Source organism: Frankia sp. EI5c (assembly GCF_001636565.1).
In the GTDB taxonomy this organism is placed as follows: domain Bacteria; phylum Actinomycetota; class Actinomycetes; order Frankiales; family Frankiaceae; genus Parafrankia.
Window position 1 is genome coordinate 1 of sequence record NZ_LRTK01000003.1, and the last position, 57,671, is coordinate 57,671.

The window sequence follows — 57,671 nt, forward strand, 5'->3', positions numbered from 1 at the left end:
AGCAGCGTGCCCAGCCCGGCCGAGGCCGCGGCCGGCGCGGACGTCGTCTGCGTGTGCGTGGGAGCCGACGACGACGTCCGCGAGGTGCTCACCGGCCCGGCGGGGGCGCTCGGCGCGCTGCGTCCCGGCGCGACCATCGTCGATCACTCGACCACCTCCGCCGAGGTGGCGGTGGAGATCGCCGGGCGCGCCGCCGAGGTCGGGGTCGGGTTCGTCGACGCGCCCGTCTCCGGCGGGCAGGCCGGCGCCGAGTCCGGCCGGCTGAGCGTCATGTGCGGCGCCGAGCCGGCCGTGCTGGAGTCCGTGCGGCCGGTGCTGGCCGCGTACGGCGCCACCATCACCCGCATCGGGCCGGTGGGCAGCGGCCAGCTGACGAAGATGGTCAACCAGATCCTCGTCGCGGCGGCGATCGCGGGCGCCGCCGAGGCCGTCAACTTCGCGATGGCGGCCGGGCTGGACACCGATCTCGTCCTCGCCGCGGTCAGCGGCGGCGCCGCGAGCTCCTGGTACCTCAACAACCGCGGCCACACCATGGTCCGCGACGAGTTCGACTTCGGTTTCGCGGTCGACTGGATGCGCAAGGACCTGCGGATCTGCCTGGCCGAGGCGGCCCGGCGCGGAATCCCGCTGCCGTTCGCGACCCTGGCCGAGGCCGACTACGCCGCGGCGCAGGAGCGCGGCGACGGCGGCCTCGACGCCACGGCCGTCATCCGCCTGCGCCGGGACGAGACGCACCCACCCGACGGCACCGACTGACAGCACGCCGAGCCCGCGCGTTACCGGGTCGGGACGGTGAGGGACGGGCCGGGGGCCATGCCCCGGCGCCGACCGGGCCCACCCGCGGTGCCGCGCGGCGCCGGCACGGCCACCGCCAGCGGGCCGGTCTGCAGCCCGGCGTACCGGGTCTCCTTACGCACCTGGTAGACCCAGCTCTTGCTGACGGTCACGCCCCACCGGCCGAGCAGGGCCACCGCAGCGGTCGCCGAGCCGCCGGTCTCGTCCAGCGCGCGGATGATCGCCGCGCGTTTCACCGAGGGGTCGTTCGCGTCCAGCCCGGCCACCGGCGTGGGCCGAGGTGGGCTCCCGGCGCTCGCCCGCCGCTCTTCCCGGTCGCCGTCACCGCCGGCCGCAACGCCTTCCCCGCTCGCAACGCCTTCCCCGCTCGCATCGCTCGCATCGCTCGCATCGCTCGCATCGCTCGCATCGCTCGCACCGCTCGCACCGGTCGCGGCGGGGGCGGTGTGGCCTCCGTCGACCGGGGTGTCCGTGGCAGCTGTGCGGGCACCGGCAGGCGGGTGAACAGGAGCGGGGGAGTGCGCGGCGCCCGCCGTCGCCTCCGGTGCGGCCCGGCGGCGCTCGGGATGGATCTGCCGCATGAGCAGCTCGTAGGAGCCGAGGAGAGCCAGCGGCGGCCAGCCGGCGATGATCCGGGCGCTCACCGTCGGGTCGGCGTGCATCATGTTCGCCGCGAGCGAGGCGCAGGCCCCCGCCACCAGCAGCGTCCCGGACAGCCAGGACCTGCGCCGGCCGGCCCGCCGGTCACCGAGCATCGTCATGGACGCGGCGACGATCAGTCCGTCCACGCTGAACGGGAGGACGGTCGCCGTCATCGGGTCCTCGCCGTACTGCAGCGCCACTGCGCGCATGTGCCGGTAGGAGACGAAGGCCGCGACCGTCGCGACCGTCGCGACCGCGACCACGGTCGTGATTCGGATTGCCCGCTCGGACCGCCCCGCGGTCTGTCGAGGCGGCGCATTCTCGTCCAGCACGCCGATCACCTGGTCTCCGGCCGGTCCGTCGCGTCCCGCGCCGCTGCGTCGGCGCGAGAAGTTCTTGTCGCAAACCATGACACGCAGTACGGATGATGCGAAATCCGGGCTGGTTTACCCAACACTCTCGTGCCAGCCATGACCTGGTTACCGCCGCGCGGTAACCAGCCGCGCGCCGCGCGTCTCCGGCCGCGCCGTGAATCGGCCGTCCGCGCGCCGCGACCGGACGCTGACGGCCAGCTGCGTGACGAAACGGCCAGCTGCGTGACGCATCCGAAATCGGCCGTAATCTGCATGTCGACGGTGCATGCGGGTGCACCTGATGCCAGCTGGGCAGATGCCGGTCGGGCAGGTCGTCGGCCCACCGCCGAGGCCGCCGCGCGACCCGGGAGCGAGGAAGCCGTGAAGGTCGTGACGATCGCCAGCTACAAGGGCGGCGTGGGCAAGACGACGCTGACCGCGAACCTCGGCGCCGCCATCGCCCGCCTCGGCCGGCGCGTCCTGCTGGTGGACCTGGACCCACAGGCGAACCTGACCTTCACCTTCCACAGTGCCGAAAGCTGGCGGACGCAGCTCGCCGACCGGCGGCTGACCGTCAAGGCCTGGTTCGAGTCCTGGCGCCCGGACACCCCGCCGCCGCCGCTCGCGCGGTACGTCACCCGGCCGTCGGCCGCCGCCGCGGTCGTCGCCGAGGGCGGCGGGACCCTCGACCTGCTCGCCTCCCACCTGGCTCTCGGTGACATCGAGATGGCCCTCGTCGCCCGGCTCGGCGGGGCGCAGGCGCACCGGTCCACCCGGCACTACTTCGACGTCTACCAGCAGCTTGCGCTCGGGCTGGCCACCCTCTCCCCGTCGGACTACGACCTCGTGCTGCTGGACTGCCCGTCGCACTTCGGGGTTCTCACCCGCTCGGCCGTCGCGGCCTGTGACCATCTGCTGGTCCCGGCGCGGCCGGACAACCAGTCCGCCCTCGGGGTCGAGCACCTGATGGGGCGGCTGGGCCGCTTCGTCTGGGAGTACAACCGGGTCGCGGGGCTGCAGGCCGGCATCCACCAGGCGGTCAAGCCGCTGGAGCCGCTGCTGCTCGGGATCGTGTTGACCATGGTGCAGCACTACCGCGGCGCCCCGACCAGCTTCCTGCGCCCGCACATCGAACGCGCCGGTGGCCTTGGACTACCGGTGTTCACCTCGATGCTCCGCGTGAACAACCGCGGCTTCGCCGGCGCGGCCGCCGGTCTGCTGCCGGCGGTCCTCTCCCCGGACCTCACCCCCGAACTGGCCCGGGAGCTGATCGACCTCGTGGAGGAGTTCCTCACCCGGATCGCGGCGGCTGGCAGCGGAGCCGCCGGTGGCCGGGACGCCGCTGTGCCCGTGACGCCGGCCTGGATGGCCTGAGCGGGGCCGAACCAAGGCCGGCGGGGCCAGGCCCCGGTCAGTAGGAACTGACCGGGGCCTGGCCGGGGGCTGGCTCAGGCCGCGGGGCCGGCCGCGGGACGACCTGTGGGGCGCCGCCCCGCCGCCCCGCCGCCCCGCAGCCCCGCGGCGGGGTCGCGGGGGCCCGGGGCGATCCGCCGCGGGGGCGGGCGCGACGACGGCCCGCGGCCGCCCGGAGGCCCCCGGGACCGGCCCTGGGGGCATCCGCGGCGTGCTGCCGGCGCCGCCGGCGCCCGCAGGATGCATACTTGCGTTGATGAGCCAGTCAGCAGCTCCCAGACGCCATCTACCCACCAGTCCCTTCAAAGCCCCAGTGATCAGACCCTGCCCCCAGTTCGCCGAGGGCGATCGGGTCGTCCACGACGCACACGGTCTTGGGCGGGTCACCCGGGTCGAGGGCCAGAGCGCGGTCCTGGTGGACTTCGGTTCCCACCAGGAACGCATCGCGAGTCCGTTCGAGGGCATGTCCCACCTCTGACCCCCCTCGGCCCCCGGCATCGCCCCTCGCGATGCCTGGTACGTCCGTGCCCGGGGGCCTGAGGCGGGCGGGCCTGTGCGGCCGTCCCACGCGTCCGTGCGCATGCGGCGCGCGGCCCGGCCGCGCTGCGGCGCGGGATCCGGTCCGCGTGTCCCCTGAGCCCTGGTGCCCGCCTACGTCGTCGAATCCGTCCCCGAGCCCGAGCCCGAGCCTTCTGTGCCCGAGCCCGTCACCCAGCCCGTTCCTGTTCCGGCGCCCGGCTCCGTGCCGTGTGCCGGACCCGGCCCGGGTTCACCCAGCAGCGCGGCCGCACCGGACCGGGCCAGCTCCAGAACCACCTTCGGCGGCAGCCCGGAGGAATCGGCGGTCGCGAGCACGTCGTCATGCTCCGGCGCGACGTTCACGACGTCACCGCGCGACAGCGCGACCTTGACCCTGACCCGCCGGCCGGCGACCTCCACTGCCAGCTCGCGACGCGCCAGCGCGGACTTGGTGACGGTGTGCTCACGAACCCCGATCGAGGTCGTGTGGCGGAACACCACCTCACGCAGTCGTTCGACGTCACCCGGCTCGCACAGCACCGACAGGGTGTGTGCCGGGCGCCCCTTCTTCATCAGGATCGGGGTGAGCCAGGCGTCGACCGCGCCACCGGCGAGCAGCGCCGCCAGCGCCGACGGCCACAGCCGCGGGTCCAGATCGTCGACGTTCGCCTCCAGCACGACGTTGTCACCGCGCCGGGCGCCATGCGCGGCCGCCGCGCCGTCCGCCGCCGCGCCGGGCCGGCCGACGACGAGGCGGGTCACGTTCGGGTGCCCGTCGATCTCCCGCCCGCCGGCGCCCAGCCCCACGGCCGCCGGGCGCATGAGTGGCATCGCGCCGTAGCTGTCCGCGAGGGTCACGGCGAGGGCGACGCCGGTCGGCGTCGCGAGCTCCAGGTCGACCGGGCCGCCGGCCGCCGGCGCCCCACTGGCCCGCAGCAACTCCAGCGCGGCCGGCCCCGGGAGGGGGATCGCGCCGTGGGCGGCGCCTATTCGGCCGCCGCCCAGCCCGATCGGGCTGCACACCAGGCGCTCCACCCCCAGCGCGCGCAGGCCGGCGACGGCGCCGACCACATCCGTGATGCTGTCGAGGGCGCCGACCTCGTGGAAGTGCACCCGCTCCACCGGGTGACCATGCACGTGCGCCTCCGCGGCGGCCAGGGCTCGGAAGACGTCCGCGGCGCGGCGCCGCACGACCGGATCGAGGGCGGCGGCGTCCAGCAGGCCGAGAATGTCACGCAGGCCGCGCGAGACCGGATCCGGCGCGCACTGGACCAGTACCTGGGTGGCCCGTAGGCCGCCGCGGTGGACGGTCCGCGCCGCCAGCTGGACCTTGTCCGCCAGCCCGAGCGCGGCCACGGCGGCCCGCAGGACCTCGAGGTCCGCGCCGGCGTCCACACAGGCACCCAGAAGCATGTCGCCGCTGATGCCGGCGGTCGCGTCGAGCCAGCCGATCCTGCCCGTGGAGGTGTCACCCGTCATGGCTCCATCATGGTCGCCGGTGGCCGGGCTCCTCCTTCCGGATCACGCGGCCGGGATCCCGCCGGAACGCGTGCCGGCTCGCATCCGTCACGGGCAACCCGTGCGACGGGCAACCCGTGCTACGGCAACCCGTGCTACGGCAACCCGCGCACCGTGCCCGACCACGAGACCGCCCGCTCCCGAAGCCGGCGGTGAGCGTTCGGCTCAACCGGCCAGCGCGATCCGCTTCCACTTCATCTGGGAGTCCGACACGCAGGCTCGGGTGTAGGGATAGCCTCCGTCGGCACCCAGACACCATCCGGTCGGCTGGTTCACGAAACTGAACAGACCTCCGCCGAGATCGACGAGGCGCCATTTCTGGTACGCCCGGCCGTCCGCACAGGGCAGGACGTAGACGTGGCCGGCGTTGTTGCTGTCCAGACACATTCCGGTCGCCTTGTTGACCACCCAGGTCACGGCGCCGACGTACAGCCCCCACTGCTGGTCGGTGCCATAGCCGCAGTTGTGCGCGAACGCGTTGTACTGGGTGTCGCCGCCGAGGCACTTGCCGCTGGACTGGTTGACGAAGACGGCGCCGCCCGGTGGGGCCGGTGCTGGCGCCGCCTTCGAGGTCGCGGGTGGGGCCGCCGCCGGTGGCGCGGCAGCCGGCGCCGCTGTCGGCGCCGCCGCGGGTGCCAGCGCCGCCCGCGGCGCGGTGGTGTTGCCGGCAGCCGGTGCGCTACCCACCGATGACGCGCCACCGGCTGCTCGCGTGCCGCCGGTGGCCGGAACACCGCCCGCTGGTCGCGCGCCGGCTGCCGGTGCGTCCGCGGCGGCGCTGTCAGCGGGCCGTGGCGTGAGCGGGGCGATGTCGACCCCGCCCGGCCAGGTGCCCGGCGCCACCGGCTGGCGGCCCGCCGCGTCCGACGGTGTGCTCCGCGAGGCGAGCCGGGCCGGGTCCTGCCAGGAGTAGTACGACTTTGTGCCGTGTGCCGCCGCCGCACCGACAACGACCGATGCCCCCAGCAGTGTGCACACGAACAACCCCGTCAGCTGCCAGCGCCGGAGTCCGGCGGCACGTCCCAGGGCTGGCATGGTTCATCTCCTCATCCGACGCCGTCCGGCCGCGCGCTGCCTTATATTGTCCCGATTGGCACGCGATGCTATTGGACCATTCTTTGGGGGCGGGTTAACGTGGCGCAAACAAAGCTAATACGGCGCCTCGTCTCACTGTCTCCGAGGTGAACACCCGATGAAGATTCCGAGTTGTCTCGCTGAATGCCGCCGAAATGCGGGTCGGCGCGGTGTCGGCACCCCGGCGGGCCTGCCGTGAGCGGCCACGCGACGCGGCGGAACAGCACACCGCCCACCGGCCAGCCCGATGTCACAGCGGTCCCGGCGGGCTGGTGGGTGCGGCCCGCGGGGAGTGGCGCCGCCGACCCCATGGACCCGGCCTTCGCCGCGTTGCCCGACCCCGACGGTGCGACAACCGTGATCGTCGGAGCCGCGGGCGGGCCACCGCCACCCGCCTCCGCGGTCGCGGCCTTCCTCCTGGCCATGGCGCCAGCTCGTCAGGACGACGTGATCGTCGCGCTCTACGGGCGCGGGCTGGCCGGCGAGCGGGCACTGCCGGGTCAGCTCGCCGAACTGACCGGCCGGGCGGTGCTCGCCCAGCACGGTCTGCTGCTGACCGGCCCGGACGGCGCCGCGCAGGTCGTCGCGATCGACGGCCCGGCCGCCTCGGCCTGGTGTCCGTTCGTGCAGCACTGCCTGCACGTTCCCGGGACGAGTCCCACCGTGATCCGCTGGCACGATCCGGCGCCCGGCCTCCGGGGCCTGGGCGCGGGGGACTACCGGCTGGCGGGGGACTGGGTGGTGCGACTGGTGCCCGCCGGGCTCGTGCTGCGGCAGGAGGGGGCACCGCCGAACACGGCACTGGACGCCGCGGCCTTCGACCCCGCCCGGCTCGACCTGATCGTGGATCATCCGCGTGGCGAGCTGCCGGACGGGGTGCTCGCCGCGCTCGGCCGGCTGGCGGACGCGTTGCCCCGGCCGGCACGTCGCCGGTTGCGGGTCGTCCTGCCACCGGGCACCGCGGAGGCTGAGGCGCTCCGGATGCGGTGGGCGGTGCCGGCGCCCCAGCACATCCGGCGCGCGGCGGGGGGCGGGGGCTCGGCCGTGGGCGGAGGCGGGGGCTCGGCCGTGGGCCGCGGCCCGGGCGGCACCGGCCCTCGCCCGGTCGTGCCGGCGACCGCGCTCGCGGTCACGGCCGCCGGCCGGATGCGCCTGGTCGACCCCGCCGCCAGCCGGCCGTCCGGGTAGCCGGCCGTGCGGGTGGCTGTCGCGGAGGACGCCGCTCTCTTCCGGGAGGGCCTCGTGCTGTTGTTGACGACCGCGGGCCACGAGGTGGTCGCGGCCGCCCCGGACGGCGACCGGCTGCTGGCGTTGCTCGCGCGGGATCCGGTCGACGTGGCGATCCTCGACATTCGAATGCCGCCGGGTGACGAGGGCGGGCTCACCACCGCGCGCCGGGTCCGGGAACTGCACCCCGGGACGGGGCTGCTGCTGCTGTCCCATCACGCCGAGGGCCACTATCTGAACCGCCTGCTCACTCTCGGAACCGAGCGTGTCGGCTATCGCCTCAAGGACCGGGTCGCCGGCCTGCAGGTGCTCACCGACACGATCAGCCGGATCGCGGCCGGCGAGCTGGTGATCGAGCCGGTGCTGGCCAGGCAGCTGGTCGAGCGCCGGACCCCGCGGGCCCGCCCGCTCGCCGCGCTGACCGAACGGGAGCTGGACGTGCTGCGGCTCATGGCCGAGGGCCGATCCAACACCGGCATCGCGGCCGCGCTGGTCCTGTCCGGCAAGGCGGTCGAGAAACACATCGCGGGCATCTTCCAGAAGCTCGGCCTTCCGCCGGACTCCACCGCACACCACCGGCGGGTCCTCGCCGTGCTCACCTACCTGGGGGTCGGCGCGTCGTGACCGCGCTCGGAAGGGTGCCGCGCGCCCGGGATCCGTGGCGCGTACTCGCGGAGGAGGTCTCGCCGCTGCCGCCCGGCACGCCGGTGCGTCGGATGTTGTTGCCACTGGTCACGAACCTGGCCCTCGCGGCGGGCGGCGGGGATGTGGCGCTGTGGGTGCCGAGCCACTCCCCCCTCGCGGGCGCAGCACTGGAGACGGGCGCCGCCCCGACGGGCTGGCTGTGCCTCGTACGCGGTCCGGGCGGTCCGGGTGGTCCGGGTGTCCCCGCGGATCCCGCGGATCCCGCGGATCCCGCGGATCCCGCGGATCCCGCGGACCCGGCGGGGCGGGCCGGCGGCCCGTGGGAGGGCACGGTGCGCTCTGACCCCGTGGCTGCGCCGGGCACCCGGCTTCTCCTGCGCCTGGTGGACGGTCCCGAGGTCCTCGCCGCCGTCACCCTCACCAGCCCCGCGTCGCCCGCGCCGGATGTGCCGGATGTGCCGGATATGCCGACCGCGCCGCCCGTTTCACCGGCGCCGGACGTGCCGTTCGCGCGCGACGACGGGACGTCGGGTGCCACCGGCGACTGCCTCCTGCTGGTTCTGCGCGAGCTGCGCCTGGAACGGGCCACGCGGGCCGCGTGTGCCCGGGCCGACCGGCTCACCTCCAGGGCGGACTGGCTGGCCGACGAACTCGCCCGGGTGGTGGACGCGGAGCGCCGTCGGCTGTCGGCCACGATCCTCGCCGGCCCCGCCGAGGCACTGACCGAGGTACGACTGTGCTGGCAGGAGCTCCTGGTGGCCACCCGCGCGGACGACGGCGCCGGCGGCCTGCCCGGCGCGGGCGCGGACCGCGCGGTTCCCCATGAGGCGATCGAGGCACTCCGGCGGATGCGGGCGTCCCTCGACCACCTGGTCGACGACTTCCGGTCTGTCGTGTGCTCGGTCGCGCCGAGAACGCTGCGCGCGGAGGGCCCGGTGGCGGCGCTGGCCAGCCTGGCCGGCCAGCTGCCCCGTGGGGTGCGGATCGTCGGCGACCTCGGCCGGCGCGTCGGCTGGGAGGTCGAGGCCGGCATCTACCATCCGGCCGCCGCGGCCCTCGCGCTGGCGGCGACTCCCGGGGACGGTGGGGCTCCGGGCGGCCCGGGCGCGGACCTGATCGTGACCTGCACGAGAGCCGGTGGCTGTCTCGTCGTCCGGATACGGGATCCCGATCCCGGTCCACCGGGCCGCCTGTGGGCCGGACTCGCGCAGGACGCGCGGCGGCTGGTGGCGCTGGGCGGCGGGCTGCGGCACGAGACCGGCGCCGACGGCGCCAACGTCGTCGAGATCTGGCTGCCGGAGAGGCTCGTCGCCGGGACGGACGTTCCGGTGGGCGTTCCCGCGGCGGCCGGGCTCAGCGCCCGCTGGGGCTCAGCGCCCGCTCAGATCGGCACCGCGCCGGTGAGCGTGGCACCGTGACCGGGCTCGGAGCGCACCCGCAGTGAACCGCCCACCGACTCCAGCCGGGCTCGCAGGGAGCCGAGTGCCGCCCCGGGATCGTCGGCCAGGCCGGGACCGTCGTCCGTCACGGTGAACGACAGACCGTGGTAGGTGTCCTGGAGCCGGACCCGGACCGCCGCGCCCGGGGCGTGCTTCTGCGCGTTGCTCACCGCCTCCAGACAGGCGAGGTAGACGGCGCGTTCGACCGCGGCCGGGTAGCGGCGCGCCCGCACCCCCGCGGCGACCTCAAGGGTGACATCCCGGGTTCCGCGCAGCCCGGCCTGCAGCGCGGCGGCGAGGCCGGCGCTTCGCAGCGGCGCGGGTGCGACGCCGGACGCCGTCTCGGCCAGCAGCCGCCGGGTGCGGCGCAGGCGGTCACCGAGCTCGGCGGCGGCCTCGGCCCGGGCACGGGGGTCGGTGCCGCCGGTCGACAACTGGTGTTCGAGGAGGGCGCAGGCCATCTGCAGCGACACCAGGTGAAGCTGCGCTCCGTCGTGCAGATCCCGCTCGAGCGCGTGGCGCTCGCTCTCCAGCAGGGACGCCGCCCGGTGGCGCGCGTCCGCGATGCTTTCGCGGGCGGCGCCGGCGCGGGTGCGGGCCGCGCCCAGTTGGCTGGTCAGGGCGGCCGTCACGAGCACCCCGCCGAGCACGGAGGCCACGGCCGCGACCGCCGTCTCGGCCGCGACCACCCGCTCCGCCTGGTCGGGCGCGGCGGGGAGCTCGACCGAGAGTTCGCCGACCTGCGTCCCGCGGTGCCGGACGACACGGCTGAGGTGGACCGCCGCCGTGGCCGCAGGCGCGGGGCCGTCGGTGTCGACCTGATCGGGCGAGCCGCCGGATTCGGACGCCGACCAGCTGTGGCCCGGGGCGTCGGGCACGTCCGCGAGCCGGATCGTCACCCGCCGGGCCCGCAGATCCCGCCCGACCAGCCGGGCGATCTCGGTCAGCCCGCCGCTTCCGGGCCCGCCGGGGGAGAGCCGCGCGGCCAGCGCCAGGACCCGGGCCGGCAGGTTTGCCGCGGCAGGGGCGGCAGCGGAGGAAGACGCGGTGGGGGGACGGACCGGCGCGGACGGGGGACCAGCGGACGGGGGACCAGGAGAAGGATCGACTGGCCGGGTCATGCACCCTCCCTGGACGGCCCAGCGGCCGGTGGGCCACCGGCACCGCCGAGACTGTAGTGTCACCCGCCGCCGCCGGGCGTGTCGGCCGGCTCACCAGCCGGCGCGACGAGACCGGTCTGGATGAGCTGGCTGCCCCGCCGGGTGCAGAGCAGTGCCCGGCCCGGGGGCATGATCCGGGGGCGTGCGCCGCCGAGCAGCGGGCCTTCGCCGCGGGGGCAGGAGAGGGCGATGTCCGGGGTGTTGAGCTCCTGCAGCCGGCGCAGCAGCGGGTCCATCGACATCCGCATGACGCCGGAGGCCGCTCGGGCCAGCACGACGTGCAGACCGATGTCGCCGCCCTGTGGCAGCACCCGCACCAGCCGGGCCATCGGGTTCTCGTGTCCCGCCAGCAGGTCGTAGTCGTCGACCAGCACGAAGAGCACCGGTCCCGACCACCAGTCCCCGGCGCGCAGCCGTTCCGGGGTGATGTCCGCGCCGGGCAGCCGGGGAGCGAGCCCGCCGAGGGCGTCCCGGACGGCGGCCTCGGTGGTGTCCGCCGACATCGCGTTGCCCAGCCGGTACTGCGGCGGGATGTCGTCGAAGAGCCGGCGGCGGTAGTCGACCGCGAGGATGCGCGCCTGCGCCGGGGAGAAGCGGGTGACGACGGCCCGGGCGATGAGCCGCAGCAGGTTCGTCTTTCCGCTCTCGTCGTCGCCGAGCACGGTGAGATGCGGGTGGGTGGCGAAGTTGTGCCACACCGGTTCCAGCCGATGCTCGTCGACGCCGAGGGCGACCCGCAGGCCGCGGGCGGGCGCCGGCAGCCGTTCGGGGGCGGGTAGCTGTTCGGCAGGCAGCGCCGACGGCAGTGCGCGCACCGCCCGCACCCGCGGCCCGGGCCAGCTGTCCTCGACCGCCGAGACGAGGTGGCGGGTGGCGGCGACCAGGTTGTCGGTGCCGCTGACGCCGTCGATCCGCGGCAGCGCGGCGATGAAGTGCAGTTTGTCCTGGGTGAGGCCGTGCCCGGCGATGCGCGGGACGGCGGCCGCGGCCCGCAGGTCGATACCGGACTCGACCGGGTCGCCGAGCCGCAGCTCCAGCCGGGTGCCGATCCTGTCCCGCATCGTGTGGTGCACCTCCGACCAGCGGCCGGCGCTCAGCATCAGGTGCACGCCGTAGTTGAGGCCGCCCCCGGCGAGCTCCCGCACCTGTTCCTCGGCCTGCTCGAACTCCTGGCGCAGGGTGGACCAGCCGTCCACGACGAGGAAGAGCTCGCCGAACTCCTCCGTCGGCACCCGGCCGGCGGCCACGGCCTCGCGGTAGGCGGGCATCCCGGAGATGCCGAGCTCGGCGAACCGGCTCTCCCGGTCGCGGAGCACGCCGAGGACCTCGGCGACGGTCCGCTTGACCCGATCCGGGTCCTGCCGGCCGGTCACCCCGCCGACGTGCGGCAGGTCGGCGAGGCCGGCCAGGGAACCACCGCCGAAGTCCAGGCAGTAGAACTGCACCTCGCGGGGGGAGTGGGTGAGGGCCAGCGCGGCGATCAGCGCGCGCAGCAGGGTGCTCTTCCCGCTCTGCGGGCCGCCGGCGACACCGAGGTGGCCGCCCGCCCCGGACAGGTCGAGGACGAGCAGGTCGCGCAGCTGCTCGAACGGCTTGTCGATGACGCCGGCCGGTATCCGCAGCCAGTGGGCGGCGCCGGTGTCGTCGAGGGCCCGCAGGCCGTGCTCCGGGTCCGGGAGCAGCGGCGGGAGCACCTCGTCGAGGCTCGGCGGATGCTCCAGCGGCGGCAGCCACACCCGGTGGGCCGGCGGCCCGGCGTCCACCAGCCGGTCGACGAGCACCGCCAGCATCGTGGTCGGCTCGGAGCCGTCGGCCGGTTCGTCGCCCGCCGGCTGTTCGCGCACGACGACCGGCGCGTAGGCGGTGTCATAGCGCAGGACCTGGCTCTCGACGATCTCCTGCCGGATCCGGGTGGAGCGCCGCCGGTAGGTCCCCGAGACGTACGCGGCGCGGAAGCGGGTGATCGTGGCGACGTCGGAGCGCAGGTAGCCGCTGCCCGGCTGCGGCGGCAGCTCGTAGGCGTCCGGCACCCCGATCACCGCCCGGGACTCCATCGCCGAGAAGGTCCGCAGCACCAGCCGGTAGGACAGGTGCCCCTCCAGCTGGTGGATGCGGCCCTCGTCGAGGCGCTGCGAGGCGAGCAGCAGGTGCACGGCCAGCGACCGCCCGAGCCGGCCGATCATCACGAACAGGTCGACGAAGTCCGCGTGCGCGGCGATCAGCTCGCTGAATTCGTCGATGACCACGAACAGCGTCGGCAGCGGGTCGAGCGGCCGGCCCTGGGCGCGGGCCTGCTCGTAGTCGCGTACCGAGCTGAAGCCCCCGGCGCTGCGCAGCAGTTCCTGCCGGCGGACCAGCTCCCCGTGCAGCGCGTCGCGCATCCGGTCCACCAGCGCGGCCTCGTCGGCCAGGTTCGTGATCGTCGCCGAGACGTGCGGCAGCCGGTCCAGGCCGGTGAACGTCGCACCGCCCTTGAAATCGACGAGGACGAAGTTGAGCGTCTCGGACGAATGGGTCGCGGCGAGGGCGAGGACCAGGGTGCGCAGCAGCTCGCTCTTGCCGGAGCCGGTGGCGCCGATCAGCATCCCGTGCGGGCCCATCCCGTCCTCGGCGGACTCCTTGATGTCCAGTTCGATCGGCGAGCCGTCGGCGGCGACCCCGATCGGCACCCGCAGCCGGCCGGGGCCACCGGCGTCGGTGGCCAGCCACCGGGCCGCCGGGTCGAAGTGCTCCAGGTCACCGAGCCCGAGCAGGTCCGGCAGCTCGACGGTGCGGGCCAGCCCGCCGGCGGCCGGTTCGGCGCTCTCCCCGGCGCTGTTGCGGGCGGTCAGCCGGGCCAGCGCCGTCGCCCGGATCAGGGAGAGGTGGTCGGGGGCGCACAGTTCCCGGCGCACCTCCCGGCCGACCCGGTCCCGTTCCAGGATGTCGACGCCGTCGTCGGTGAGGTCGAGGTGCAGCAGGTGGCGGGCGGCGCCGCCGGTGCCCCCGGCGTGGCCGTCGAGGTCGACGAGCACCGCGTTGCGGTACCCCGAGACGAGGAAACGGGCGCCGGGGGAGATGCGCCCGCCGTCGCAGACGACCACGACGAACGGCTCGGCCTGGGACGGCGTCGCGCCGTCCTCGAACCGGGCCCGTTCGCCGAAGGCCCGACCGAGCAGCCGTTCGACGTCGTCCAGGGAACCGCCGACCAGCCGCACCGGCCCGGCGGCGTCCCGGTCGACCGGATGCTGGGCGTGCGGCAGCCATTTCACCCAGGCCCACCGGTGGGCGTGCTCGGCCGAGGTCGCGACGGCGATCTGCAGCTCGTCCGGCGCGTGGAAGGCGGCGAGCTGGGCCAGCAGGGCGCGCACCAGGCCGAGTACCGCGTCGGCCGGCCCGTCCACCCGCACCCGCGCGAAGCCGCGGACGAACAGCGCGACCGGCTGGCCGGAAATGGTGGTGTAGGCGCGGACGAAGCGGCGCAGCGCCTTCGCCGACACCGGTTCCAGATCCTCCACCGGGCTGCTCTGGATGGGTGTCATCCGTNCCGCGAGCCGTTGTGGGCCGGTGCCGAGCCGCACCTCGCCGAAGTCGGGATGGGCGGGCCGGCGTTCCCACAGCCGGCTGGTCATCACCAGCGACCACAGAGACTCCGGCTCCGGATGCCGCCAGCTCAGGGCCTCCCGCTGGCGCTGGGCGTAGTCCCGCACCTGCCGCCGGGTGCGGGAGAGGTAGCGCAGGTAGTCCCGGCGCTCGCCGCCGATCTTCTGGCGCCGGTCGCCGCTCTGGGTCAGCAGGTAGCCGGCGCTCATGCCGAGCGTGCCGAGGCCCATCACGGCCATCATCGCCATGCCCAGCGGACCCGACATCGAGCGGCCCATGAAGGTCATGAAGAAGAGCATCATCCCGGCGGACATGAGCACCGCGGGCACGATCAGCGCGAGCTGCTGCAGCCCCTGGCGCTGAACCTCGGGGACGGCCGGCGGTTCCTGCAGGGAGATGTCGCCGTGGGGCATCTCGGGACCGACGCGGCGGGCGGGGCGGCGGAACGCGACCGTGGCCATACCGCGGACACGGCCACGGGGCGGGCCCCGGTTGCGCCGCGGCACCGATCCGGCCGCGAATGTGACGTGAGTCATATTCGGTGAGTGCCACTGAACCCGGTCGTCGCCGCGGGCCGTGGCGGGGATGTGGGACAGACCAGCCTCGAGGTGTGCCGCCTCGTCATCGTCGGGCCGACCAGCCAGGTCGACCTGGCGGTGCCCACCCAGGTGCCGCTGGCCGACCTGATGCCCGCGCTGTTGAACAGCCTCGGCCGGGACCTCGCCGACCAGGGGCTGGAGCACGGCGGCTGGGTGATCCAGCCCCTCGGTGCCGCCCCGCTGGACGAGGACCGGACGGTCACCGACCACAGCCTGCTCGACGGGGACACCCTGTACCTGCGGCCGCGTTCGGATCAGCTGCCCCCGCTCGACTTCGACGACCTGATCGACGGTGTCGCCACCGGGATGCGGACCCGCGCGGGCCGCTGGCGGCCGCGGACCACCCGGGTCACCGGGCTGGTCACGCTGGCCGGGCTGCTCGTCGCCCTGCTCGCCGTGCCGCCGCTGAGCGGGCGGGGAGGTGGCGGGGCCGCCGGCCACGGCTGGGCCGCACCGCTCGCGGTGGTGGCGACCATCCTGTTCGCGCTCACCTGCGTGGTCGGGCGGACCACCCGCGACGACCCCCTCACCGTGATCGTCGGGATCGCGACGGTGGCCGGTGCGGTGGAGTGCGCGGTGCTCGCCGTGCTCGACACCCCGACCCGGCGCGGCGACCCGGAGCTCGCGGCCCTGGTCCTGGCCGGCACGGTGGTCGGCCTGCTGGTCGCCCTGCTGCTGCCGCTTGCGGCCCGCGGTCCCGACGCGCTGCTGCGGCTGGCCGCCGGCCCGCTCACCGTGGCGGCGGCCGCCTTCCTCGCCGTCTGGGTGCACTCCACCGCCGGGCTCACCTGGACGGCAGTCGCGGCGATCCTGCTGGTGGCGACGGTGGCCGTGCGGCCGGGGGTGCCGATGGCGGGATTCAAACTGGCGGGGATGGCGCTGCCGCCGGTCCCGGTCGAGCCGGACGAGCTGCAGGACGACATCGACCCGGAGCCCGGCCCGCTGGTCCTCGCGCGCACGGCCGCCGCGGACCGGCACATGACGGTGCTGCACCTGGCCTGCGGTCTCGTGGGCGGGGTCGCCCTCGGCGTGCTCGCGACCGCGCCGGGCTGGGTGGCGCCGACCCTGGCCGCGCTGGCCGCGGGCGCGCAGCTGCTCGCGCTGCGGCCGATGACCAGCGCATGGCACCGGTTCGCCCTCGGGATCCCCGCCGGCGGCGGGCTGCTCGCCGTCGTGCTGGCCCTGGTGCCAGGGCCGGGCGCCGCCGGTGATCAGCTGGCGCTGTGGCTCCTGCTGGGGCTCGTGCTGGTCTGCGTGGCGCTCGTCCCGGTACTCGCGCGCCGCCGGATCACCCCGATCTGGGGTCGCGTCGGCGACTGGGCGCATGTCTGCGCCCTGGTCGCGGCGGTGCCCCTGGTCGCCTCCGTGCTCGGCGGGATCTCCTGGGTCCGCTCGGTGGTGGGCTGACCGGTGGTGAGCTGACATGCAGTCCCGACGCGATCAGGTCAACGCGCAGCGCAACCTGGCGGCCAGGCTCACCTGCGCGCTGGTCCGGGCCGATCCGGACGCGCTGGAGTCACCCACCCGCCGTGACCTGCGCGGACTCGCCGGCGGGGCACTGCTCACGCTGCTCGTTCTCCTCGGCGTCGCGGGCTGGGCCCTGCTGTTCTCCGGTGGGTCGACGGCCTGGCGGCAGCCCGGTGCGCTCGTCATCGACAGCTCCAGCGGAGCCAGCTTCGTCTACGTCGGCGGGGTGCTCCGGCCGGTGCGCAACGCCGCGTCCGCGCGGCTGCTCGTCGAGGGACCGGTCGATCCGGTGGTCGTCTCCGCCGACCGCATCGCGGATGTCCCCCGCGGGGCGCCGATCGGGATCCCGGACGGACCCGAGCTGCTGCCCACGGCCGAGCGGCTGAACACGGGTGTGTGGCGGGCCTGCGCCGGGACGGCGGCCGGTGCCGAGGCGACGGCTGGTGCCGAGGCGGCGATCACGCTGGAGATCGGATCCCCGCCCGCCGCCGACCGACCGGGCGCAGACGAGGCGGTCCTGGTCGCCGCCGACGGGCGGCAGTACCTGCTCTGGCGCGGCCGGCGGCACCCGCTCACCCGGCCGTGGACCGCGGACGTGCTCGGCTACGGCGGCGCGCCACCGGTGGAGGTGCCCCCGCGGTGGTTGGAACTGCTGCCCACCGGCCCCGACCTCGCCCCGCCGCCGGTCGCCGGCCGCGGGACACCCGGACCGGCCGTCGGAGCCCGCCCGGCCGCCGTCGGCGGGCTGTTCGCGGTACAGGCCGGCGGGGAACCCGCGTACTACCTGCTGCTGCCCGAAGGGCTCGCCCCGCTCACTCCCGTGCAGCTCGCGCTGGTACTGGGTGAGGCCGGCGGGGAAACCGGGGCCGCGGGTGCGGAGGTGGCCCGTCAGATCTCGCCGGCCGACCTGGTCGCCGCCCCTCACACCGTCCTGGCGGCACCGCAACGCCAGCTGCCCGCCCGCCCGCCACGACTGGCCGAGCCAGCCGCGACGAACGCGGTCTGTGTCGAATCACCCGGTGTCCCGCCCGTGCCGCCTGCGCCGGCGCGGGTGGACGGAAGGCCGGTGCCCCGGTCGGCCGCCGCCAGCGACACGGTGCTCGACCTGGTGTTCGCGCCGCCGGCGCCGGCACCGGGCCCGCGGCTGCCCACGGGCACGGCGGTCCAGGTGCGCTCCGACGGCGGGGCGCTGCTGGTACCCGACGCGGACCTGCCGGCGAAGGACCAGCCGGCGCTGCTCGTCGACGGCAGCGGTACGGCCTTCACGCTCACCCCCGACGCCGTCGAGGCACTGGGCTACGCACCCGAGCGGGCGCTCGCCGTCCCCCAGGTCCTGCCGCTGCTGCTGGGCCGGGGGCCGCCGCTGGACGTGCTGGCTGCGCGGTGAGCCGCCGGCCGCGCCGCGGGCTGTCCGCGGGCCGCGCCGCCCCGTCTGATCCACCGATCTCCCACGCACCGGTCTCCCCGACGCACCGATCCGCCGATCTCCAGGAGGTAACCCGTGGCGCAACCACAGCTCGTCGCTGACGAGGTCACGACCGTGGCCATGATCAGGGCGTTCGACACCACCCAGGACGAGTGCCAGGCCATCCAGAACGCGGTCGACAGCGCGGCGATCCTGCTCGCCCAGGGCTGGAGCGGCCTCGCCGCGAACAAGTACCGGGACGCGATCAACCAGTGGCAGCAGGGCTTCAACAAGGTCCGGCAGGGGCTCAACCTGCTCAACGAGTCCATGGCCGGCTACGCCAACATCACGAAGACCACCGAGGACAACAACCTCATGATCGGCTCCAGCTGGGCCCAGGGGCTCACCGAGCCAACGACCCAGACCCAGACCCAGAGCCGCTGACGGCAACGGCGACGGCAACGAGGACGAGGACGAGGACGACATGGCTGCCACCTACCGCTTCAGCCCGAACGGCGCACTCGACACCATCGACGAACTGACCTTCGTGACGGCCAAGCTCAGGGAGTCACTGGACGCGCTGACCGGCCAGGTGAACCTGTTCATCACGGCCAACGAGGGCTCCGCCCCGACGAGCTACGCCGAAGCGCAGACCCTCTGGAACCAGGGCCACCAGGAGATGGACAACTCGCTCCGGTTCGGCTCCGACCGCCTCCGGCAGATCCTGGACGAATACGTGATCGGCGACCGGCGGGGCGCCCAGGTGTTCGGCCGGTCGATCTGACCGCCCGCCCGACCGCTCGGCCGGGCCACGTCGCACCCCCTCCTGCGCGGCGTGCGTCCCGGCCGGGCCCATCCGACCCGTCAGCCGGGAGGTCAGAGCCGTGGTAGAGCGTTGGACGATCGAGGTCACCGAGCAGACACTCCAGAGTCTGCGCAAGGAGTACGAAGGGCTGCTCGCGGAGATCGGGGACCGCCTGGCCACCCACGCCTGGAGCAGCGGCGCGCCCGCGCTTTCCCTCCGCCGGCCGTTTCCCCTCTGGCTCGGCGGCGCGCAGTTCACCGAGGCGGTGGAGCTCGCCTCCGCCCTCGGGGACCTGCGTGAACAGATCGTTGGCCGGGTGAGCTCGACCTACTCGAACACCTCCAGTCTGTACTGGGGCCTGGAGTTCCTGCTGACCGACAGCGAGGCGGTCGAGGAGCTCAGCACGCTGACTGCGGCCGAGTTCGAGGCCTTCATCCCGATCGGCGGCGCGCAGCCGACGGGCGGCGGTGCGGGCGGCGGTGCGGGCGGCGGCTCGGGGGCCGGCTCGGGGCCCGGGCCGGGGGTCTGACCCATGGCGGGCCCGAACAGGACAGGCCAGATCGAGGACGTGCTGCGGACGATCCTCGGCTACACCCTCGGCTCCGGCAGCACCGGAGCAGCCACCGCGCCCGCGGGCGGCGGCCAGGGCGCGGCGCCGGCGCCCCCCGCCTCCGCCACCGGGCTGGACGACTCGCTGCGGCCGGAGAACGTGCGCTCCGCCGGCCCGCCCTGGTTGATCCCCGAGCCCCGCCGGGAGAAGTACGCCGTCCTCGGGCGCACGAAGCCGCCTTTTCCCGCGGAGGCGATGACCTTCTGGCGCTGGATGTCCGCCGACAGCTCGTCGAACATCGAGTGGCTCACCGTCTGGGTGGGGAAGAAGAACAGCACCGCGCCCGCCACCGGCAACTCCATGGGCACGCAGGTCGAGGCGACCGACAGTCCCCTGGCGAAGGTGGGCGCGGCCTGGCTCGCGGTGGCCAGGCAGCTCCCCAAGCTGGCAGGCCCGGACACGACGTTCGACCCGAAGACACTGCGGAACGTGCAGCTGGTGCTCGGCGCGGTCGGGGTGTGGGCCGGTTCCGTGCGTCACAGGCTGCTGGACGACCTCACCGGCGTCGAGACGAAGGCGTTCAAGCTCCAGGGGATGGCCGCCGAGGCCCTGGCCGACCGGATCGCGGAGACCGCCCGCAGCCTCGACGAGCTACCGGAACGGGCCAGGACCTGGGAGCGGCCGCTGACCACGGCGATCAACAGCGCGCAGGCCTTCGTCGACCGGCTGGGCGAGGATCTGAACTACTGGCAGGGCAAGGGCGGCAGTGGGGGACGCGCGGTGCCCGCGGGAGAGCCGGCGGGCGCATGGGTCCATCCAAAGGATCTGATCATCCATATGTTCAACGGCGCGACCGTCTTCGACACGTTCGACGCCGCGAACCTGAACCACTCCGGGGGCCTGGGGACCCGTGGCCACATCCGCGGGGTGCGGGGGCTGCACAGCGAGGACGAGATGACGGGCGAGGAGGAGTGGGGTGAGATGTACGTCCGGTTCCCGGCCTGGAGCGGGGTGCCCGGCGACTGGGCGGTGCTGCGGGAGCCCACGTGGATCGAGCTGGACAGGCTGATCCGCGCGGCCTGGGCCGACCGAGTGATGACGAGCTTCGCGCCGACCGTCGCCGCGGCGGAGAAGCTCGTCGCCGACCTCGGCGCCGTCGCCCCGGTGCTGAGCCTGCCCGCCCTGCCACCACCGCGCCCGCGGCGCCCACCGAAGCCCGACGCGGTCGGCGGCGGGACGGGTGATCTGGGACGGATGTTGAAGGACCTCAACGACAACTTCAACAAGGGACTCAAGGACCTGGCCAGGGGCATCGGGGGTGGGCTGACCAACCTGAACGAGAACTTCAACAGCGGGATCAAGGGCATGGGGGGTGTCGGTGGTGGACCCGGCGGCGGTCTCGGTGGTGCCGGACTGGGCGATGGTGGCGCCGAGCCGGGTCTGACCAGCACGATGTTCGCCTCGCCAGATCTGGGCGGTGGTGGTGTAGGTGGTGGTCTCGGTGTCGGTGGTGGTCTCGGTGGCGGGGCCGGTGGTGCCGGGCTCGGTGGCCTGGATCTGGATACCGGGGCCGGCGTCGGTTTCTCGGACGGCGGCGTCACCGGTGGGCTGGGTCTCGGCGGTGCCCCGCCGCTGACGTCCGGTGGCCTCGGTGGCCTCGGTGGCGTCACCGGCGGTGTTTCGGGGGGGCTCGGCGGCCTCAGGTCGGGTGATCCGACCACCCTGGGTGAGCTCACCCGGGCGCAGCGCGCGGAGCTGCTGGAATCCGGGGCGCTCGACAAGATCCCGCTCACGGACGCGCAGCTCGAACACCTGCGCGACGCCGGCCTGGTCGCCTCCGGCGCCGAGGGCCTCGACACGTTGGGCGACCTCACTCCCGCGCAGCTGGAGAGCCTGCGGCGGGCCGGCCTCCTCGACTCGGTGCCGCTGACCTCCGGGCAACTGCAGGCCCTGCGGGACGCCGGCCTGCTGCCACCGGGGCAGGGCGGCCTCACTTCGGGCGGTGGCCTTGCGACCGGTGGGCTCGACTTCGGCGGGGTCACTCCTGGCGAGGCCTTCCNGACCACCGTCGACGGCGTCGACGTCAGTGGCCTGCACCTGCCAGCGGACCCCGCCCGAACCGGCACCGTGCTGGGCGACCTGCAACAGGCGGTCGTCCGGTCGGTCGGTACGGCCGGTGGCGGTTTCGGCACCGGCGGTCTCGCGGCCGCGAGCGCGCCGGCCATCAAGCTGCCTGCCGCGGGAGCGGCCGGCGGCGGCGCGGGCGGCCTCGGCGGCGAGATGCCGATGCCGATGCCGCTGCCGATGGGCGGCATGGGCCGGATGCCGGGCGGGGGCGGCGCGGGGGGTGCCGGGAGCCGGCAGCGCAACACCTGGCTCACCGAGGACGAGGACGTCTGGGGAACCGACCCCGACTGCCCGCCGGCCGTCATCGGCCGCGGCGGCGAGGCCGGTGCGGACGCACCGACCCGACGCGACCGGCCGGGTGTTCCCGACACCGGCCCCGGCCGTGGTGGCCGGATCCGCCGCGGGCACTGAACTCGCCGCGGGCACTGAATTCGCGGCGGGCAACGAGACCTGTCCCGTCAACAGGGAGGAGACCTGAGGTGCTGTTCGGTGAGGACGAGATGGAGGCCGCGCTGGCACAGCTGGCGCGGATCGACGAGACGGCGAGCCGGATCCTGGAACAGGGTTCCGGCCTCCGCGAGACGGCGACCGACCGCAACCGGACCGTGAGCGTCACGGTGGATGGCCGCGGCGAGGTGCACGAGGTCCACTTCCGGGGCGAGGCATACCGGGACCTGGCCCCCGCGGAGCTGGCGGACCTGCTGGTCCGCACGATCGGCCAGGCTCGCCGGGCCGCCCGGGAGAAGGCGCTGGCCGGCCTCGCGGACCTGCCGCTGGCAGTGCCGCCGGTCGACGGCGACCTCGCCGACCCCGCGACCGCCGACGCGTTCGCCGCGGACCTGATGGCGATGTTCAGCCGGAACATGACCGGCAGGCGGGAGGACTGACGGTGGGCGGGGACATCGAACACGACGGTGACGCGCTGGTGCGGCATGTGCCGATGCTGGCGACCTTCGAGGACGACCTGGTGGCGATGGGCAGTCTGTTGCTCCACGCGGTCACCCAGCATCGCTTCACCAGCGACGACGCGGACGAGATGTCGCGGTTCGCCGAGGCGACCGTCCAGCAGTACCTGGCGGGCTACGGGCAGATCCAGGGCGGGCTCGCGAAGATCATCGGCCTGCAGGGTGGTCGGCTCAACCTGGCGTCCCTCATCGGGGAGGCGACCGAGAGCGAGACGACCGGGCTGGCCGGCGGCTGGCACGGGACGGGCGGAACGAAGGGCTGACGCGCGGCGGCGCGACCTGACCCGGCCCGACCCGGGTCAGGGTTGGTCCGGGTCCGGCCTGACCCGGCCCGGTCACGGCCAGGAGAGGAGGGCGGCGGGTGTCCGCGTCGATGGATGAGGCGATCTTCGCCTTCACCGGAATGCGGGTGCCCAACGCCAACGTCGCCGCGATGTACGCGCTCGCGGACACCCTCACCGCCGCGGGCAAGACGGTCACCAGCAACTTCACCTCCACCCTGGCCCAGATCATCTCGGGCGTGCAGGCGACGGTGCACGACGCCGCCGGCCGGAGGTTCGTCGCGCAGACGTCCCGGTTCGTCATCGACGAGCCGAAGCTGCTGTACGCCGCCGGCGGCATCCTGACGAACGCGGCGCAGTACCTGCGGTCGATGGCCCTGCAGTTCGACTACCACCGCAAGCAGGGCTTCGCCATGTTCATCCTGATGCAGGTGCAGCTCGCGTACGCGGCGATCGAAGCCGCGTTCTTCGGCTTCGGCCAGGCCGCGGCGCGGATCGCGGCGACCCGCACATTCATCCAGCAGGTGCTGACGGCCGTCACCGTCCGCACCGTCGGCGCCATCCTCCTGATGCAGCTGGCCTTCATGCCGGGCACCTCGCTGATCGCCCAGGCGGTGCAGATCATCGAGGGCACCCGCGACGGCATCGACTGGAACGAGATCGGCCACCAGACCCTGTACGCGCTCGCCGGAACGGCGGCCACCCTTCTCCTGCTGCCGGCGATGGGCGGGCTCGGGCCGCAGATCGACGACATCCTGCGGAGGTCCGGCGTCGCGAAGGGGCTCAACAACGACGCCGCGAACCTGCTGCACTCCACCGGGGCCGGGGTCTCCCTGGAGGTCTTCGGCGGACTGATGGCCGCCGGCTGGGTGGACGGTGACTGGAGCGGTGCCGGCGCCGCCGGGGACGCCGGCTCGGGTGCCACCGAGGCGGGCAGCACCTTCGCCGCCAGGAAGGGCGGCGGCGCGCTGCGCGGCCCGCGCCCGGGGCCCGGCGGGACGGAAACCACTGACCCGGACGTCGACGTGTCCGTCCCCACGGGCGAGGCGGCCGGTGGACCGGGCGGCTCGGGCCCACCGCCCGCTCCGCCGATCACGCCGGTGGCCGGGTCCGGTGACCCGACGGGTCCGGGTCCGGGTGAGGGCGACGACCCGGGCTCCGGTCGACCGGGCACCGGGCCACTGCCCGACCTGACGGCACCGGATCCGGCGGGCCTCGGGAACGGTGCCTTCGGTGGCCTTGCCAGTGATGTCGGCGGTGGCCCGACCGGCCCGACCGGCCCGACCGGCCCGACGGGTTCCGATGGGCCGCTCGGCCCGGCGGACGGATTCTCCGCGGGCGATGTTGCCGCCACGGTCGGTGGCACACCGGTCGGGCCGGTAGGCGATCCCCCCGGACCCGGTGCCGGCGGGCGGCTTTCGGCACCGCCGGGTGCGGGCCCGCCGCCCGCGGCGGGCCCCGTCCAGGCTGGCGGGCAGCCGCGGGCCGGGACCGATCCCGACCCGTTCAGGCCCGGACCGGCGGACCCCCCGGCCGGTCCGCCGGCGGATTCCTCGGCTGGTCCGCCGCCCGGCCCGCCTGCGGGGAATCCGCCCGCCGGTACGCCCCGGGAGGCCAGCTGGCGGCCGGGAGCCTGGGCGGACACGGGCGCACCGCCGACGGCTCCCGGGCCAGCCCAGCCGGCCGCGATGGGGCCGGACCCAGCACACCCCGAAGGCAGCCAGCTCACCCGGTCGGCGCCGCTCGGCTGGGCACTTCCCGAGGCGGAGGCGCCCACCTCGGCCGCGGCTGAGCAGGCAGCCCTGTCCGCCTCGACTCCGGATCCGCCCGACCCGGACGAGATCACCGTGGTACCGGCGCACCTCGGGCAGGCGGAACCGCTCGCGGATCCGACCGAGACCGATCCGACCGAGACCGAACGGACCGAAACCGAGACCGAGTTGCTGGGCCTGGTCCGCGGGCGGATGGACGGGTGGCGCGGCTCACCCGACGTCACCGAGGCGGACATCCTGCGGGAGTACCGCCACCGGTATTCGTCCGATCCCTACTACCGCCACCGCCGGCTGCCCGACGTCGCGTTCGACATCGCCCTGCTCATGCGGGGGGTGTCACCACCTCGGCTGCGCGGCGGCGGGAACACCGGGTCCGCGCCGGCGCCCGGTGACGGCGCGGACCGGCCGGCGACGGCGACGGCGACGGTTCCGTTGCGGGCGGCCCAGCTCCAGATCGACCCGCCGGCTGGTCTGCGCGCCTTCGACAGCGACCAGGCGGACGTGGGGTTCCGCAACCAGCTGACCGCCTTCGCCCAGGAGGTGGCCCGCCAGGCGAGCTGGCGGGCGCGGGAGGGATTCCCGCCGATCACCGTCCGGATCGAGGGCGGGGGCAGCGGCCGGCTGCGCGACCAGGCCGGGCTCGGCGAGCCGGAGAGAGCCGCCGAATCGGGCGGGTTGCGGGCGGCCGCCGTGGGCGCGCTGCTCACGCCGGTGCTGGGTGACGCCCTGCGCGGCCAGGGGCTTGAACCCGACGCCGTGCCGGTGGAGACGCTCAGCCGGGGGCGGCAGCCTTCCGCGGCTCCGGGCGCGGACCGGCCGCGCAACGCCGTCGACCGGCGGCGGGTGTTCGGCTGGATGGTGGAGATCCCCGCCGCGGGCGCGCGCCCGGCGGCGGCGACGCCCGCGCTGCCGGATGATCTAGCCCCCGGCTCCCCGCTGCGCTGGCAGGGCGGCGTGGTGTCGCTGCCGCCGGGGGCCTACCGGGGTGTCCTGCCGGCACTGCGGCTGGTGGCGGCTCGGGACACCGGCTTCTTCGAGGTCGTGCTGCCCGCCTACGAGGGCGGCCTCGGGTACGTACGCCCGAACGGCCGGCTCGCGCGGCTGCGCGACCCGGCGGACACACCCCGCCCCGGGGGGCACCAGACGCTGGCGGAGTTCCTCGTCGAGAACGGCTGGGCCGGCCAGAACCTGAGGATCTGGACGGAGCACGGGCCCGGCGAGGCGTACGACGCGCTGGAGGACCTGGCCGTGGAGCACGGGATGGAGGTCGCGGTCCTCGAAGAGGGCAGCTTCGTCACCGTCGGGCGAGGCGCTGACGGGCTGCCCGACCTGGTGGCGGTCGACGCCTCGGGGGCCCCCGGCGGGTGGGAGATGCTGGGCCCCGCGGCCGACGCGGGAGTGGGCCGCTGGGACGACGCGGGCGGGGTCCTGCGCGGGCGGCAGGGTGATGTCACCATTCCCACCGGTGCCGGCCTGACCTTCTCCGACGCCGCCGGTTACGTGACCACGGCGGTCGTCGGCGCGGGCGTGCCCGGCTCGCGTGACCTGCACTACCTGGTGGAGGGGCTGCGGATCCGGGCGGACCCGGACGGTGTACCGGTGTTCGTCGTCGACCGGTTCGACGGTTCCCGGCGGGGCATCCGACCGGCGGACCTGCCCGCCCTGCTGCGCCGGCACGGCTGGGCCGGGCAGCCGCTCGTGGTGCATTCCCGGTGGCGGTACGACGACACCGAACCAGCGGACCGCGCGATCGAGGCGGCGGCCTGGGCCGCCGTCGGCCGGGCGGCGGACATCGCCGTCTTCGTGCCGGCCGAGAACGTCAACGCCCTGTTGTTCGCCGGCCGGCCCGCGGCCTGGGTCACCACCGACGGCGAGTTCACGGCGCCCGCGTCCTGGGAGGCAGTGTGGACGCCGGCCGGCGACGAGGCGGCGGTGCTGGTCACCGACGCGCTCGGGCGGCTGTCACCGCCCGACCGGATCGCCTGGGTGCCGATGACGGAAGCCGGGCTGGCGGCTCCGGACCGGGGCCGCGCGGTCGAGCGGATCAACCAGTACCTGGACGGCGACCTCGGATACTCGCGCGAGACGGGCCTGTTCGCCCTGGACCTGCCCGTGTTGCCGGACGGTCGGCTCGGCGTGGTCCTCGGCGATGGTCAGCTCCGTCCGGCCGAGTCCGGCGAGGTGGCGGCGGCGGTGCGGACCAGCCCGAACGTGGCCGGGCGTGCGGCGGTGGTCCTGTGGTCGCGGCCGCCGACGGCCGCGGCGGAGCTGGCGGCGTTCCGGGCGGATGTCGCCAGGCTCGCGGCGGAGCTGCGGATGCCGGTGGGACACGCGGCTGCCGGCACCGGCCCGATCCAGGGTGACGACGGTCCGCCGCAGCGCGCGGTCGAGTTCGTCCAGCCCCCGTCCGAGGCGTCCCGGTCGGGACCGTCGCCGGCAGCCGCGACGCAGCCCGAGGCCGCGCCGCCAGCGACGACGATCCCGCAGCCGCAGCCGCAGCCGCAGCCGCAGCCGCAGCCCGGTCCGGATCCCTACCTGACCATCGACGAGGTCGGCCGTGTCCGCACCTCCCCGGTCAACGAGGAAATCCGGGTCGTCGGCGACATCGTGGTGTTCGGGCCGGGGACCGTCCGGGCGGATCTGCTGGAGTTTCTGGACGAGGCCCCGATGTTCCTGGGCGGCTTCGACCGCCTCCCCGTGGTCCTGGTGCACAGCCACCCGCTGGGGCCGTCGTGGCAGGGCGACCGGTACGTCCCCATCACCGCCGAACAGATCGTCGCGGTGCTGACGACCACGTTCCGCACCGATCAGGGCACGACCGGTGTGCCGCCCCTGCGCCTGATAGGCATGGGCGCCGAGGCGGCGGAGGCGGGCGGCGCAGGCACGCTGCGCCAGCTCGCGGGCGAGCTGGCGAACCTGATCCGCCAGCCGGTCCACCTCGCGGTCGGACCCGCGTTGGACGAGGTCAACAGGGACTTCACCGCCCAGCGGTGGGATCGTGTCGGCGCTGCCGATCCCGCCGGGTCCGCCGGGTCCGTCCGGCATGTGGGCGACACGCTCACCGGCAGTCTCGTGCGGGCCGACGCCCCGTTCGAGGACCCGGCCACCGACGTGGCCGACTGGTACCGGGCGGGTGTCCACCTCTCGGAGCTGCGGGTCCGGACCCTCACGGACGATCAGGGCCCCTACGGGATCGACCTCACGGGGCAACGGTGGGGTACGGGCAGCCAGCCGTGGGAGATCCCGCGGCAGCCCGGAGCGTTCCTCGTGGTCGCCGAGGGCGATCTCGACGTCGTCACCGGATGGCGGGACATCCCCGGCGGAGTGCGCGTTCCACCGGAGCAGCTGGCGGCGCTGGTTCGGCGCGTCCAGGGTGGGGCCCCCGGGGAGCCGGTCCACCTGGCGATCGGCGAGTTCGCGGTCGAGCCGCCGCCGTCGCCCGGGATCAGCCTGCCGAGCCTGCTGCAGGCGGAGCTCGGGACACCGGTGTTCTGGGCGAACCTGACCACGTCGCGAACCGTGGACGTCGTGCGCTGGCATCCGGCGCCGCGGATCGTGTCGCGGCCGCAGAGCGCGGAGCACGGCACGCTTCTGGACCTGCGCGGCTCCGCGGGACTGGCGCGCCGGCTCGCCCTCGACATCGCGGCGGCGGACGCCGCGGGTCACTTCCCGGTCCTGGTGGAGAGCCTGCCCGACGGCCGGCTGGGCCTGCGTGTCGGGACGCCGGCAGGCGCGGAGCTGATCCCGACGACGCCCCGCCACCTCGCGCGGCAGATCGTGAACGGCATGGCCGCCGTCGCGCGGGACCCGCGGGCAACGCCCCCGCGGCTGTTGGCCGGGCCGCCGACGACAGCCGCGCCGCCGTACCCGACCGAGTACACGCAGCGTCGGGACCGGTTCATCGAAGAGACGTACACCGCCGTGCGGGAGGTCCCGGCGGAGGTGGGGGAGCTGGCGCTGCAACCACGGGTTCCCCCGCCCGCGTACGCGCAGGAGCCGCCCGCCGCGCCGCCGAGCTCGTTCGCCGCCCGGGCGGGTGACCGCGGGGCGGACCCGGACGCGATCACCCCGGCCCCGCCCGGCCCCGGGCCCGCCGAGCCGGTGGCCGAGCCGAACGCGGACGAGACGGAGCTGCTGCGCCTCGTCCGCGCTGATCTCGACCGGCGGCCCGGCCCGGTCGAGATCAGCGACGCCGAGATCCTCCAGCGGTACCGGACCCTGCGGGCGGTGCGCCCGCACTACTACCGGCGGCGCCTGATCACCGCCATCGCGCCCGACCTGGCCGCGTCGCTGCGCGGCGAGGAACCCGGCAGGCTGGCGGGCGGTGGAACCGCCGCCCCGCCGCCGGACCTGGACGCCGAGTTCGGGGCCGCGCTGGGCCCGAAGTCGGTGAAGCCCGGGGAGCGGGACGATCAGGGCGGGTTGCGGCTGAACCCGCTGTGGACCCCGCTGGCGGACTTTCCGCCGAAGCAGCTGCTGGCCAGCCCGCCGGGGGCGAGGTGGCAGTACGCGGTGGACGAGAACGGCGAGATCTTCCTGGGCAGCGAGGAGGCGTCGTCGGTCGTGCCCGAGGGCCAGCTCGACGAGCTGTCCGCGGGGATGTCGACGGTCCCCGGGGGAAACCTCACCCGGGAGGAACTGGCCGACCGGTTGGACGGCCTCGGGCACCCCACGATCGTGGCGGGATTCGACGACACCGGGGAGGCGAGAAGGAGGCCCGCGCGGATCAGCGGCGAGCTGACGCTCGGTGAGCACGGCGTCTGGTGGATCAACGACAAGTCCGGCCGGTACATGAGCAGGAAGGTCCGCGGCGAGCCGTCGAGCGAGGAGCTGGAACTCTGGATCGCCAACGCCGCGGACATGATCTCCAGGAAGCTCGATCTTCCGATCCGCCACCAGCTCGTCAAACACGCGGAGCCGCTGCCCGCCCCACCACCGCCGCAGCCGGGCCCCGATCCCGAGCCGCAGCCTGTGGCAGTGGTGGCCGATGTGCCGACCACCGATGTGCCGACCACCGCAGTGCCGACCACCGCAGTGCCGACCACCGCAGTGCCGACCACCGATGTGCCTGTCACTGTGGCCCCGACCACCGCCGGACCCGTGGAAGATCCGGTGCCCCGCAGAGGCGCGCCGACGAGGATCGCCGAGCACGGCCGCCTGAGCGCGGATCCCGTCGTCCGGATGGAAGTGCGCGGAACCGACCCGTTCACCTGGGTCGAGACCCGGCTCGCCGCGGCCCTGGGCGCGAGCTGGCAGGCGGCCGCGCCGGGGATACGCAGGTTCCTCACGACGCGGACGATCCAGCCGAACGTCAGTCGGCTGAGCCGAGGTGATCGACTGACCTACCCGTTCAGTTCCGGGCCGTGGTCGGGAACCGTCACCCTCGACGCGACGGTGCGGGACTTCGAGCCGGCCTCGCCCTCGGTCCCGACCGAGACCGAGCGGGGCAGCGAGGCCCATGGTGCCGGCGGTGCGTCGCACGAGACCGGCGGGGCACTGTTCGCCGGCCTGCCGGGTCGGGCGGAGGGCGGCGGCCTGCGCTGGTTCGGCACGTTCGCCGGCCTGTTCACCCGAGGGCGGGGCGGCGAGGAGCTGGACGGCGGCCGGGGCATCGTCAAATCGAAGATCGTCGAGGACTCGACGGTTTTCGACGGATTCACCGATCTCGGCGTCACGGTGGAGGCGTCCACCCTCGGCGTCACCCAGATCAGATCGACGAGGCGGGAGTTCGCCTACCAGACCAGGGTGCTCCTGCCGGACGCGGAGACCACCGACGACCAGGGCCGGACGCCGGCGATCCTCGCCCACCACACGGCGCCGCCGCGGGTCCGCACCGACCGGCGGTTCGGCTCCACCGACGTCGTCTTCGACACCTTTCCGCTGATGGCGGCCGGCGATCAGCGGCCGATGCGCGACACGCGCGGTACCGAGGCACTCCTCGACGTGATCGGGCCGCGCGGCGGCGAGGTCTTCGGTGACCGGTGGCCGGAGGTCAGGGGCGAGATCCTCAGCACGCTCAACCTCGACGTCCTGACCCAGCACATGCGCCCGATGATGTCCGGCCAGCCGCTGACGATCCGGCTCGCGACGGTGGAGGGCTCCGTCGAGATCTCCGCGGAACTGCTGAGCCTTCGGCACCGGCGCGGCGCCGGGCAGAGCCCGCCGCCGCCCGGGCCCGGGCCGGACGGCGGGCCCGCCAAGGACGACCGCAAGGTCGAGTTCAACACCGGGACGGAGTTCATCCAGGCCGGCGCGCAGACCTGGAGGGCGACCGACGAGCTGCAGGTCCCGCTCGGGGGCCTGTTCGTCGGGCGGATGGGCGGCCAGGGCGAGGGGTCCGGCGCGGGCGCCGGCGGTGTCGGGCGGGATACGAGCGCCTCCCAGGGGGAGGCGACCCGCTCCGGCATCGCCACGAAGACGAAGAAGCCGGACGCGCAGATCTTCGACGGCGAGGCCCGGCTGACATTCCACCTCTCGACCAGGCCGACACTCGGCGACTTCCGGACGGCCGACGCCGCCGCCGACATCGGCCTGTCCGCGGTGATCGAGACCGCGGAGGCGGTGCGGGTGGACCGCCCGACGCCGTGGGTGGCCGGCGAGCCGGTGACACCACCCGTGCCCGCGCCGGTGCCGGCCTCGCGCCCCGTCCTGCTCCCACCCCGGGAGATCTTCGGCGACGGCCGCACCGGAGGCCTGCGCGACACCATCGTGGTTCGTGACATCCGCGGTTTCGAAAAGGTCCGGGCGGCGCTGGACGAAGCGGGCCGCGCGTTCTTCGGCCCGGACAAGTGGTCGGTCGACCTGCGCGACAAGGTGCTGGACTGGTACAGCCTGCACCGGGTGGCGGGTTCGCTCGGCCAGGTCACGCGGGGCGTGCCGCTGGCGGGACCCGAGTTCAACCAGTGGTTCATGCCCCGCGGATCCTTCGTCGAGATGCGTGCCCGGGTCCGGTCGACGGACTTCCGGCGCACGGACGACACCGAGCTGGCGCCCGGCGCCGAGATCGGTCTGCAGTACTCGCGCCGGCGCCTGAACCTCTGGTCGTACCTGATCTCCGGGACGCTGGGCGGCGCGGTCGCGCGGGCCGGCGGCGGGGACGTGGCGCCGCAGTTCGGGCCCGGAGCGCAGTACCGCGCCCGGCGCGGCTGGCGCCACGCCCGCTCGGCGCGAACCGTCGCCAACGCCAAGTTCCCGACCACCGTCGGCATCTATGACAGCGATGTCGAGCTGACGTTCGACTTCGGCTACCGGCCGCGCCGCTTCTGGCCGGCAGTCCGGCTCACCCGCCGGCCCGGGCCACCCCCCGCCGGTCCGGCCCCCGGGCGCCTCGCCCGGATGCGCCGTCACATCCCGGTCATCAGGACCGGGGTCCGGCCGCCGGTGACAGGGTCGGCGACGGTGACGACCGAGCTCGCCATCCCGACCGCGGACGGCACGTACTTCGACCGCTCCAGCCTGCCGTCGACCACCGTGACCGCCGGAACCTACGAGGCGGACCTGACCGCACTGCGGGACGAGCGGAACAGCCTGCCGGCCACAACCACCACCGGTGACGGGGGGCCGAGTGACGGGGGACCCAGCGGAGGCGCCGCCGCGCGCCGGCCGGCTGACGGCTACTTCGGCAGCCCGCCATCACCGAACACGACCGAGATCGTGCGGCCACCCGCCCGGTTGGCCGAACACGGCCGGCTCGCCGCGAACGACATCGTCCTCAGCCTCGGGCCGGACCAGCAGGCCGCGCTGACCCTGACGGCCGGCGTGTTGCGGCCGATCGTCCGGGGCGGCCGGTGGCCGGCGCTGCAGCGGTTGCTGCGGCGGCGGCTGGCGGGTGAGGCGCTGCGGCCCCGCCTGCACGGCATGACCGTCGGTGAGCCCGTCGTCGTGCCCGTCCGTGGACTGTTCACCCGCGGCACCGTCGCTGTCCACGCCGAGCTGGTCGATCCCGTCTACCAGGAGACCCTCGACAACGTCGAGTTCGAGGCCGGCACCGAGTCGGCCGCGCTGGTCGGCGAGGACCTCAGCACGCGCTGGCGGCTGTTCGCCCAGCTCGTCGCTCGGGTCCGGATACCGTTTGCGACCGTCACCGGTCAGGGAGCCCACCAGCGGGAGGTGACGCAGGGCCAGACCAGCCTGGGCGGTGGGGCCGCGATCGCCAGGGTGAAGACGGTGGAGCAGGGTGCGGTGTTCACGGGGACGGCCCGGCTGCGGTTCGAGTACGACCTGCGAACCCTGGGTCTCCGCCGCCGGCGGCCGCCGGCGGGCAGCCGGCAGCTGCCGCCGGGCGCCGGCGACCTGGCGGGAGTGAAGATCATCGTCCCGCTGCGTGACACCCGCACGGCGCCGGTCGCCGTCCCTCCCGCGTCCGGGGAGACGTCGGCGGCCGGGAGTGTTCCGGTGGCCGTGGATCGCGTGCTCCCCGCGGAGCAGCGGCTCGCCCCACCGCCGGAACACGCGGCGGGTCTGCTCCACCCGTCGGACGTCGTGCTGGACGTCCACCCGAAGTCCTCGCTCGAGACGGTCGAGCGGGACGGGCTGCCGGCCGAGCGGGAGGCGCGGCCGCGGGGCACGGCCGACATCGTGCGCGACATCGAGGCCGACGGCCGCCGGTTCTTCGGCCGGCGCTGGCCGCGGGTGCGCGCGGCCATTCTCGACCAGCTGCCGCCGTCGCGGATCCAGCAGGAGTTCCGCAGTATGAACAGCGGCCCGGTCGAGATCCTCCTGCCGGTGGGCCGGCTGCTGTTCACCACCAGGGTCGGCGCCGGCGGGACGCACGTCGGCAACACGGCGCAGAGCGAGTTCAACATCGGCTCCGACCGGCTGGACGCGCGGGCCGGTCTGTTCGGCCGGACACCCTACGAAACCGCCCAGGGCACCCAGCTCCAGGTGGCCGGCGCCGCCTCGGTCGACCCCACCGGCCTCTCGCCGGTGACCGGACGGCTGGGCGGGGCGCTGACGGCGCAGTTCGGCAGCGAGGCGGCGAAGATCCCGGGCTTCCAGAGCCGCACCGGGACCACCACGAAGGCGAAGGTCCCGGGAGCCGTGTTCACCGGCCCCGCCGGTCTGCACGTGCGGATGGAACGCCCGCGGCGCCGCTGGTGGCTGGCGCCGCGGGTGGCCCTGGCCGAGGGCCACCTGCGGCTGACCGTCCTTTCCGAGCAGTCGAGTGCCGTCCCGGTGGCGGCGGTTCCGGATGCGCCCGCGCCGATCCAGCCGGCCGACCCGACGTCCGACCCGACAGCGGGCGCCCTGATCTCCGGGCCGATCTCAGGGATGCGGTCGTGGCTGAGGGCCTGGCGGGGCCCTCAGCCGGCCCGGCCGCGGCGGCCGTCGGCGCCCGTGCCTGCGGGCCGGACCTGGATCCCGCTGCGCAGGCTCCGCGTGCGGGCGGCCCCGCCCGATCCGGCTCCCACCGACCAGCTACCGGTCGAGCAGGCGCCGGTCGAGCAGGCGCCGGTCGAGCAGGCGCCGGTCGAGGTGGCGCCGACCGTGACGCCGGCGCCGCTGGAGGGCCGGATGCCGCCCGCGCGGATCTGGGCCGCCGGCGACGCGCAGCCCGCGCCGGGCAACCCACCGGTCCCGCCTGGGCTGCGCGAAACCGACACGGTGCGCCGCCTCCCGGACCTGACCGGGCTCCTCGCGGGCATCGACATCGTCGGCAGGCGGCTTTTCGGCCACTCGCCCTGGCTGAAGGCACGGGGGCCGGTGCTCGCCACCTTCGGCGAGGCCAACCTGACCGGAGCACTGCCCGCCCTGACCCGCGGTGCGACCGCCCCGAGCCTGCTCCTGCTGAACTCGCTGCTCGGCGGCACGGCGACGGTTTCCGCCCGTGCGCGGATCCTGCACGTGCGCCACCGGCACACCGAGGCGAACGCCGAGCTGAACTCCGTCAACGAGACCACGACGCAGGTGACGCACCGGCATGCTCTCGCGGCCGGCTACGGGTTCCAGGTCCAGGGCGGAGGGCTGCTCGGCAGCGCCTCGCCGGCCTCGGTCACCAAGACGACGAGCGATGACGCCGCGAACGTGCAGAAGGCGGCCGAGGCGCCGGCGGGACCGCTGGGGGCGCTCGAGATCGGCTTCGGCGCCAACCAGAGCTGGCGGGACGGCGACCTCGGCAACAACGGCGGCAAGGTCGTCGCCAGCGCGAAGCGCCGCACCCCGACCGCGAACTACGAGGGCTTCGCTCGGATCGACATCACGCTCACCCACGGCACCCGGTCGGAGCACGTCGTCGCCGTCGTTCCGGTCGAGCTCGGCTTCCCGGTCGAGGACCTGTCGCCCGCCACCGACCCCACCGAGGCCGTCGTCTTCGACCTCCCGGACGGCGCCGGCGGGACGACCCGCTGGTACGGGCCGAGGGACACCGCACTCGCCCGGCACGTCACCCGCGTTCCGCTGCCTGAGCCTGCCCAGGATCTCCCGGTCGCCGCCCCGCTGCCACCCGCACCGTCGCCGCCCGGCCCCGGCGAGCAGCCGGCGCCCCCGCCACCGCCCGTGGCGGCGACGGCCGACCCTCCGGTTCCGTCCGCGCGCTCCCGCAAGCTGCTCGACATCTGGGCCGTCGATGACCGCAGGTTCGGCGTGCACGAGGTGCCAGGCGACGGATCGTGCCTGTTCACCTCGGTGATCGCCGGTGCGCTCGACCAGCAGCCGGGCCTGGGACTGGCCGGGATGACGGTCGACGACCTGCGGACCCGGGCACTCGGCTGGTTCACCGGCCCGGCCGGCCGGCAGCGGCGCGTGACGATGGACGCCGGGAGCGGTCCGGACAGCGGGCGCTGGGCGGTGGCGGAGCTGCTGCGTGACCTGGAGCCGGACCTGGGGACCCTGCTGCGGATCCGCGCCGGCGCCGCCCCGACCCCGCACGCCCTGCTCACCGCGACCCGCAGCGGGGTTCGGGCGGACATCGAGCGCCTGATCGCGGACGATCCGACCGGGCCGGTGTGGGACCGCCTGCTCGCCCAGTGGGCCGCCCTGCGCACGCCGGACCTGCGGTGGACGGCCGGCACACCCGTGAGCACCCTCGTCACCGCGGCGATCATGGATCCGGGTATGTGGCACACCCCGTTCTTCGAGCTGGTTCCCGAGATCGTCGCGCTGGCGGTCGAGGTGAACCTGATCGTCGTGGACACCAGGTCCGGCACGGCCAGGACCAACCGCCTGCACCCGGGCACCGGGATCTCCCCGCGCCTCGACCTGTACGTCCACTACAACGGCGGCAACCACTACTCCGCGATGGCGGAGCACCTGGACGGTTAGGCGGGGGACGGCACCGGGCGGCGGCGTCCCCCGACCCGGGCCCGGCCGGGGTGAACCGCCGGGCGGTGTCCGCACGTGTCTGGGAAGGCGGAGCTGTTCCCACCGCTCCGCGTGCCTTCGGTGGTGTCCGTGCGAGCGAGAGGTAGGTGCCGTCATCGTCAGGTCGCACGGTGTTGTCGGGGGGCCGGGCGAGACCGCGGGCGAGGATCGCTGGCACCGTGACCTGCTCACCCTGGCCGGGGTGCTGCCAGACGGCGCGGTCAGCCGCGCCCGGGGATGCCTGGCCGCCCGGCAGTCCGCCGACGCGGCCCGCGTCATCGCGTTCGCGCTGGTCGCCGCCGGCGGGCCGATCACCGACGAGCTCGCCAGCACCGTCAGCGCGGCCCTCGGCGCCGCCGACTCCGATCTCGGGGGCATGGTCGCGAGACTGCCGCGCGGCGGGCGACCGCCGGTGCCCTGGAGGTTCTCCTCCGCCGAGCCGACGCCGATCGCGGCCACGACGGCCACGACGGCCACGACGGCCACGACGGCCACGGCGGCAGCGGCGGCGGGCGACCCGGGCGGGCGGACGACGGATCCGTGGACCTGTCTGCCCCTGGACCTGACCGGCACCGGCAGCCCACCCCCCGACCCGGCCGACGCCGCGGCCCTCTCGGCCGTCGCGGCCGAGCCCACCGCGCTCGGGCTGTGGCGGGCGTGGCGGCTGGCACCGGAAGCCACTCCGTGGCCGCCGCCGAAGCGGGTGTACGTCGTCACCCTCGAACCGGGTGCCGGGCGCGCGCCGGCCATCGCCGGCCGGGCACAGGACGCACTGCTGGCGGCCGGTGAGACGGATCCGCAGGTCGAGGTGTGCGAGTCGGGCGGTGAGACGGCGCTGTACCAGGTGCTCGCCCGCACCTTCGGGGCGCTGCTGTGGGCCCGGGAGCCCGCCGGCGATCTCTTCCTCGCCCGGGTGTTCGACGAGGTCGACCCGGTCGACGGGCCTCGCCTCGACCCGCGCGGCCCCCGGGTGGACGAGGACGTCGCCCGCCGGGCCGCTGCCTACCTGGCCGCCGGGGTCCCGCTGATCGGCACCTCCACGCTGGTCGCGGACGTCGTCGAACCGCACCGCGGTGACGTCGTGCCACTCACGTTCCGCACCGACGGCCGTTGGGTGTGGACGGACACCGTCGGCTACTACCTGACGACCTACGGCCTCGCCGCCGACCGGGACCTGATCGAGCACGCGACGCGCGGCGAACCGCCCGGCCCGGTCGACGAGGTCGCCGTGCACCGCGTGCTGGCCGGTCTGCTCGGTCAGGAAACACCGGCGGGGTGGGACGAGCTGAGCGAGGACCACGAGCCGGCGGCCGAGGAGCCCGTGTGGTTCGTCCCGGGCATGTCCGGCGACATCGCGGCCGCCGGCTGAGCGGGGCCACGGTGACCGGCCGCATCGCGCAGCACAGCGCCCTGGCGAGTGCCTGGCTGCGTGGGCCTGGCGCCGGCGTCGGCTGGCGCGGCGACGGCAGCCCTGTCATCAGGGCGGCGGGTGCCCTGCCGCCCCCGGCTGGCTGGACACCTTCCGCGGGGCCGCTCACCGGCCACCCGGTGGCGGGCGAGCCCGCCTCGGCGTGCGGCCGGCCCGGTCCGGTGCTGCCCGGTCCGGTGCTGCCCGATCCGCTGGTGCGGCGGATCCTCGACGCCAGCCTGCTGACTCCGGCCGGCCGGTTCTTCCGGCCGGCGTGGGCTGAGACGGGCCCGTTGCCGGCGGCGCCGCCCGGGCTGTGCGCGCTTCATCTCGAAGCGAGCGAGGTCGCGATCCGCCTCGGGGAGATCTCCGTGCCGGCCGCCTTCCTGGCCAGGCTGATCAGATGCTGCCCGGAGTGGGCCGGCCGGCCGGTGCTGCTGGTGCCACGGTCGCTGCCCCGGCTGGGGCGGCTCGCCGATCTCTTCGCGGAGCTCGCGGTGACGCTGGCCGTCGGGGTGTACGTGGCGGACGCGGGAGTCTGGCAGTGCTCGGGGGCAGTGGTCACCGGAGGACGTTTCCACCGGTGGCCGGTCGAACCACCCGCGGCTGCCGTCCCGGCGGTGGCGGGGCGAGACGATCAGCTCCCGGTCGTGTTCGCCGCACCGCCCGCGGTGCCCGCCGCCGGGAAGCTGCCCGCCCCGGTCCGGGTCGGACTGCCCGCCCAGACGGCGTGGTCCCCTCGGACCGCGCCCGCGGCTGACACCGGATCGCCCGGCCCCCGACCGCCCGAAGGCCGAGCCTCCGAAGTCAGCCCGCTCCCCGCCGACCTTCCGGTTCCCGCGCCTCTCCCGGTTCCCGCCGACCTCGCCCCGGGCCCGCCCCGGTCCTGGATCGAGATCAGCCCCCGCGCAACGGCGGCGGACCGGGAACGGCTGCGCGCGCTGCTGGGCTGGCGCTACGAGACCCACGCCCGCGCTGTGCTCGGCGCACTCGCCCTGAACCCGGGGCTACGCCTCGGAGCGGGTGCGGCGGACCTGCTGGCCGGCCTGGTCGCGGTGCGCGCCTACCTCGTCATGGGCGACCCCCTCGTCGCGGGCGCCGCGCGCGGCGAAGGGCCGACGGAACCCGCACCGCGTGGCACCGACGACGTCCTGCGGGGCCTCGATGACGTCCTGCGGGGCGGCGATCTTCCGCAGCCACCGGAGGCCGATGCGCCTGCGCTGTTCGCCCAGTGCGTCCAGGCGGGCCTGGAACGGCTACCGGCCGTCGTCGGTCCGGTGTTCCGCCCGGCGACGATCGGGGCGGTCGAACTCGGGCGCCACCGGCCCGGTGACGTCCTCGTGGAGCCCGCGTTCGTGGAGGTGGCGACGACTCCGTGGCCGCTGCCGACGGCCACGGCCGAGTACGTCATCTGGGCGTCGAGCGCGCGCCGCCTGGACTGCCTCGCCGGTGGCCCCGGCGTCGCCGGAGCGTGGCCGCCGGGTCGGGCACTGTTCCCGGCGGGCACCCGGTTCGTCGTCCTGGCAGTCGACGCGGCGGGCGCCGGTGGCGTCCAGCCCGGTGGGCCGGCGCGGCCGGGGCTGGCGCGGGTGCTGCTGCGGGAGGCGGTCGGCGGCCGTGCCGAGGCCGAGAAGGATCGGCGGGCGCTCGCCAGGCTGCGCGCGGCCGTGGCGTCGCCGGATGCGTCAGATACGTCGGACGCGTGGGACGCGTCGGGTGTGCAAGGCGGCGGCCCGGCGCCGCGTCGTCCCGGGCTGGTGGTCGGATTCGACGGCGGCCGGCCGTTCGATCAGGGTGCGGGGAGGAACAGGGCATGAGTGGAGCCGTCGTCACCGTCTCCGCGGAGGCCGACGTCGACTGCGTGCGTGGGATCGGCCCCGCGCTCGCCGCGGCCGCACCGGGCGACACCGTCGCCGTGCGGCCAGGTGTGTACCGGGAGGAACTGCGGTTCGACCGGGACGTGACGCTGGTCGCCGAGAACGGGCCGGGCAGCGTCGTGATCGAGGTGCCGCCCGGCTCGGCGATGCTGGTCGCCCGCGGGCAGATCCGCCTGCACGAGCTGACCCTTCGCGGGGGCGGCGGCGAGCTGCCGCTCCTGCAGGTCGCCGGCGGACGGCTGCGGCTGGAGAACTGCGAGATCCGGGCCGCCACCGTCGCGGCCGTGCACCTGCGCGGCGGCCGGATCGTGGTGCGCGGGGGCAGCCTGACGAACCCGGCCGGTATCGGCATCGCCGCGGAAGGCGGCACGGCCGAGATCGTGGGCCTGCGGATCGGCGAGGTCGGCGGCTGCGGGCTGTTGGTGACCGCGGAGGCGGCACCGGTGCTGCGGGACTGCACCTTCGCCGGGGCCGCCGAGGCCGCCGTGCTCGCCGCGGGGACCGGCACGCCGCTGATCGAGAACTGCCGGATCGCTGCCGGGAGCGGCCTCGGGGTGGTGGCCCGGCAACGCAGCGGGCTGCGGATGCTCGGCACGGTGGTCGACGGCGGCCGGGCCGGTCTGCTCGCCACCGAGCGGGCCGCCCCGGAGGTGACGCACTGCACCTTCCGCGAGACCGCCGGCCATGCGGTCGTCGTTCAGGGCGAGGCCGCACCCGTCCTGGTCGAAACATCGATCCAGCGACCCGCCGGGCATGCGCTGCACGCCACGGAGCGATCGACGGCGGTGCTGCGCGACTGCTCGGTGGCCGACAGCGGCGCCGCCGGCCTGTTCTCCGGCGACCGGGCCGCCCCGGAGGCCATCGGTGGTGAGATCGCCGGCTGCGCGGACGCCGCCGTGCTGGCGACCGGCGCGTCCACACCGAGTCTGGACGGCACCCGGCTGCACGGCAGCCCGGTCGGGGTCGCCGTCGAGGGCACCGCGGCACCGGTGCTGCGCGGCCTGGAGATCACCGAGGTGGAGTACGGGCTGCACCTGGCCGGCGGCGCGGGCCGGGTCGACGAGAGCCGGGTGGCCGGGGCGCGCCGGGCCGGAGTGCTGCTCACCGGCGACAGCGCACTGGAACTGCGCAACGTCCGGGTGACCGGCGGGCGGCTCGGGATCGAGCTTCGGGAACGGGCGCGGCCCGTGCTGCGGGCGGTGGAGATCACCGGCTCCCGCGACGTCGGAATACTGGCCACGGGCTCCGCGCGGGTCCGGATCACCGGATGCCGGGTGCAGGGCACGGCCGGGCCGGGCGTTGTGCTGGCAGCCGGCAGCCGGGCGACGATCACCGACGCGCAGGTGGTCGGCAACCGTGGTCCCGCGGTTCGGGTGGAGACCACCGAAGCGGTGTCGATCGACGGCGGCGTCCTGCGGGGCAACGGTGGCGACGCCGTGGAGGCCCTCACGGCCACGAGCGTGCGGATGAGCGGCGTCGACACCGGTTACAACAACCTCGGAGCGTCGCCGCACCCCGCCGAATCGCCGCGGGCCGCCGATTCGCCGCGGCGCGAGAGCCCGGGCGCCCCGGCGGTGGGTGGCACCGAGGGCGGGGGTGGTCAGGAACCCGGTGGGGCGTCCGGCGGCGTGGCCGACGGGAAGGACGCCGACCAGGTCGGCGCGCTGCTGGCAGAGCTCGACGGGCTGGTCGGGCTGGCGGGGGTCAAACGGGAGGTGGCCACGCTCGTCGGGCTGCACCAGATCGCGCAACGCCGCCGCCAGGCCCGGCTGAACGCCCCGCCGCCGATGTCGCGGCACCTCGTCTTCGCCGGTCCGCCGGGAACCGGCAAGACGACCATCGCCCGACTGTTCGGCCGCATCCTGGCCGCCCTCGGCGTGCTGCGCGCCGGCCAGCTGGTCGAGGTCTCCCGGGCCGACCTGGTGGCCGAACACATCGGCGGCACCGCGGTGAAGACCACGGCCAGGTTCGAAGAGGCGGTCGGCGGCATCCTGTTCATCGACGAGGCATACACGCTGGTCTCCGGCGAGGGCGGTGACTTCGGCCGGGAGGCGATCGACACGCTGGTGAAGCTGATGGAGGACCGCCGCGACGAGATCGTGGTGATCGTCGCCGGCTACGCCCCGCAGATGCGCGCCTTTCTCGCCGCCAACCCGGGCCTGGCCTCCCGGTTCAGCAAGACCGTCGAGTTCGACAGCTACCGCACCGCCGAGCTGGTCACGATCGTCGAGCGGATGTGCCGGGAGCACCACTACGCCCTGGAGTACGAGACCCAGCAGGCGCTGCGGCGGCACTTCGACGCGCTGCCGCGGACGGAGACGTTCGGCAACGCCCGGGCCGCCCGCCAGACGTTCGAGGACATGCTGGGCCGGCAGGCGTACCGACTGGCCGGCAACCCGGACGCGCCGGAGCTGGAACTGGCGAGGCTGCTGCCCCAGGACCTCGGTGACGGGGCGGTCGGTCACCTCGGGGGCGGGCAGGCGTCGGCCGGCGCGGACGCGTCCGCCGACCGGCGGCAGGTCGTCGACGGCCTGCTGCGTCGCCTCGACGAGATGATCGGCCTGGACGGGGTGAAACGCGAGGTCTCCGACCTGGTGGATCTGATCGCCTCCTCCCGCGCGCGGGAACGGGCCGGGCTGCCGACCCCGCCGATGTCCCGGCACCTGGTCTTCGCCGGCCCACCCGGCACCGGCAAGACCACCGTGGCCCGGCTGTACGGCGAGCTGCTCGCCGCGCTGGGTGTGCTGCGGACGGGGCAGCTCGTGGAGGTCGCCCGAGCCGATCTGGTCGGGCAGTACGTCGGGCACACCGCGGCGCGGACCATCGAGGTCTTCCAGAAGGCACGCGGCGGTGTCCTGTTCATCGACGAGGCCTACGCCCTCGCCGCGCCCGCCGAGGGCAACGACTTCGGCCGGGAGGCGATCGACACCCTGGTGAAACTGATGGAGGACCACCGCGACGAGACCGTCGTGATCGCGGCGGGCTACACCGGGGACATGCGGCGTTTCCTGGCCGCCAACGCGGGTCTGGCCTCCCGGTTCAGCCACCGGATCGAGTTCCCGTCCTACTCACCGGACGAGCTCGTCGCCATCTTCCAGGGTCTGGCCGAAGGCGGCGGCTATGAGATCGACGGCACGTCGATGCAGGTGCTGCGCGAGCATTTCGCCGCCATCCGGCCGGGGGAGTCGTTCGGCAACGGGCGGTACGCCCGCCAGCTGCTGGAGCGGGCGATCACCCGGCAGGCGAGCCGGCTGCGCGCGCGGGCGAACCCGACCGTCGACGAGCTGCGCCAGCTCGTGCCGGTCGACATCACGGCCGCCGTCAACCAGTAGCGGGCGTCGTGCTGCCCGACACCGACACCGACACCGACATGGACACCGACATGGACAACGACATGGAAGACGACGACAAGGACGAGGACACCCTCGTCGTGCCGACATCCTGGCGAAAGGTCCTGCACCCGCGGCGCGGGGGCACACCCGTCCGGACGGTGTTCACCGAGACCGAGGTGGCGACCGCGGTACAGGAGCTTGTCGAGCAGTACGGCCGGCCGCTGCGGGAGATCATCGGCAACCCCGCCAGCGAGCCGGGTCTCGCCGTGGCGGCTCTGCCCTGGCTGGACAGCGCCTGGCGGCGGGACTGGGTGCGGCTCGCCGACGAACTGACCCCCGCCGGCGCGGCGGCGGTCGTCGCCGCCGTGTGTCACCTGCTCGGCGAAGGCCGGCCGGACGGGCGAACAGCGGCGTTCGCCGATCTCTGGGTGGCCGTGCACGGCCTCGGGTTCGCCGCCCGCGCGGTCGCCGAGCTCTGGTCCATCGACGTCGCCTTCCGCGGCGACCTGCCACACCGCCATCCGCTCCGGCGGCTCGGGCCCAACACGCAGGCGGCGCCGCGGCACCTGCCCTGGCTGCTGGTCGCGAGGCGGGTTCGCGCCCACCTCGCGGCGGCCGGCGACGACCAGTACGCGCGGGTGGCCGAGGCACTGGCACCCTACCGGGCCGACGGGCCGGGTCAGCGCGCCGTGACCTCCTACCTGCTGCCCACCCGCACCGACTGGGTCGCCGAGGACTGCCGCGTCGTCGCGGCGGCCTCGGCCGCCACCCCCGCCCTGCTGCTGCTGATGTCCGCGGGAACCTCGGACCAGGCCGAGCGGATCGGCCACCTGGTGTCGGTCGGGGCCACGCGCAACCTCAGCGGCGTCTTCGAAACCCTGGCGGAGGGCGTCGGCGCGGGGGCGGCGCCGCTGCTGGACCACTGGCTCGACGAACCGCTCCTCGACACGCGGCGCCGTCAGCACCTGCTGGCCATCCTCGCCGCACTGCCGTCCGACGAGGCGTTGCGGCTGCTGCTCGCCCGGGCTGAGCAGAAGCACGTCCAGCCGGCGGTGCTCGCCGCGACGAAGCGGTTCCCGGCGCGTGCCCTGCGGCTGCTGCCGACGCCACCATCCGCCGCGGCATCCGGCACCGCGGTTCCGGATGCCGCGGCGGAGCTGCTGCCGCGGGTGCTGGTCACGCCGCCGTGGGCGGGCCCGCGGCGGCGGCCGAAGCAGGTGGTGATCGACGGCCTCGACGTGCCGACCGAGCAGGCCGTCGTCTGGCGGCCCGGTGAGCGGGAGAGCTGGGCGGCGGCCGGCGAGATCCGCCCCATCGCCTGGGGGGAGATGACGGGCTGGTCCTGGCCGAGTCGGCTGCGGGCGCTGCGCGAGGGCGCGCTGCACCCCTTCCAGCAGCGGGCAGTGTTCACCGAGGGCCCGGAGGAGCTCGTCCGGCCATACCTGCGCAGCTGGCTGCCCGCGGCGCCCCGGAACGCCGAATCGTGTCTGCCGTGGCTGGTCAGCCGGTTCGAGCTGGACGCGCTGCCGCTGGCGCTGCACCTCGGCGCGCGCCGGGCGGGCGCGAGCGCCCCGTGGCTGCTGCCGTACGCCTCCGCCGAGGTCGCCACCGTGATGGCGGACTGGCTGCTGCGGCTGACCTCGGTGCGCGCGGACGCGCTCGCCTGGTTCGCGCGCCACCCCGCCCTCGCCGCGGCCGCGCTCGTGCCCGCCGCCGTCGGCCCGGCCGGCCCGCGCCGGCGGGCGGCGGGCAACGCGCTGCGCACCGTCGCCCGCGGTGGCCACGCCGGCGACGTCCTGACCGCCGCCCGCCGCCACGGCGAGGCCGTGGCGGCCGCGGTCGAGGCGCTGCTGACCGCGGATCCGCTCGACGCCCTGCCCCGTCCCCTCCCGGCGGTACCGGACTGGGTGGATGCCGCGGTGCTCCCGCAGGTGCTGCTGCGGGACCGTAAGCAGGCGCTGCCCGCCGCCGCCGTCCGGCAGCTGTGCACGATGCTGGCGCTGTCGAAGCCGGGCGAGCCCTACGCCGGGGTCGCCGCGGTACGCGAGGCGGTCGACCCGGCCTCGTTCGCCGCGTTCGGCTGGGCGCTGTTCGAGCGCTGGCAGACGGTCGGCGCGCCGGCGAAGGACGGGTGGGCCCTCGACGCGCTCGGCTGCGTCGGCGACGACGACACCGTGCGCCGGCTCGCCCCGCTGATCCGCGCCTGGCCCGGCCAGGGCGGGCACGCCCGGGCGGTGCGGGGCCTGGAGGTGCTCGCCGGGATCGGCACCGACCCGGCGCTGGCGCAGCTGCATGCGATCTCACGGCAGGGGAGGTTCCGGGGCCTGCGGGAACGAGCCGCCGCGAAGATCGCCCAGCTGGCAGCCGACCGGGAGCTGACCCCGGAGCAGCTCGCCGACCGGCTCGTCCCCGATTTCGGGCTCGACGCCAACGGCAGCCTGACCCTGGACTACGGGCCGCGCCGGTTCGTCGTCGGCTTCGACGAGCGGCTGCGGCCCCGTGTCCTGGGCGGGGACGGCACCCGCCGCGCTGCCCTGCCGAAGCCGGGCGCGCGGGACGACGAGCGGCTGGCCCCCGCCGCCTACCAGCGGTTCATCGCGTTGCGCGCGGACGTCCGCGCCATCGCCGATCACCAGCTCGGCCGGCTGGAGGAGGCCATGGTCACCCAGCGCCGGTGGACGGTCGCCGAGTTCGGGGAGCTGTTCGTGCGGCACCCGCTGCTGGGGCACCTGGCCAGGCGGCTGGTCTGGCTGGTGGACGACGCGGACGGCGGGCCGCCGCGGGCAGTGCGCATCACCGGGGACCGCACCCTCGTCGACGTCGAGGATGACCCGCTCCCCCTTCCGGCGGCGGGCGTCCGCCTCGCGCACCCGCTGCACCTCGGTGACTCCGTCGGCGCCTGGTCCGCCCGCTTCGCCGCCCACGAGATCCCGCAGCCGTTCCCGCAGCTCGACCGGGCGGTGTACACACTGACCGACGCGGAGCGCGGCGAGACGGTCCTGCGCCGGGCCGTCGGGATCACCGTGCCCACGGTCGAGGTGCTGCGGCTGGAACGCCGCGGCTGGCGCCGGGGTGTACCGCTCGAGGCCGGTGTCCAGGGCTGGCTGGAACGCGACCTGCCCGCCGGTCGCTCCGTCGCCCTCGATCTCGACCCCGGCATCCTGGTCGCCGACGTTTCGGAGTTCCCCAGCCAGCGGCTGGGCGAGGTGTCGGTGAGCGATCGGCCGACCGGCGGCCGGCACACCGCCGCGGCGCTCACGTTCGGCGAGCTCGATCCGGTCATCGCCTCCGAGATCCTGACCGACCTGACCGACCTGACCGACCGGGCCGACCGGGCGGACCGCGTCCCGTGAGCAGCTTCCGCCTCCGCCGGCCCGGCGGCCTCAGCCGCGCAACCCCAGCCGGCCGGCCTCCACCCGCAGCGCCCGCAGCCCGTGGAAGGTACGGCTCTTCACCGTTCCCACCGGCACCCCCAGCACGGCGGCGGCCTGGGCGGTGGTGCGGTCCCGCAGGTAGGTCTCGACGAGAGCGGCCTGGTGCGACTGCCCGATCCGGCCCAACAGCGCGCCGAGCGTCAGCGAGTCGACCAGCGCCTCGCTCCCGTCCGGCTGCAGGAACGCCCCGGCCCGCTCCGGGGTCAGTTCCAGTTCGGCCGGCCGGGCACAGCGCATCCGGTGCCCGTCGACGACGATGTTGTGCGCGACCCGGCGCAGCCACCCGTGCACCGAGCCCTTCTCGGGCACCAGCCTGTCGAGATGGTGCCAGGCGCGCAGGAACGTCTCCTGGAGGACGTCCTCGGCCCGCGCGCGGTCGCCGCCGCAGAGGCGACTGACGTAGGCGAGAAGTGCTGGCTGGTGCTCCCGCACGATGCGGTCGAAACGGTCGCCGGCCGGCTCCGCGTCCCTGCTGTGTTCCGTGATCGTCGCCATGCCACCGACGATTTCGGAACAGCTCGCGCCGTCCCAGGGAGCGTGCCCCCGACCTGCGGGGCGGGCCCCACGACGTTGGTAGGGCCTGCCCTACCCGCGGTTCCCGTCCGCGCCGCGCCATCGCACGAGCTCCGTGGCCGGGTGGACGTCCGCGAGCACGGTGGCGCTCGCGGCGCGCGGCGTGGGCTCGGCGGAGGGTGCCTTCGTCCGGGTGGCGTAGCCGTACACCGCGCCGGCGACGGCGGCGAGCACGAGTGCCACCAGGCTGATGACCAGCGCGACCGTCACATCCCGGCGGCTGAGCCCGACCTGACCGGCGCCGTCGGGCGAGGGCTGGTCGTCGGGCCGTGCCGCCGCTGGACGTCGTCGCGGCCTGAGCCGCCGCCAGTGGGAGGACCGCGCCTCGCCGGCGACCGGGCTCTCCCCCTTCCCGGGGCCACTGTCCCCGGGGTCGCTGTTCCCGGAGGCGGCGGTCGCGAGCTCGTGGCCTGTTGGTGCGACGGCCGCGGCCTCGGTCTCCCCAGCGGCCTCGGTCGCGGCGCCGCTCGCCGCGGTGGCTACCGGGTCCTCCTGCGCCGTGGCCCGCCGCACCCGGCGCCGCTTCGCCCTACCGGCGACCGTCCGATCGGGCATGTCGGGCGGTGGCGGCGGGCCGGGGGGCGGGGGCACCGCGGGCGCCGGGTCGGCGGCAGTGTCGGTGTCGGCGGCAGTGCCGGTGCCGGTGCCGGCTGCGAGCAGCGTCGCGGCGATCTGTGCGGCCCCCAGGGCCACCACATGCTTGGGATGGGCGTCGACCAGGACGGGGCGGCCGAACTGGGCGGCCAGCGTGCGGGCTACCAGCGGAATCCGCGAGGACCCGCCGGAGAGCAGGACCGCGGTCAGATCGGCGGGCGCCACCTCGGCGGATTCCAGCGCTCGCCGCAGCCCGTCGACCGTGGCCGCCACGGCCGGGGCCGCCAGTTCCTCGAACCGTTCCCGGGTGAGCCGCACCTGCCGGTGGGCGCCGGTGAGGAACACCGGGATGACCGTCTCCGCGTCGAAGGTGAGCGCCTCCTTCGCCAGCACGCATTCGTGCCGCAGGCGGGTGAGCGCGACCGCGTCCTCGTGCGGGTCCGCCGCCGTCACCGCGCCGCCGAGCTCCTCGTCGACGTGGCGGAGCACCGCCGCGTCGAAATCGACGCCGCCCAGCCATTCGACGCCTTCCGGGGTGCCGAGCAGACGCGGCGCCCCGGCCTCGCACCGCAGCACCGCGCTGTCGAAGGTTCCGCCACCGAGGTCGTAGACGGCGATCACGTCGCCGTCGGCCAGCTGGCGCGCGGTCGCGTAGTAGGTGCCGGCGGCCACCGGCTCGGTGACGAGGTGCACCTCGCTCAGCCCGGCCAGCCTGGGCACGTCCTCGAACTGTTCGAGCCGGTAGGCCCCCCAGACCGCGGGCCGGCTCAACACGACCCGGTCCGGTGGTTCCCCCTCCAGCCGGACGGCGGCCGCGACCGCGTCGCGCAGCGTCGCGGCGAGCAACGCGGCCGGTGAGTACGGAACGCCGGCCAGCACTATCGGCGTCGGGTCCCCGAGCCGGCGCTTGAACTCGCGTGCCGCGCGTGCCGGCTCCTGCCCGGCCCGCCGCTCGGCCGCGTCACCGGTCAGCAGCCCGCCCTCGGAGGCCGCGTAGGCGACCGAGGGGACGGCGGTGCTCCGGCTGCCGAGGCTGACCATCTCCAGCCGGTCGGGCCGCCCGGTCGCCACCGCGGTGAAGGTCGTCCCGAGATCGACGCCAAGCCCGTAGCTCACCGTGCCCGGCTCCGGGGGAACGCGGTCCGTGCCTGCATGGATCCTCCATGACACATCGGTCGAATCGAGGCTACCGTCACCGACCTTGGCGTGCGGATCCGTGTCCGTCCCGGCGGCGGACGGCGGCCGGTGCGTCCGCGGTGAAGCCTCCCGTGGATGTCAGATCTCGTCCCAGGGCACGGCGGTGTGGACGCGGCGCAGTGCGGCCATCACCGCCGGTGCGGGCGAGAACGTGGTCGTGTCGATGCGCTCCACGGCCGCCAACCCACGGGAGTTGGTGACGAACGCGGCGCGGAAGCGGGCTGTGTCCGCCAGCCGGACGGGCTCGCGGACCGACTCCAGCGGTGGGTCCGACTCCAGCGACGGTGGCCGTCGCGGGGGCGGGCTTGCGGGCGGAGCGCCGGCCGGCGTACGCAGCCGCTCGTGGAGCAGCGTCATGGTGACCCCGCGCAGCGCGGGGGCTGCCGGCCAGACCACCGTGGCGGGGCCCTGGGCGCCGTCGGCGGGCGCGTCGACGAACCCGATGTTGGCGATGGTGGTCTCGCAGACCAGGCCGTCGGCGGTGACCAGCAGCGCGTCATCGAACCCGCGGCGGCGGGCGACGCGTCCACCGTGGATCTGGCCGAAGGTGCCGATGTGCTTGAGGTGCGCGAACGGCCGCTCGGGGCGCACGGAGCACAGCCGCAGCGGGGCCGCGGGCGGCTCGGCCGGCGGGCCCGCCGACACCAGGACGCAGACCTCACCGCCGCCGGTCGCCCCGCTGCCGTGCCCGCCGGCGGGGAAGACCACGACCCGCACGGTCGCGTCCCCGCCGTGCCCCGCCGCGCCCGGGTCCGGCCACGCGGCCAGCGCGTGCCGGATCCGGGCCCGCAGCAGCTCCTCGTCCAGGCCGGTGCCGTAGAGCTCCCGGTTGGCGTCGTCCAGCCGGCGCAGGTGCAGGGCGAGCCCGCGGACCTTGCCGGCCCGCACCTGCATCGTCGTGAGGTGGCCGTCATTGGCCAGAGCGAGCGGGCGCAGGTCGCCCGCGGCGGCGGGGCGGCCGTCGACCTCGACATACGGCTGCGGTGTCGTTTCCACGGGTGAACGCTAGACGCCGCCCGGATCCTGCCGGGATCCGTGGGCACCGCGCTGGCGACGATTCCCGCCGCGGGGGTGGATGATGTTCTGTCAGCGGTGAGTTCCGTCGGCGCGCGGTGCCAACCCGAAGAAGGGGATCCGCGGCTTCCGTGGCCGGTGTGGGTGGCGGCCGGGGGGCCGTGGTGGGAAGGGGGCTTTCGGTGACGTCCGAGATCAAGCACGCCGGCGCGGCCGGCCGGTCCTGGTCGCCTGCCGGGCTGAACCGGGCCGCCGCCGCGGAGGCTTCCGCGGTGTCGCTGCTGGACACGCTGAGCGAGGTCGTCTTCCGAACCGACGCTGACGGCCGCTGGACCTATCTGAACCGGGCCTGGACCACCCTGACCGGCTTCGACGTCGGCCCGAGCCTGGGGGCTCGCCTGCTCGACTACGTCCACCCCGAGGAGGTGGCGCACACGGCCACCGTGTTCGCCGACCTGGCACGGGGGCAGGCGGAGCAGTGCCTGCACGAGACGCGCTGCCGCACCGGGAACGGCGGCTACCGCCGGGTCCGCATCCGCGCGGGTGTGCTGCGGGGGGCTGCCGGGGAGGTTCTCGGCAGCACCGGGACCCTGGTCGACGTCACCGGGTCCCGGTCCGCACTCCGGATCGCCGGCGAGCAGGCCACGCTGCTGGAGTCGGTCACCGGCGGCGGTGACGACCTGCCCACCGGCGTCGCCGTGTACGGCGCCGACCTGCGGCTGCGCCGCTTCTCGCCGGCGGTCGCCCGCCTGGTCGGGCTGTCGCCTCGGGCCGGTGATCCGCTTGACCTGCTCGCCGGGCGCGGTCGGCCCGCCGGCTGGGGGGCACGTCCACTCGGCGGGGAGTGGGGGCTGGTGCGGGCCGCCCTGCGATCCGGCCGCACGCAGCTCGGGGATCTGGCACTGGACGGGGTGGCCGGGCCGGTGCGGTCGCTGCGGGCCTGTGTCATCCCGTTCCGGGAGGACGGCGAGGAGCTCGCGGCGGTGGTCCTGTCGGACATCACCGACCTGCGGGCCGCCGAACAGCGACAGTCGGCGCTCGCCCGGCTGGGCCAGCGAGCCCTGGCTGGGCCCGGGCTGTCGACCCTGATCACCGAGGCCGTCGAGATCGTCGCCGCGACGCTCGAGGTGGCCGTGTGCGAGGTGATCCGCTGCGACGGCGACGGCGGCGGCGGCGGTGATCTCGCGAGCGCGTCGGCCCAGGCACCCACCGACGCGCTGACCGACCCGCCCACCCCGCCCGCGGCCACCAGCCCGGTCACGGCCACGATGCCCCGCGACGCCGGCCCGATCCACCTCACCGGTCCGCTGGCGGTCGAGGCGAGATCCCTGCTTCGCCTGGCGTTGGACGTGGACGAGCCGGTGGTCGTGAACGACCTGGACGCCAGCCCGCATCTGCGTGGCGGCTGGTCGGACTCCGGTGTCGCCCGGGCGGCGCTGGCGGCCCGGGTCGGGCCGGCGGCCGCGCCGTTCGGTGTGCTGGCCGTGGCGAGCGCGTTGCCGGGCCGGTTCACCGGCGACGAGGCCCGCTTCGTCCAGGCGGTCGGGAACATCCTCGGCGCGGCGATCGACCGGGACCGGGCCGAACGGCGGACCAGGCAGCTCTACGAGGACGCCCGGCGGGGGCGGGAGTGGCTGGCCGCGAGCGCACGGGTCACCGTGGACGCGCTGGTCGCCGGCGAGTCGCAGCCCGCCCGCATGCTGCTCGCGTCGACGGCCCGCGGGCTGACCTGCGCCGAGGTCGGGGCCGTCGCGCTGCCTGACGAGGCCGGCAACCTGGTGGCCACCGAGGTCGACTGCGCCGGGCATCGGCACGCCGACTCCGAGACCCTGCACAGCCTCGCCCTCGCCCTAGAGGCCGCGGAGAACCGCCCGGAGTTCCTGGGCGGGCAGCCCGTGCACGTCGACGGTCTCGACGACTCCGATTCCTGGAGTGGCCCCATCGCGCTGGTCCCGCCAGCGGACAGCGTGCCGCCCGACAGCCCGCCCGACAGCCCGGTGGACGGGCTTGGGCAGGGCTTCGCCGCGCGGCCGGCCGCCGCGCAACCGGCCGCTGCCCGGTCAGCCGTGATCCCGCCGATCCCGCCGATCCCGCCGCAGCCGCGGCTGCGCGAGGCGCTGGTCATTCCGCTCACCGCCGCGGAGGGTCCCATCGGGGCCCTGGTACTGGGGAACGGGCCGGACGGTCCGCCGTTCGCGGCGAACGATCCCGCGCTGGCCGGGGAGTTCGCGAACGACGCGGCGGCGGCGATCCAGCTTGCCGAGACCTACCGCGAGCGGGCCCGGCTCGCCGTGCTCGCGGATCGGGAACGCATCGCCCGGGACCTGCACGACCTCGTCATCCAGCGCCTGTACGCGATCGGGCTGCACCTGCGCTCGCTGAGCCGGGCCGTCGGGGACGTGACCGCGGCCCGGCTGAACGCGGCGATCAACGGGCTGGACTCGTCCATCGACGACATCCGCAGCACGATCTTCCGGCTGCAGCCGACCCCGGCTGGTGCGTGACCGGGGGCGGTAGGGGCAACTGCCCCTACCGCCCCCGGTCAGGCCTGGCCGCCGCCGCGGGCTACTGGGCCGCGGGTGGGTGCTGCGCGCCGCAGAGCTGGCCCAGGAACAGGCTGTTGTCGTAGAAGTGCTCGGTCTCCAGCAGCCGCAGATCCGGCGCGCAGCGGGCGACCGTGATGCCGAACAGCTCAATCCGCTCGCCGGTCGGCTCCGTGCCCTTGTAGGGACCGGAGAAGGTGCCCCAGTGCCGCCACTTGAAGGTGATCACGGGCGGCGGCGAGTACACCTCCAGGACCTCCCAGAAGAAGCCGCCGGGAAATGCCTGGTGGAAGATCTCGTGCGACGACTCGAAGGTCTCCTCGCTGGCGCGGTAGTACGGGTTCTCACCGATCAGGATGTTGTAACTGCCGCGTTCGGCGAGTTCCGCGCTGTCCGCGGGCGGGCCGCCGTTGAGGCTCACCTTGATCCGGTCGGTGACCATGCTGATCCACTGGGCCGGGTCGGCCTTGTGTGACAGCTCCATCTCGAAGACCTGTACGAGGTTCTCGACGATGTCGGCGAGTGATCCGGGTTCGTGCCGGGTGGTGCGCTCGCCGGGCATCACCTCATGGGAGAGGTGGTAGTCGGGCGGTGCTCCATGCCGCCAGCGGGTGTCCGCCGAGGCGGCGATGACCGCGGCACGGCCCTGGAGATGTAGCGGAGTCGTGCCGGTCGGGCTGTCGTCGCTCACCGTGTCGTCCTCCGGTGTTCCGATGCTTCAGGTGGTCGGGTGCCGGCACAGGCCACGAGGAGCAGCGCCTCTGGCGGCCGTGGCGGCGGGCCCGTCTGGCCGCATCGCGCTGGTTGTCCCGAAAGAGGGCTACATGTCGAGTCTGTCCGCGGAACAACCTGCCAGGCCCAGATCATTTGTCCTCGGAGGAGCGTCAAAGGTCCCGTGGGGACGGGAAGATCTGCCGTCCGAGGGGGCCAAAGGGTAGCCCTCAGGTGGCCTGGATTGTCGCCGCAAGGCGGACCCAAGACCGGCCCGCCGCTGACCCAAGAACGACCCTTCGGTGCCCCAAGGCCCGACTCGCCGGTACCGGGGACCTGGCCCGTGGGTGACCCCCGGTCGCGGCCGGGGCCCCCGACGGCCGGAGTATCAGCGGCCGGAATATCAGCGGCCGGAGAGCCGCGCCGCGGCCGCGCGTGGCCAGGACCGCTGGTTCTGCCGGGCCTCAATGCCGATGTTGAGCCGCTCCAGCATCGCCGCGAACGTGCGCAGTTCCTGGGGGGACCAGTCGGCCATCAGGTCGCGCAGGTGGCCGAGGACGAAGTCGCGGTCCTCGGCGACCCGGCAGGAGCCCTCGGCGGTGATCGTCAGCTTGCGGGCGAGACCGCCGTCCGGATCGGGAACGCGTTCGGCCAGCCCGGCCTGCAACACGGCGGCGGTCTGCCGGTTGACGGTCGACACGTCGAGGCAGAACGCCTCGGCCAGCTGCCNGATCGTCATCGGGCCTTCGGCTTCCAGGCGGCTCAGCAGCAGGTAGGCGGACCGGTCCAGGTGACGGTGCCCGCGTCGACGCCGGGTGGGCAGGATGTGATGCCTGCCGAGCAGCATCAGTTCCCGTTCAAGATCCCGCAGGCTGTCCATACCCGTGCCTCACCCGTGCGGCACACCCGTACACCCGTACATCCGTGCCCGAGCCGCGTGTTCTCCGTACCTGAACCAGAAGTATGGCCGTTTTCGCAGCGTACGGGGCTGGTCGGCCGCGGCGCATCCGGCCGGCCGCGATTCGCCCGCGCCGGTCTCGTCGCCGCCCGCGGGTCGCCGGCCCCGGCGTCCGCTCGGCGGAGAGGACCGAAACCCGCCCGGGCGGGCGGGGGCTTGCCTAAGATGTCGGGCGACCGGCGCGGTCGGCCTCTCACGGTGACGGACGGGCCGGGTTGGCAGCCGGGTTGGTAGAGGGCCGGATCTGGGGTTTCTCAGGGGTTGTGGGTGAGTTGTGAGCACGGGTAAAGTCCTTCGTTTCGATCATGTTCGCGGCTATGGATTCATCGCCCCGAGTGATGGCGGTGAGGATGTCTTCCTGCACGCGAACGATCTTCTCGTCGAGAAGAGCCTGGTGGTCCCGGGCGTGCTGATGGAGTTCGACGTCGAGGACAGCGACCGGGGCCGCAAGGCGTCGGCGGCCCGGATCCTGCGCGGGTCGGCGGCCGGCCCGGCGGCGGTGGTGGCCGGGCCGGGGCCGGTGACCCCCCGCGCCGACGACGGCGGCGACGGGCTGTGCGACGTCCTGCCGCTGGAGGAGTTCACCCAGGAGATCACCGAGGTGCTGCTGCAGACCGATCCGCCGCTCACCGGCACGCAGATCCTGCACGTCCGCCGCGAGCTCGCCGCGGTCGCGCGCAAGTACGGCTGGGTCGAGAACTGAGGAACCGCCGGCGATGGCGGTGCTGACCGGCGCCCGCGTCATCACTCCCGGCGGTGTTCTCGACCCGGGGTGGGTGCGGGTCCGGGGCAGCCTCATCACCGAGGTGGGCCGGGGGCGCGGGCCCGCCGGCCAACCTGGCGAGGACGTCGTCGAGCTGGCCGGAGCGTGGCTGGCGCCTGGCTTCATCGACCTGCATGTGCACGGCGGCGGTGGTCATGACGTCGCCGCGTCCCGGGCGGACATGGCCGCCGCGGTCGCCTTCCACCGCGCCCACGGGACGACCCGCACGCTGGTCTCACTGGTGACGGCACCGGTGCCGCGGCTCACCGAGCAGCTCGGCTGGGTGGCCGAGCTCGCGGCCGCGGGCCCGGGCCCGGGCGGCCACGTCGTCGGCGCGCATCTGGAAGGCCCGTTCCTGGCACCGGCCCGCCGGGGCGCCCAGCCGGCCGAGCACCTGCGCCTGCCCGACCGCGCCGTCTACGCCGAGCTGGCGGCGGCGGCCGGCGGCGCCCTGCGGGTGATCACCATCGCCCCGGAGCTGCCCGGAGCCCAGGCCGTCGTCGCCGCGGCGGCCGCGGACGGCGTGATCGCCGCCGCCGGGCACACCGACGCCACCTACGACCAGGCCACCGCCGGTTTCGCCGCCGGGATGGCCCTGACCACCCACCTGTTCAACGGCATGCGCCCGATGCACCACCGCGAACCCGGCCCGGCGGTGGCGGCGCTGGACGCCGGGGTCGCCTGCGAGCTGATCAACGACGGGGTGCACGTGCACCCGGCGCTGCTGCGCCTCGTCGCCGCCGAACCCGAGCGGCTGGTGCTGGTCACCGACGCCGTCGACGCGGCCGGTGCCGGCGACGGCGAGTACCTGCTCGGCGGCCATCCGGTCCGGGTCCGCGACGGGGAGGCCCGGCTGGTCGCGGATGGGGCACTCGCCGGCAGCACCCTCACAATGGATGCCGCGGTGCGCCGGGCCGTCGCCGCCGGGCTGCCGATCCACGTCGCCTTCGCCGCGGCCGCGACGAACCCGGCGCGGGTGCTGGGGCTGGCGCACCGCTGCGGGTCGATCGCCCCGGGGCTGGACGCCGATCTCGTCGTGCTGGACGCCGAGCTGGCCGTCGTCGGCGTGCTGGCGGCCGGCCGCTGGCAGGGCGCGGGGCCCGGCGGCCGGTCACCGCACCCCGCCTGATCGCACTCGCACTCCGGACCCGGGACGCGGTCGGAGCCGGGGTGCGCGCGCACGGGTCCGGGGCGCGCGGTCAGCTCTGGTCGCCGCTCCAGGGCCGGCGCGGGCGGTCCAGCGGGGGACGGAACAGTGCCTCCTGGACCAGACTCGCGCCCAGCCGGCCGTCGCGGGCGTGGAGGGTCCCGGTGTACCAGCCCCGCCCGCCCGCGATCGTGCGGGGAACGTGGTCCATCAGCACCCAGTCGTCCATCCGGATGTGGCGGTGGAACCAGACGGCGTGGTCCAGGCTCGACCCGGAACGGGCGTCCTCGGTGTGATACGGCGCGAGCCCGGCCACACTGTCGGACACGTAGGTGAGGACCACCGCGTGCAGCAGCGGGTCGTCGGGCAGTGCCGTGGTGCATCGCACCCAGAGGCGGGTCGGGAAGCCGGCGGGCAGGTCGGGGAGCTCCGCGGCGCGTGCCTCGAACGAGATCGGCCGCGGGAGCACGAACGCCTCGAGGGCCTCCGGCGCCGCCATCGCCGGCATCGGTTCGGCGGTGAGGTCCACGCCCGCTTCGGGAAGCTGGAACGACGCCGACATGTTGAAGATCACCTTGCCGCCCTGGACGGCCACCACCCGCCGGGCGGAGAACGACCGGCCGTCACGGTCGCGGTCCACATGGAAGATCGTCGGCCGGGAGGCGTCGCCCAGGCGCAGGAAGTAGCCGTGCAGCGAGTGCGGGGTCCGCCCCTCCTCGACCGTGCGGCCAGCGGCGAGCAGTGCCTGGGCGGCGACCTGGCCGCCGTAGAGGGCGTACCGGTCGTCGAACACCTGCCGGGTCCGGAACAGGTCGCGGTCGATCTCCTCCAGGTCCAGCAGGTCCAGGACCGTGGAGTCGGTCGCCTCGAAGCTCACCGGCCTGGTTGTGGCTGCTGGTCGCATCATCCACCCTCGCTGTCGGGGCGGGCGCCGGGGTTCCGACGGCACGGTGCCCGCCCGTGCTCCTGGTGCCTCGCCAGATCCGGGATACTGCATTACGCGCCCCGGCACCCGGCGTTGTGCGACACCCCACGCCGGTCCGGCGGCCGGCGTTGTGCCGGTCCGGCGGCCCCGCCCGTGTCCGTGGTGGCCAGGCGGCCGCTCAGCCGTCCCGGCGGGGGTCCACCGGCTGCGCGTCACCGTGCGGGGAGAACCAGGCATTGGGCGACCAGCCGCCGTCGACGGTCTCCCGCTCGCCCAGCGTGGGGATGTTGCGGTCGGGGGCGCTGCCCGGCGCGTCCTCGGATCCCGCGCGCACCGGCCCGGCGCGCACCGGCCCGGCGCGCACCGGCCCGGCGCCCGGGGGCGTTGCCGCGGGCCCGCCCGGGGTGCCGCGGCGGGCGGGAGTGTTCACCACCACCGGTCCGCCCGTCGCCCCGCCGCCGGGCGTGCCGTAGCCGTCGGGATCGAACAGGCCGTCCTCCGCGCGGCCGTAGGTGCTGGCGGAGAAGAGGGCCCTCGGGGCCCGGGTCCACCCGCCGGGCGAGGGCGGTCCGGGCGGGCCGATGTCGGCGCCGTGGCGCGGCGAGACGCCCCAGGAGGCCGGGGCTCCAGCCCGCCCGCCCTTTCCTGTCGCCTCCTGCGCACTGGGATCCAGCGGCGGATGGGCCGGGCGGGCCGTGTGCGCCGCAGCCCCCGGATCCCGCCGGGGCACCGCCGGGACGACCACGGGCAGCACCCCCCGGGGGACCTGCGGTCCGTCCGCCGCGGCCGGCTCAGCGAAGCTGTCGCCGCCCTCACGCACGCCGAGGCGTTCGTGGATGACCCGCAGCGGCTTCGGTGCCCACCAGTTGTACCGGCCCGCCAGGGCCATGAAGGCGGGAACCAGCACGGCGCGCACCACGGTGACGTCCAGAAGCACCGCCAGGGCCAGCCCCACCCCGATCATCTTGATGATGCTGATCTGGGAGGTCGCCACGCCGATCATGACCACGATCAGGGCGAGTGCCGCGCTGGTCAGCAACGGGCCGGTGGCGGCCAGCCCGCGGGCGACGGCGCGCCGGTTGCCCGCACCGCGCAGGTGCTCCTCCCGGATGCGGGCGAGCAGGAAGATCTCGTAGTCCATGCTGAGCCCGAAGGCCACGCAGAACATCAGCACCGGGCTGGTCAGCTCGACGGTGCCGGAGACCTGGAAGTCCCCGACCAGGAACCGCAGGTGTCCGTGCTGGAAGACGAACACCATCGCGCCCATCACCGCGGCCAGGTTGAGCGCGTTGAGCAGCAGCGCCTTCACCGGCAGCAGAATGCTGCCGGTGAACAGGAACAACAGCACGAACGTCGTGATCACCACCACGGCGATCGCGCCGGGCAGCCCGCGCATCACCGTGTCACGGGTCTCGACCAGGTGGGGCGCCAGGCCGCCGATCTCGACCGGGTAGGGGGCCGGCACGGCGCGGATCAGGCCCACCGTGCGCTGGGTCGCCGTGGCGATCGGATCGGGCTCGGTCGGCCACAGCGACAGCCAGGCGCCGCCGTGGGTTCCC

Annotated in this window: 33 protein-coding genes and 2 pseudogenes (1 of these 35 running past the window's edge); 21 read left to right on the top strand and 14 right to left on the bottom strand. The window is 75.0% G+C overall.

The window, feature by feature from the left end:
* On the top strand, positions 1-756 hold a 756-nt coding region (locus UG55_RS01045), incomplete at its 5' end, for an NAD(P)-dependent oxidoreductase (protein WP_066061465.1).
* 20 nt (positions 757-776) lie between these two features.
* On the opposite strand, the gene UG55_RS01050 is transcribed toward UG55_RS01045, so the two are convergent.
* On the bottom strand, positions 777-1,769 hold the full coding sequence (locus UG55_RS01050; protein ID WP_242423555.1) for a DUF2637 domain-containing protein: 993 nt from the start codon (positions 1,767-1,769) through the stop codon (positions 777-779).
* Between the two features lie 402 nt (positions 1,770-2,171).
* Between UG55_RS01050 and UG55_RS01055 the strand changes: the two genes are divergently transcribed.
* Positions 2,172-3,164, top strand: a complete 993-nt coding sequence (locus UG55_RS01055) for a ParA family protein (protein WP_066061470.1) — start codon at positions 2,172-2,174, stop codon at positions 3,162-3,164.
* A 352-nt stretch (positions 3,165-3,516) separates the two neighbouring features.
* Positions 3,517-3,681, top strand: a complete 165-nt coding sequence (locus tag UG55_RS01060; protein ID WP_242423556.1) for a CarD family transcriptional regulator — start codon at positions 3,517-3,519, stop codon at positions 3,679-3,681.
* A 173-nt stretch (positions 3,682-3,854) separates the two neighbouring features.
* Here the strand turns inward: UG55_RS01060 and larC are convergent, their stop codons facing one another.
* Both larC and UG55_RS01070 read right to left on the bottom strand, forming a co-directional pair.
* Positions 3,855-5,201: a nickel pincer cofactor biosynthesis protein LarC gene (gene larC / locus UG55_RS01065; RefSeq protein WP_083986270.1), complete on the bottom strand. Its 1,347-nt coding sequence runs from the start codon at positions 5,199-5,201 to the stop codon at positions 3,855-3,857.
* A 204-nt stretch (positions 5,202-5,405) separates the two neighbouring features.
* Positions 5,406-6,275 carry an RICIN domain-containing protein gene (locus UG55_RS01070; RefSeq protein ID WP_066061475.1) on the bottom strand — a complete coding sequence of 290 codons (870 nt, stop codon included), beginning with the start codon at positions 6,273-6,275 and terminating at the stop codon, positions 5,406-5,408.
* 234 nt (positions 6,276-6,509) lie between these two features.
* On the opposite strand from UG55_RS01070, the gene UG55_RS28140 reads away from it, so the two are divergent.
* From UG55_RS28140 to UG55_RS01085, 3 genes are read left to right on the top strand one after another with little or no spacing between them, the layout of a single operon-like run.
* Complete coding sequence (locus UG55_RS28140; protein WP_066061478.1) at positions 6,510-7,502, top strand: hypothetical protein; 993 nt, start codon at positions 6,510-6,512, stop codon at positions 7,500-7,502.
* A gap of 6 nt (positions 7,503-7,508) precedes the next feature.
* Positions 7,509-8,165 (top strand): response regulator transcription factor, encoded by a 657-nt coding sequence (locus UG55_RS01080; RefSeq protein ID WP_066061481.1) that lies wholly within the window; start codon positions 7,509-7,511, stop codon positions 8,163-8,165.
* Positions 8,162-9,604 carry a hypothetical protein gene (locus tag UG55_RS01085; protein ID WP_066061484.1) on the top strand — a complete coding sequence of 481 codons (1,443 nt, stop codon included), beginning with the start codon at positions 8,162-8,164 and terminating at the stop codon, positions 9,602-9,604. Before UG55_RS01080 ends, UG55_RS01085 begins: the two co-directional genes overlap by 4 nt.
* Here UG55_RS01085 and UG55_RS01090 read toward each other — a convergent pair.
* The 3 genes and pseudogenes from UG55_RS01090 to UG55_RS30970 all read right to left on the bottom strand — a co-directional run.
* Entirely contained in the window at positions 9,568-10,746 is a 1,179-nt protein-coding gene (locus UG55_RS01090) for a sensor histidine kinase (RefSeq protein ID WP_066061487.1), read from the bottom strand. The two genes, UG55_RS01085 and UG55_RS01090, sit on opposite strands and share 37 nt — an antisense overlap.
* Positions 10,747-10,805: 59 nt before the next feature.
* Positions 10,806-14,310, bottom strand: a 3,505-nt coding sequence (gene eccCb / locus UG55_RS01095) for a type VII secretion protein EccCb (RefSeq protein ID WP_242423557.1), incomplete at its 5' end; no start/stop codon positions are given.
* A 1-nt stretch (position 14,311) separates the two neighbouring features.
* A pseudogene (locus UG55_RS30970) lies at positions 14,312-14,903 on the bottom strand (hypothetical protein); the annotation flags it as partial.
* Positions 14,904-14,912: 9 nt separating this feature from the next.
* On the opposite strand from UG55_RS30970, the gene eccD reads away from it, so the two are divergent.
* The 12 genes from eccD to UG55_RS01160 all read left to right on the top strand — a co-directional run bounded on the left by eccD (position 14,913) and on the right by UG55_RS01160 (position 45,606).
* Positions 14,913-16,373 (top strand): type VII secretion integral membrane protein EccD, encoded by a 1,461-nt coding sequence (eccD, locus tag UG55_RS01100; protein ID WP_242423558.1) that lies wholly within the window; start codon positions 14,913-14,915, stop codon positions 16,371-16,373.
* A 16-nt stretch (positions 16,374-16,389) separates the two neighbouring features.
* A complete protein-coding gene (gene eccB / locus UG55_RS01105) occupies positions 16,390-17,820 on the top strand; it encodes a type VII secretion protein EccB (RefSeq protein ID WP_066061495.1) in 1,431 nt (476 codons plus the stop codon).
* A 114-nt stretch (positions 17,821-17,934) separates the two neighbouring features.
* Complete coding sequence (locus UG55_RS01110) at positions 17,935-18,282, top strand: WXG100 family type VII secretion target (RefSeq protein ID WP_128422802.1); 348 nt, start codon at positions 17,935-17,937, stop codon at positions 18,280-18,282.
* A 40-nt stretch (positions 18,283-18,322) separates the two neighbouring features.
* On the top strand, positions 18,323-18,622 hold the full coding sequence (locus UG55_RS01115) for a WXG100 family type VII secretion target (protein WP_066061498.1): 300 nt from the start codon (positions 18,323-18,325) through the stop codon (positions 18,620-18,622).
* Positions 18,623-18,722: 100 nt separating this feature from the next.
* A complete protein-coding gene (locus UG55_RS01120; protein WP_066061501.1) occupies positions 18,723-19,172 on the top strand; it encodes a hypothetical protein in 450 nt (149 codons plus the stop codon).
* Between the two features lie 2,627 nt (positions 19,173-21,799).
* Positions 21,800-22,207, top strand: a complete 408-nt coding sequence (locus tag UG55_RS01130) for a YbaB/EbfC family nucleoid-associated protein (protein ID WP_083986272.1) — start codon at positions 21,800-21,802, stop codon at positions 22,205-22,207.
* A 2-nt stretch (positions 22,208-22,209) separates the two neighbouring features.
* A complete protein-coding gene (locus UG55_RS01135) occupies positions 22,210-22,548 on the top strand; it encodes a hypothetical protein (protein ID WP_083986273.1) in 339 nt (112 codons plus the stop codon).
* A gap of 98 nt (positions 22,549-22,646) precedes the next feature.
* Complete coding sequence (locus UG55_RS01140) at positions 22,647-35,597, top strand: hypothetical protein (RefSeq protein ID WP_066061507.1); 12,951 nt, start codon at positions 22,647-22,649, stop codon at positions 35,595-35,597.
* Between the two features lie 241 nt (positions 35,598-35,838).
* A complete protein-coding gene (locus UG55_RS01145; protein ID WP_066061510.1) occupies positions 35,839-37,005 on the top strand; it encodes a hypothetical protein in 1,167 nt (388 codons plus the stop codon).
* A gap of 11 nt (positions 37,006-37,016) precedes the next feature.
* The gene (locus UG55_RS01150; protein WP_128422803.1) at positions 37,017-38,861 is read left to right on the top strand and encodes a hypothetical protein; all 1,845 of its coding nucleotides are present in this window, start codon (positions 37,017-37,019) and stop codon (positions 38,859-38,861) included.
* Positions 38,858-42,253 carry an AAA family ATPase gene (locus tag UG55_RS01155; protein ID WP_066061516.1) on the top strand — a complete coding sequence of 1,132 codons (3,396 nt, stop codon included), beginning with the start codon at positions 38,858-38,860 and terminating at the stop codon, positions 42,251-42,253. The genes UG55_RS01150 and UG55_RS01155 overlap by 4 nt, the downstream gene beginning before the upstream one ends.
* Before the next feature lie 8 nt (positions 42,254-42,261).
* Positions 42,262-45,606: a DUF4132 domain-containing protein gene (locus UG55_RS01160; RefSeq protein ID WP_083986274.1), complete on the top strand. Its 3,345-nt coding sequence runs from the start codon at positions 42,262-42,264 to the stop codon at positions 45,604-45,606.
* Positions 45,607-45,636: 30 nt separating this feature from the next.
* Here the strand turns inward: UG55_RS01160 and UG55_RS01165 are convergent, their stop codons facing one another.
* From UG55_RS01165 to UG55_RS01175, 3 genes are all read right to left on the bottom strand, one after another.
* Complete coding sequence (locus tag UG55_RS01165) at positions 45,637-46,182, bottom strand: sigma-70 family RNA polymerase sigma factor (protein ID WP_066061519.1); 546 nt, start codon at positions 46,180-46,182, stop codon at positions 45,637-45,639.
* Positions 46,183-46,272: 90 nt separating this feature from the next.
* Positions 46,273-47,970 carry an Hsp70 family protein gene (locus UG55_RS01170; RefSeq protein WP_066061522.1) on the bottom strand — a complete coding sequence of 566 codons (1,698 nt, stop codon included), beginning with the start codon at positions 47,968-47,970 and terminating at the stop codon, positions 46,273-46,275.
* Positions 47,971-48,129: 159 nt separating this feature from the next.
* Entirely contained in the window at positions 48,130-49,047 is a 918-nt protein-coding gene (locus tag UG55_RS01175) for an aminotransferase class IV (protein WP_066061525.1), read from the bottom strand.
* 200 nt (positions 49,048-49,247) lie between these two features.
* On the opposite strand from UG55_RS01175, the gene UG55_RS01180 reads away from it, so the two are divergent.
* A complete protein-coding gene (locus tag UG55_RS01180; RefSeq protein ID WP_066061625.1) occupies positions 49,248-51,569 on the top strand; it encodes a PAS domain-containing protein in 2,322 nt (773 codons plus the stop codon).
* 61 nt (positions 51,570-51,630) lie between these two features.
* Here the strand turns inward: UG55_RS01180 and UG55_RS01185 are convergent, their stop codons facing one another.
* From UG55_RS01185 to UG55_RS30975, 3 genes and pseudogenes are all read right to left on the bottom strand, one after another.
* Complete coding sequence (locus UG55_RS01185) at positions 51,631-52,299, bottom strand: SnoaL-like polyketide cyclase (protein ID WP_066061528.1); 669 nt, start codon at positions 52,297-52,299, stop codon at positions 51,631-51,633.
* A gap of 423 nt (positions 52,300-52,722) precedes the next feature.
* The coding region (locus UG55_RS01190) for a MarR family winged helix-turn-helix transcriptional regulator (protein WP_242423560.1) at positions 52,723-53,048 on the bottom strand (326 nt) is incomplete at its 5' end.
* A 1-nt stretch (position 53,049) separates the two neighbouring features.
* Positions 53,050-53,199, bottom strand: a pseudogene (locus tag UG55_RS30975) (MarR family transcriptional regulator); the annotation flags it as partial.
* 352 nt (positions 53,200-53,551) lie between these two features.
* Between UG55_RS30975 and UG55_RS01195 the strand changes: the two are divergent.
* Both UG55_RS01195 and nagA read left to right on the top strand, forming a co-directional pair.
* Complete coding sequence (locus UG55_RS01195) at positions 53,552-53,980, top strand: cold-shock protein (RefSeq protein ID WP_066061535.1); 429 nt, start codon at positions 53,552-53,554, stop codon at positions 53,978-53,980.
* A 13-nt stretch (positions 53,981-53,993) separates the two neighbouring features.
* Positions 53,994-55,169, top strand: a complete 1,176-nt coding sequence (gene nagA / locus UG55_RS01200; RefSeq protein WP_066061539.1) for an N-acetylglucosamine-6-phosphate deacetylase — start codon at positions 53,994-53,996, stop codon at positions 55,167-55,169.
* A 70-nt stretch (positions 55,170-55,239) separates the two neighbouring features.
* Here nagA and UG55_RS01205 read toward each other — a convergent pair whose 3' ends face one another.
* Together UG55_RS01205 and UG55_RS01210 are read right to left on the bottom strand one after the other, a co-directional pair.
* Positions 55,240-56,091, bottom strand: coding sequence for an acyl-CoA thioesterase II (locus tag UG55_RS01205; protein WP_066061542.1), 852 nt, complete (start codon positions 56,089-56,091; stop codon positions 55,240-55,242).
* A 199-nt stretch (positions 56,092-56,290) separates the two neighbouring features.
* Positions 56,291-57,671, bottom strand: the 3' portion of a protein-coding gene (locus tag UG55_RS01210; protein WP_304440373.1) for an MMPL family transporter. Its footprint extends 1,709 nt past the window's final position; 1,381 of the gene's 3,090 nt are visible here — the last part of the coding sequence; the start codon falls outside the window, past its right edge — the gene reads right to left on this strand; it ends in the stop codon at positions 56,291-56,293.

Excerpts from the sequence above, each read along its gene's own strand:
- larC (WP_083986270.1), bottom strand. The coding sequence starts at position 5,201 with ATGACGGGTGACACCTCCACGGGCAGGATCGGCTGGCTCGACGCGACC.
- UG55_RS01070 (WP_066061475.1), bottom strand. The coding sequence starts at position 6,275 with ATGCCAGCCCTGGGACGTGCCGCCGGACTCCGGCGCTGGCAGCTGACG.
- UG55_RS01090 (WP_066061487.1), bottom strand. The coding sequence starts at position 10,746 with ATGACCCGGCCAGTCGATCCTTCTCCTGGTCCCCCGTCCGCTGGTCCC.
- eccB (WP_066061495.1), top strand. The coding sequence starts at position 16,390 with ATGCAGTCCCGACGCGATCAGGTCAACGCGCAGCGCAACCTGGCGGCC.
- UG55_RS01115 (WP_066061498.1), top strand. The coding sequence starts at position 18,323 with ATGGCTGCCACCTACCGCTTCAGCCCGAACGGCGCACTCGACACCATC.
- UG55_RS01155 (WP_066061516.1), top strand. The coding sequence starts at position 38,858 with ATGAGTGGAGCCGTCGTCACCGTCTCCGCGGAGGCCGACGTCGACTGC.
- UG55_RS01165 (WP_066061519.1), bottom strand. The coding sequence starts at position 46,182 with ATGGCGACGATCACGGAACACAGCAGGGACGCGGAGCCGGCCGGCGAC.
- nagA (WP_066061539.1), top strand. The coding sequence starts at position 53,994 with ATGGCGGTGCTGACCGGCGCCCGCGTCATCACTCCCGGCGGTGTTCTC.
- UG55_RS01205 (WP_066061542.1), bottom strand. The coding sequence starts at position 56,091 with ATGCGACCAGCAGCCACAACCAGGCCGGTGAGCTTCGAGGCGACCGAC.